Source organism: Pedobacter aquatilis (assembly GCF_032678425.1).
GTDB lineage: Bacteria > Bacteroidota > Bacteroidia > Sphingobacteriales > Sphingobacteriaceae > Pedobacter > Pedobacter aquatilis_B.
The window spans coordinates 980416-1038086 of record NZ_JAVTSG010000001.1; the positions used below are offsets into that span (position 1 = coordinate 980416).

The following is a 57671-nucleotide window of genomic DNA, read 5'->3' on the forward strand; positions in this document are numbered from 1 at the left end:
CGATGATAAATTGTCCCTCTGCCATAACCCGATAATCACAGGCTAAAGCCATAACGCACCCACCAGCCGGACTATGACCACTTATTGCCGCAACAATTGGTTTTTTAAAGCCGACCAAGTTTGCCGTAAAACTGAAAAACAATTCAAAAAAGGATTTTGCTTCTGCTTCATTGTATCCGTAAAGCTCAACTAAATCTAAGCCTGCCGAGAAGAAAGGGGCTTTACCTGTTAAAATAACACCCCCAATATTGTTATCATTAGAAATGTTGATTAGCATATCATTCAGCTCCGAAATCAGCTCGCGGTTCATCGCATTTGATTTGCCTCTATCTAAAGTAATGGTAGCCAGGCGATCCTTAACGCTCACTTTAATCGTATTCATATATCGGTATTTACAGTTGTATATAAAGCAAAATAATAAATTTGAATTAGTATGCATGCATACTAATTCAAATTTATTATTTTTTGATGATTAAACCTCAAAAGATGTAGCTATTGCAACAATAGCAACGAAGTTATTTTTATTAATTAAAATACTTACTTGACATCAAAAGTAGCCACAGCTCTTGCAAAATGTCCTTCAGCATCTATACCTTCAATCACAACACGGTACGTGGCAGGCTCGTTAGCATTGTAAAAACTAAAAGAAGCTTTTCCGTCGTTGTCGCTCACCACTTGTGGATTCCAGTAAATTGTGCTTCTGTAATCGCCTTTTGCGTTGTTAGTAGCCGCATCATATTTTGGCGAATAAAATTCTCTGGAAACTGAATAACCTTTTTGGTTTATCGTAACCACTCCAGGCGCATAATTATTTGACAAATTATCGCTACCACCACGTTTTGTAGTGATAACAAGCACACCACCGCCTCCTCGGCTGCCATAAATTGCTATGTTTCCGGCTGTACGTAGAACTTCTATCGTTTCAATGTCGTTGGGATTTAGCACGTCCAGAAAATCGGGTTCTACGTTCATCCCATCAACTACAATTGCCATTGGGGTATTTTGGCTCCGAGTTGAATATGGAACGCCATTTCTCCAAATCACGAAAGGTATTCTTCCATTTAAGCATTGCGAAAGTGTTACACAAGCCTCCAAATCCTTCGCAGTCAAAATAAAATCAGCACGACCAGCGCCATTTAAATTGGCCGAATTTTTTGCGGGATTTCTTTGCTCCGTTACCACAACTTCATCAAGTTTTATGGTCCTTTCCAACAAACCTAATCTTGTCATTTCATTAAAGTAATTGTCGCTTTCTTTAATGTATTTCATTAGCGTGTTGTTCACGTTAATATCAATTTCAGCTCCATTTTTGCTTTTCGTTACAATTTGAGCTGGTATGGCATCCAATTTAATATCAACAAATTTCCTGTCGGTTTTAGTTCTGGCTTGTACAACGAAACGCACACTATCGCTAAATTCTAAATTATCAAAGTTAAATCTGCCTTCTGCATTCGTAGTTGTATCTTGAAAAAACACGCCGCCTTTGGTCGACATTATCATTACTTTACCATTTGGAACGGGCTTACCACCTTTTGTAACTGTTCCGCTGATTGATGTTGACTGCTCGGGTTTATAAGTAATGCTTGGCCCTGCATTATTAATAACATTTTTCCAAAGAAATCTTCTCCAGCCCTGTGTTAAAAGCAAATTATCTAAATCTCCCCGTGTTTTAACATCATCCTTTAAGAAGTAATAATTTGGCTTTTCTACAAACCCTGCTAAATCTGAGGTAAGCAACAGATTCGCAAGAATATTGCTCTCACTGTTTTCATCAGGTGCAACTTTGCTGGCATTTGTAACCGATACAGAAAAGCTACCAATTAAAGGTTTTTGCTTATTCGAAACATTAAAATCTATTGTTGATTTACCTCTTTTTTCTAAAGAGGCCTGATTTGTGTTGAATTTAACATCAATAATATCGCCTTTATTTTTATTGAAGATTAAACGTTCTGCAATGGGTTGATTGTTAGCAGAAAATAAAGTAAACTGAACAACTCCACTCGGCAGTTTGCTTTTGGGAATTACCGCGGTCAATAATTGCTTATCAACTTTTGCTTTAGATACATAATAGATATTTCCACCTTGCTGCGCCACAATTTTTAATTCATCCGAATTAGTCAAATCAGCACTGGTCATTATTTTTACAGATACTTTGCTTGTATCAGAATTCGTTACCGATAAAGCGTAACCACTTTTTTGAGCCAATGGCAATCTGAAATCTTTTTGTGAACCATCTTTAAAAGTAACTTTTGCTGTATAAGTTTTTCCAGCATGGGTATTTAAGACAAAATTTCCCATCCCCAAATGAGTAGTTTCGAAAGTTGTTATTTCTACACCGGACTGATCAATAATTTTTGCTTTGATATCTTCGCCTAATCCGGTTCCGTTAACAGCTTTAACAGCAATTTTTTGCGGCAATTCTTCTATCAATGCACCACCTTCCGGAAAAAACTGAACATCAACATCATTACTTGTTGAGGTAATCGGAACAGATTTAATAACTTTTTGCTTATTATCTAACGTAATCATTGCAACAATTTTTCCTTTTTTATTGAGGAAGGATTGGTTATTCGAAAAATCTATGTTTGCTATTCCAGATTCATTGGTTTTAGTTTTGCCTTTAGCAATTGTGCGGTAATCTAACTGAACCTCATAGCTAACCTCATTATTCTTATATGGCACTCCGTTTTTATCTTCAAAACGAATATTGGCGTTTACCTTATCGTTATTATTTTCTTTTGTAAATTTATATTCAGTAAAAGTGAAAACCTTATTTGCCCAGCCATTACCAATTTTGATATTTTTATCAAAAAAGAAGTCAGTACCGAAATTACGCATGTAATTTGTGTAGGCTCTAATCCTATAATTGCCTTCGCCAAGCGAATCAGTAAGTTTAAAATCGCCCCAGGTTATGCCACCCATTAGCGGTAGTTTCACCAATCTTTTTAAAGAGTCCTTTTCGTTAATAAGCTCAACATATAAAATCTTACTAATTTCTGATGGGGCAAGGGTTTTGGTATTTACGGTATAAGCTTTAAACCAAATATCATCGCCTATGGCGTAATAGGGTTTATCTAAATGTAGGTATACTTTTTCCTGTGGATATTTATTTGAATAATCCTCGAGCTTTTTAAGTAGCTGCGTAAACGGATCATCGTCCATTTTAAATGCTACAAAACTTAAAAGCACAGCAAAAAAACCGAGAAGGAGCGAGATTTTGATTTTCATTTGGCGTAGTGTAAAAGTAAATATGCCTCAAGGTACAAAACCCGAGGCATATTATTATGAATTTTACATGAAAAGCAGCTTAAACTAAAAGCTGTTCTTCCACATCATACTTTCCACAGGGCGGGTAGTTTTATTATTGTATTTTGCATTGCCTTTGCTGTTGTACATGGTTTCTACTTCTCCTTCTACAACAAAGTAAATTAATTGGCCTATTGGCATTCCGGCGTAAACCCTCACCGGTTGTGCTACAGAAATTTCCAAGGTCCAGGTGTTACAGAAACCAACATCGCCCTTTCCGGCAGTTGCATGGATATCAATTCCCAGTCTTCCGGTGCTGCTTTTACCCTCCAAAAAAGGCACATGACTATGGGTTTCGGTATATTCTAAAGTTACACCAAGGTATAATGTACCCGGCTGAAGCACGAAACCATCTTTCGGAATTTCGAAATGCTCAATCTCATTATGTTTCTTTGCATCTAATACACGGTTTTTATAGGTTGCTAAATATTTGCCCAAATGTACATCGTACGAATTGGTGCCTAAGCAACTGCGATCGAATGGCTCAATAATTATTGTCCCCTTATCAATTTCCTCTAAAATCCTTTTATCAGATAATATCATTTTTATGCGTATTTTTGGCCTAAATTATCATTTATTTAAGATAATTTTGCATGTTAAATTTCAATTTTATAAATGCCAATAGTTTATAATAAAAATATCGATGAACATTCTGTTCTGGCCATCTGGAAAATTGAGGAAACAGAAGCGCAACTCTTAGCCGGATTACAATTAAAACAGCACGAGCTTGGCATCATTTCATCTTTAAACAATGGAAAAAGACTGCTCCACTGGCTCAGTACGCGCTTATTATTGCGCACTTTACTGAATACTGCCGAATATATCGATTGCAAGTTTGATGAAGACGGAAAACCTTATCTGGTAAACTTCGACTATAAAATTTCTTTAAGCCATTCTTACGATTATGCCGCCGTAATGATTAGCAAAGATTACGCTGTCGGTGTTGATATAGAACTCATCAAGCATAAAATTAAAAGCATTAAGCATAAGTTTTTAAACGATGTTGAGCTTGCTCAAAAACAAATTGGCGATAACACCGAAGGACTTTATGTGTGTTGGTGCGCTAAAGAAGCGATTTACAAATGGCATGGCAAAAAAGGCTTAGAATTTAAGGCCCACATACACATTAAGCCTTTCAAACTAAAAAGTGAAGGCAGTTTAAATGCCTTGGTAGAATTGCCAACCGGAACCCGCGAGCTAACCGTACATTATTTTAAAACTGCCGATGGCTACATGGTTGGTTATGTACAGGCAGCACAAAACTAAACCCGTAATAAAAGATGATAGAGGAAAGCGAAAAAAATATTGCGGATAAATTAGTAACCACACAATTTATTGACTGGGGTTTAACAGATTACCAAAAAGCCTGGGCTAAGCAGGAAGATTTACTAAACAAAATCGTTGCCATTAAAAGCGAAAACCGTGTTAATGGGACAAATTTACCAACCCCGAATTACCTTATATTTAACGAACATCCGCATGTTTACACTTTAGGCAAAAGTGGCCATCCAGATAATTTGTTGCTCGATGAACAAGGCCTTAAAGATAAACAAGCCACTTATTACAAAATAAATCGCGGCGGTGACATTACTTATCACGGTCCTGGTCAAATTGTTGGCTACCCAATTTTGGATTTAGATAATTTCTTTACCGATATACATTTATACTTACGAACACTTGAAGAAGCCGTGATTTTGACGCTGAAAGATTATGGAATTGAGAGCGGTAGGTACGAAGGTTACACCGGGGTTTGGCTGGATGCCGATAACGAGAAAGCCCGCAAAATTTGCGCAATGGGCGTTCGTTGCAGTCGTTGGGTAACTATGCATGGCTTTGCATTTAATGTTAACGTAGATTTGGATTATTTCAAAAACATTGTGCCTTGTGGTATCGATGATAAAGCAGTTACCTCTTTAGAACATGAATTAGGCTACAAAGCCGATATCGAAGAAGTTAAAGAGAAGCTAAAAAATCACATTGCCAATCTTTTTAAGATGGAATTGGTTTAATGCTCAAAAAATTACAAAGTCTATAATAAATCCTCAAAAAAAGACTTCGTAAGTTTAGACAAAAAGATAAATCAATATTTTTTTGAAAATGAACAGTTAATAACTTTTGGCGGGCTTCAGCCCCGCTTTACATTGCAAGTCCGCACTCGTACCTCGCTTGCGGGCTTTTCACTCCAATCGGGTTTAGAAACAATGTTTTTGCAAAAAAACCTACCTATATCGTCATTTCGAGCGAAGCCGAGAAATCTTTGTAACCAATTTAAAAGATCTAGCTTCACTGAGTAATAGGTGGTTCTTCACAATATTCGAAAAAACGGAATAAGTCTATCAAAACCATATAATCTACTTTTCCGTAAATTAGGGCATGAAAATTTTATTGAGTGCCATTTTATTTTCTTTTTTATCTTCGGGTTGCACTAAGCAAAATCCTATGCCTGTAAATCAACCAACCGATACTTCTTTTGTAGAAAAAAACACAACGGGCGTTTTTACTTATCTGGCTTTAGGCGATTCGTACACCATTGGAGAGGCGGTAAGTCAAAACGAATCTTTTCCTTACCAACTAAAAGATTTATTAGTTAAAAACGCCGTTAACGTTGAAGCGCCAAAAATAATTGCCCGAACTGGCTGGACTACCGATGAACTTCAGGGTGCAATTAAAGTAGCAAACATTACGCCGAAGTATGACTTTGTTACCTTGCTCATTGGCGTAAATAATCAATATCGAGGTTACAGTTTAGAAACTTACAAAAAAGAATTTCGCGAATTACTAGAAACAGCAATAGGTTTTACAGGCGGTAAAAAGGCAAGGGTTTTTGTGGTCTCAATACCCGATTGGGGCGTAACACCCTTCGCAAAAGGTGGGTTTAAATCTGCCGAGGCAATTGCTAAAGAAATTGACGCTTTTAATGCTGCTGCAGAAAAAATAACTACAGAAGCCGGCGTAAGTTTCACAAATATTACACCCGACTCTAGAGTAGCTGCAAATGATGCCACATTGATTGCAAACGATGGTTTACACCCAAGCGGTAAAATGTATAGCAACTGGGCGAATGCATTGCTACCCAAAATTTCAACTGTACTTAAATAATTTAATATCAGCTTCTTTCATTTTTAATTTTAAAATTTTAGCTTAGTTTAACTATTTAAATTATTTAATCTAAAACGAAAAACTTATGAATGATTACGAATCTTATGAAGGTGGCGGAGTAGCTGCAGGTATTGGTGCAGTAGGAATAATTATCTATTTGGCGATAATTGTACTATTAATTGTTGGCATGTGGAAGGTTTTTGAAAAAGCCGGAAAACCAGGTTGGGCAGCAATAATCCCTATTTACAACATTATTATTTTAATTGAAATTGTTGGCAAACCGATGATTTGGATTTTATGGTTATTAATACCTTGTGTTAACATTGTGTTTTTAGTTTGGCTGTACAATTTGGTAAGCAAAAGTTTCGGAAAATCAGAAGGTTTTACGGTTGGTTTAGTGATTTTTCCTTACATTTTCTGGCCAATTTTAGGTTTCGGTGATGCAAAATATTTAGGCCCATCTGCTGCAGAAGCACAGAACAATGGTTTCGGAAACAACCCGTTCAACAACTCAAATAACAATTTTAACAATCCATTCGGTAATCAAAATAACCCTAACGATACACCTCCTCCGGTTGTTTAATGTTATCAATTACCCTATATATATTTTGCAGCACAATCAATTTAGTTGATTGGCTGCAAAATCATTTAATACCATGTCCTTTTAAAGCATTAACCCATTTAGATTGCCCTGGATGTGGTTTTCAACGCTCAATTATAGCACTAATAAAAGGCGATATTCAGCAAAGCTGGAATCTTTATCCGCCAACAATTCCTTTACTTATATTATTTCTTTCGGCCTTAATCATCCACAAATTTCCTTTTACCAAAAGCGCCATTACTATAAAAGCGATGATAATTGTGGTTGGTAATTTTGTATTGATAAGCTATTTATACAAGATTTTTATCCGTTAAATAGTCATGTTGGCCGTAATGTGTTTATAATCTTTCATAACGGTTTCCAAAAATTGAAGTTCGTTCATCCCGGCAGGGATATTTACGGCCATATGTGTTTTAATTTTGGCAGCCATTGCATAAATTAAATCTGCATTTCCGGTGGTGTAGTAGCCTGTTAAAACTTCGTAAACAAGTTCAGCATCTTTATCATTCAAGTGCAAAACTTCTTTAAAGGTCGGTTCGTAATCTTCTGGTAGTGAAAAACTAAAGGCCACATTATCAATTTTTGTTCTTGGTACGGTTTTAATTAAGGTTGTTTTAGCCAGTTTATCGCCTATGCGCTGGTGCTTTTCTGTAACCGCTACAGAAATTAATGCAACTACTCCCCATCCAAACCAAACGCCAAAATCAACAATTCTAAAAATCCAACGCATTAAATATTGTCCAAAGGTTGGTTGTCCGCCATCAAGGCTGATCACTTTTATCTTCATAATTTTTTTGCCGAAACTTTGGCCGTTCATCAACATTTCGCAAACCAAATCGTAAAAAATAAAAATAACTGCAAAAAGGATAATAAGTACAATTGAAACGCTGCCCGATGTGCTAAACTGAGCGGCAACCATTAAGATCAAAACCACGATATATAAAATTGTGAAGCCCGCAAGATCTATTAATCGGGCAGCAATGCGCTCGCCTAAGCCAGCAACTTCATATTCTATATCAACATTTTGAGCAGTGCTAATTGTAATGGTTTCCATATTTCAAACATAATTTTTTTTATGCATAGATGATAGTTTCATCTATGTAAATTTTTAGCATGAAATAGTAAAGCATTTGGCTTAATTTTTTGTTAAGGAAGAAAATTTAAACTATTTTAACCACAGATTTGAGTAGCTATTAATGAGAGAAGCTTTATTTGTTAAACAAAATACAGAAAAATGGCAACGATTTAATGATTTGCAAATGGCAAGTCCTGATGAATTAGCTGATCGTTTTACTGAAATCACAAATGATTTAGCTTACGCCAAGACTTTTTATCCGAACTCTAAAACAACAGCTTATTTAAACGGCTTAGCTTCAAAACTTCATGGCTCGGTTTACAAAAACAAAAAGGAAAAATCAAACCGCTTTTTAATTTTCTGGAAAACAGAATTGCCTCTGCTTTTTTTTCAGCACAAAAAGCAAATTATTTATTCTTTAGCATTTTTTTTGGTTTCTTGTGCAATAGGCGCAATTTCTGCAAAGTATGATGATACTTTTATAAGATTAATTTTAGGCGACGGCTATGTAAACATGACGAATGATAACATCGCCAAAGGCGACCCGTTTGGGGTTTATAAACAGCAAAATCCAATAATGATGTTTATCCAAATTGGTGCAAATAATATTTTCGTTTCTTTATATACATTTGTTTTGGGTATACTTTTTTCCTTCGGAAGCATTGTTTCCCTTTTTAGAAATGGTGTAATGCTAGGTTCGTTTCAATATTTCTTTTTCAGCAAAGGTTTAGGTATTCAATCAGTTTTAGTAATTTGGATTCACGGCACGTTGGAAATCTCTGCAATTGTTTTGGCTGGTGCTGCCGGATTGGTTTTAGGCAACAGCTTCTTATTCCCTAAAACATATACCCGCATGGCATCTGTTTTAAAGGGAGCTAAAGATGGCTTAAAAATAGTGCTCGGACTTGTACCAATATTTATTGTAGCGGCTTTCTTCGAAAGTTTTGTTACCCGCCATACAGAAATGCACTGGACTTTAAGCGGCCTGATTTTACTCAGTTCTGCCGCTTTCATTATCTGGTATGTTTTTATCTATCCAAGAAAAATTTATTATAAATCACAATTAAATTAATATGCTCCTTAAAATAGAATTTAAAAAAATACGCGATTTTGGTCAGATAATTAATGATACGTTTACGTTTGTTCGCCAAAATTTTAAACCCCTCGTTAAAACCTATTTTATTTTTTCAGGATTATTTATGATTGCTGGCATGTTGGCTATGCTGTTGCAACAATACAAAATGGTTAACATCGTAAACAATATAGATGCTTTTAAAAACAGCGGATTTGGGGCAGGATTATATGGATTGGAGTATTTTTTGGCAATTTTATTCTCTTTGGCTGGTTACGCAAGTACAACAGTAGCTACCCTTTCTTACATTGCCATTTATGTACAAAAAGGCAATCAAACACCAACAACCGATGAAGTTTGGGGCTATTTTAAATATTATTTCTTTAGGATTTTTGGCAGCTCATTGCTCTTAGGCTTATTGCTTGCCATAGGATTTCTGTTTTGCTTACTCCCAGGCTTTTGGTTAATGCCCATTATTTCTTTGGTATTCCCGATTATTGTTATCGAAAACGGCACAATAGGCTATGCTTTTAACCGCAGCTTCAAATTAATTAAAGGTAACTTCTGGATAACCTTTGGAACATTATTTATTATTTGGATAATCGTTTACGCCTGCATGTCGTTTGTGGTTTTACCAACAACATTATTTAGTATGCTTGGGTTATTTTCTGGAAGCAAGCCGCAAATGTCTTTAACCTTTACCATGCTTGGTACGGTTATACAATACCTTTGCCAGGTTTGCACCGTAATACCAATTATTACCATCGCCCTATCTTACTTTAGTTTAGTAGAGCAAAAGGAAAGTGCCGGCTTAATGCAGCGTATTTCTACATTCGGAAACGAGGAAAAACCAGTTGATAATCGCCCGGAAGAATATTAAGCACATGTTAAAATTGGCGTTCAAGTTTCTTGTTTGTTTTTTATTGCTTTTTACGCAAGCGAAAGTTTATGCGCAAGTTGAGAAACCAAAGCTTACTGCCTCAGTCAAAAGGGATAGTAGTAAAGTAACGGCCTCATCATTTGACAAAAGAGCTATTGAAACCTATTCCGAACAAAAAGAATTTCAATATGATGAAGCTAAAATTCGAGATTTATCGCTATGGGATAGATTCTGGATGTGGTTTTGGGAAATGATTTCAAGATTAATTACTACCGCCGGTTCCACGCCAGGCTCAAAATATTTTTTCATTTTTGTCGGCATTGCCATTCTGGTTTACATCATTATTAAAATTATTGGTTCAGAGAATATTTTCAGCAAAAAATCTAAAGAAACCATTCTTCAGTACGATGTTTTAAACGAAAATATTCATGAAATCAATTATGAAAAAGAGCTGCAGAAATTAATCGGACAAGGAAAATATCGCCTAGCGGTTCGTCTATTGTATCTAAAAACCTTAAAGAAATTGAGCGATGCCAATATTATTGATTGGAAAGCAGATAAAACAAATTATAATTACCTAACCGAAATTAGCAAGCCAGAACTACAGGTAGCATTTGGAAAACTTACGCACCAGTTTGATTACATATGGTATGGAGATTTCCCTGTGGATGAAAATAAATTTGAGCCAATTAACCATTCCTTTAACCAGTTTAATGCTGCGATTAAATGAAAAGTTATAAAATATATTTCGCCATCGGGCTGATATTGATATTGGTTTATCTAATTGCTCAATTTAACAAACCAACACCAACCGATTGGTCGCCATCTTACAGGAAAGACAGCAAAATCCCCTACGGAACATTTATTTTCTTTAACCGAATTCAAGATGTTTTACCTGGTGTAAAAAAGCAAACATCGGCAAAGCCAATTTACAATACGCTTAAAGACAAAAACTATACAAATGCGAGTTATTTTATTATCGCACCTCAGGTAAAAATCACTAAACAAGATTTTGAACAGCTTAAAAACTTTGCCAACGCTGGCAACAATGTATTTATCGCCAGTTACAGTTTGGATAATTATGTAGAGAAAGAATTAAAATTAAAGTCTGCTTACAATTTTAATCAGGATGGAAGTTCGGTAAACTTTACAAATCCTGCGTTAAAAACTGTGGTAAATTATGGTTTTGAAAAGGGAATCGGCAACCAATACTACAGAAGTATCGATACTTCAAAAACCACCATTTTAGGCGTTGATGCGAATGAAAAGCCAAATTTTATCCGTTGCGATTACGGCAAAGGTGCGTTGTATTTAATCGCCGGACCAGGTTTTTACAGCAATTTTAATATGCTTGATAAATATGGACCTGAATATGCTGCGAAAACGCTTAGTTATTTAAAAGGTACAAATACTTTAATTTTTGATGAATATTATAATATTGCAGATAACGGACAGACAGATATTTTACGAGTATTTTTTAAACATCCTGAATTAAAATATGCTTACTACCTCTGCATTTTCAGCCTGCTGCTTTTTGTTTTATACGATATTAAAAGACGACAAAGAATTATCCCGATTGCAGACCCATACACCAACACCTCGGTAGAATATGCACAAGTTGTCGGAAGCGTTTATTACCACGAACACAACAACCTGGATATTGCCCAAAAGAAAATAAGCTATTTGCTCGAACATTTGCGTAGCCGTTATTATTTAAAAACCAATGAAATCGATAGCTCATTTGCCACAACATTAATGCAAAAAACAGGAATTAACGAAGCGATGGCAAAATCGCTTACCCGATATATTATGCAAATACCTACGCTAAGTAGTTACAGCGATACAGAACTGATTGGTTTAAATCAGATTATAGAAGATTTTTATAAAAACACAAAAGCCTAATGGAAGAGGAACAATTTAACCAGCGTACAGATTTAACCGCATTAACCGAATCGGTAAATCAAATTCGAACGGCACTGAGTAATATCATTATCGGGCAGAAACAAGTTATCGATTTTTTAATTGTCGGTTTACTTTCTGATGGCCATATTTTAATTGAGGGTGTTCCGGGTGTGGCCAAAACCTTGAGTGCAAAGTTATTGGCAAAATCTATCGCTGCACAATTTTCGAGGGTGCAATTTACGCCTGACTTAATGCCTTCAGATGTTTTGGGAACACCAATCTTCAATACGAAAACGGGCGATTTTGAATTTAGACGAGGACCGATTTTTGGCAATATAATTCTGGTTGATGAAATTAACCGTGCACCAGCGAAAACACAATCGGCCTTGTTCGAAATAATGGAAGAGCGCCAGGTTACCATTGATGGCACAACTTATAAAATGGAAGAACCATTTATGGTTCTGGCTACTCAAAACCCGATTGAGCAAGAAGGTACTTATCGTTTGCCAGAGGCACAATTAGATAGGTTTTTATTTAAAATTGATGTTAAATATCCATCACTCGAAGAGGAAACCGAAATTTTAATGAAACAGCATACACTGGTAAATAAAACTTTGCTGGATGAGGTGAAACCGGTTTTATCCGTTGAGCAAATTAAATCAGCCAGGGCAATTATCCGCAACTTATTTGTTGAGCCAAAGCTTATTGAGTTTATCGCAAAAATCGTTAACGAAACACGCAATAATCCATCACTATATTTGGGCGCATCACCAAGAGCTTCATTAGCCATAATACACAGTGCAAAAGCTTTAGCAGCCATTCAAAACCGAGATTTTGTAACACCTGATGATATTATAACTGTTGCAGTGCCAGTTTTAGCGCACCGCATTATTTTATCGCCAGAAAAAGAAATGGAAGGTATTACTACTACAGATGTTGTTCATCAGATTATTAAAAGAATAGAAGTACCAAGATAGTACGTAGTTTAAATTTGCGCCAATTGAAAAATATATTCCAGCAGTATTACAAAAACTTATTTTTAAGCAACAGGCTATTCGCTGCTTTAGCTGCTTGCGTAATATTGTTTATTTTGAGATTCTTTTTTATTTGGTTGGGCGAAATTCCTGAGATATTTACGGGTGTCGTTTTTATTTTATTAGTGTTGGATATTGTAATTCTTTACCGCCTAAATAATGGAATTGACGCACATCGGATTACTTCAAAAAGATTAAGTAACGGAGATGAAAACCCAATACAAATTCAGGTTAAAAACAAATATGGCTTCGGTGTAAAACTTAGGGTAATTGATGAAGTTCCGTTTCAATTTCAGCTACGCGATAAGGATTTTAGGTTGAACCTAAATTCTGGCGACATTAAATCCATCCATTACAATTTAAGGCCAACAAAACGTGGCGAATACGATTTCGGTTTCATCAGGGTTTACACCGGTTCTGTAATTGGTTTGGTCAGTCGCAGATTTAATTTTGACGGTTCAAAACTGCTTCCGGTTTATCCATCCTTTATAAATTTAGGGCAGTATGAACTTATGGCTGCTTCGCAGCACTTAACCGAATTTGGCATAAAAAAAATCAGGAAAATCGGACAAAGCACAGAATTCGACCAGATTAAAAATTATGTTGGCGGCGACGACATTAGAACCATAAACTGGAAAGCTACAGCAAGAAAAAGTAGTTTAATGGTTAATACTTATACGGATGAACGCTCACAAAATATTTATTGTATTATCGATAAATCGAGGGTTATGCGCATGCCATTTGAAGGGTTAAGCCTGCTCGATTATGCCATTAATGCAACGGTTGCCTTATCAAAAGTTGCCATGATAAAGCAAGATAAGGCGGGGATTATAACCCTTTCTGAAAAAATAGGAACCATTGTACCTGCCGAACGAAAATCAACGCAGCTTAGTCATATAATGCAAGTGCTTTACAAAGAGAAAACACGTTATTTAGAAAGTAACATGGAAGCACTCTACAGCACTGTTCGCTCGCTAATTAAACAACGTAGCCTGGTTGTTTTCTTTACAAATTTCGAAAGTTTATCTGCGCTGCAAAGGCAAATGCCTTACCTCAAAAGGATATCAAAATATCATTTGTTATTGGTTGTGTTTTTCGAAAATACCGAGTTAAGAGGTTTAAGCAGCGAACCTGCAAAAGATGTTGAAGGCATTTACCATAAAACCATCGCCGAAAAATTCATCTACGAAAAAAAATTAATGGTTAAAGAGTTAAATCGATATGGCATTTTATCTATCCTAACTCCACCGCAAAAATTAACCATTAATGTAATAAATCAATATCTGGCGCTAAAGGCGCAGCAAAAAATTTAGCAAAATCAGTCCAAAAAACAAAACAACTAAAAAACCAACAAATTAGAACTACTCCTCTTCCCTGAAATAAACCTTATAGTAATTCATCGATTTCTCATCATCATAGCCTTTTTCAATCATTTCTTTATTGCCATGAATGTAGATGTGAAAATTCTTGTCCAGTTTTAAAACGCTTTTGTAAACCCGGGCTTGCTTCTTAACCGCAGCATCTGCAATTTCAAAATTATCCGCAATCGGACTTTCATATTCCTGCTCGTAATTTTTCTTGTAATTTTTAAAAGATTCAATCCCTTCGGCATTGCCAATAACCTCATTTCCGAATTCCTCGATATCAAAAGTTTCTTTCTCTTTAAAATATTTCATCGAACGGTTAAGCAAGTCAATTTTATCAGCTTTGCTTATTTCGTAATCTTCATCCAACTTTTGGGTTACAAAATTTTTGTAAACACCAAGCACATTATTGGTCTGGTTATAACTATCGTTTCTGATTTTCAGCTTTAAAAATTCATCCTTCCAGTAAACCGCACTATCGTTACTACTTTTTGCCTGGTCTAAAACCACGACTTTAAAACCATTCTCTTTCTCTACATTAAAAACTAAGCAACCTTTATCCAGCTTATTAATGTTAATCGCTTCCTGTTCATAACTCACATTAAAACCATCTTGCTCCGGGTAAACTTTCAAATAAGTATCTTTATTTTCCGATTTAAAAATGCCCACAACATCCAGTTGCTCGCCCTCAATTTGCACTTTTTCGAAGTATGCAACATACAATTCACCCGATTTAATTTTCGGATGGTTCGCCACATCATATAAATGTTTTGCCAATTGTTCCGAATTTTCGTGAAAAAGTGAATTATTTTCAAAAATCTCATTCGCAAAATGGAAAACCTCGTTCAGCTGCAAATTATCACTTGGATGATACAAATGATAAACTTCATTTACCTTTTCAAAAGGCTTTAAGAAATACTGCATCAACAAATTACTCAATACCTCGTCGTCAATTTTCAATGGCGCATCAGATAATTTATAATATTCTTCCAGTAATTTATTGCCGGTATGGTGTATAGAAAGTTGCTTTAACGAAGCTTCGAAAAATGAAATCATGGCAGCAAAAGTAAGTAAAAGATTATTGCAGATTTTTTAAAATCTTTTAATTATTTGAAAAACAACGCTCAGTAATTCTTGGCGAATGTAGTCCCGTTATTCGCTCATACGCCTGCAGGCCTTACCCACAAGGCCGGTATCCGCTGCTAACGGGTTTAAAGAGTTTGGCTTGTGCATTTAGGACAAAAAACCACCCCTGTCCCTCAATGTCATTAACTTATAAAAAGCCATTGTCAGTCTGAGCCTGTCGAAGACCGTTCTTACAATCTAAAAACAAAAAATTATGTCATTCGACAAGCTCATGATAACAATATTTTTGTTTTCTCCTTAAGTTAATGACATTGCCCCCGCCCCTCTTTAAAACAAGGAGGGGAGTTCCGTTCAAATTATAGAAAAGAACCACACATAATACAAATAAATCAAAATATCGCACTTCCGACTCCCCTCCTAAATTAGGAGGGGCAAGGGGTGGTTTATTTAATAATCCATTTCCCGTCATTGCCAAGAAGTTGTTAATCTATCGCATTAAGATTGCTTCGTGCCTCGCAATGACGGTCGTTTCAATTCCATTTTGTACTTTTGCGGCTATGTCAGTTATTAAGCCATCATTAGCAAAAGGTACACGCGATTTTTCTCCGGTAGAAATGGTGAAACGCAACTTTATTTACGATACCATTAAAACGGTTTTCAGGAAATACGGTTATGCTGAAATTCAAACCCCAAGCATGGAAAACCTTTCTACCTTAACCGGAAAATATGGCGATGAGGGCGATAAACTGATTTTTAAAATTTTGAATAGCGGGGATTATTTAGCAAAAGTTGACGAGCAATTACTTGCAACACGCAACTCACAACTGGCAACATCAAAACTATCAGAAAAAGCACTTCGCTATGATTTAACTGTGCCTTTTGCCCGTTACGTTGTGATGCACCAAAACGACATTACACTTCCTTTCAAACGTTTTCAGGTGCAGCCAGTTTGGCGTGCAGATAAACCACAAAAAGGACGTTACCGCGAATTTTACCAATGCGATGTTGATGTTGTGGGTTCAAAAAGCTTGTTAAACGAAGCTGAATTTATTTTGATTTACGATGAGGCCTTAAGCAAATTAGGCTTAAAAGATTTCAATATTAAAATTAATAACCGCAAAATTTTATCTGGAATTGCAGAAATTATTGGCAAACCCGATTTAATTATCGACATGACGGTTGCCATCGATAAACTTGATAAAATTGGTTTAGATGGCGTAAGTAAAGAATTACTAGAACGTGGTTTTACGGAAGCCGACTTAGAAAAACTTCGTCCGGTGATATTGCTTGAAGGTTCAAACGAAGAAAAACTAGCCAGCTTAAAAACCGTGTTGGCAGCATCTGAAACCGGACTAAAAGGTATTGAAGAAATTGAACAGGTTTTTGAATATGTAGAAAATCTTATTTCGTACACCTTGCCTTTAACGGCAAAATTAGAACTCGATATTACGCTTGCCCGTGGTTTAAACTATTATACTGGCTGTATTTTCGAGGTTAAAACCAACGAAGTTGCAATGGGCAGCATTGGCGGTGGCGGTAGATATGATGATTTAACCGGAATGTTCGGACTAAAGGATTTAACCGGTGTTGGCGTATCTTTCGGTGCGGATAGAATTTACGACGTTTTAGAAGAACTGAATCTTTTTCCGGCATCGGCAGCGATTGGCACCAAGGTTTTAATTAGCAATTTTGATGAAGAAGCTGAGCGATTTGCGCTGCCAATTCTTCAACAATTCAGAACTTCGGGTATTGCAGCTGAACTTTATCCAACTTCAGCGAAGCTGAAAAAACAAATGTCGTACGCTGATGCGAAGAAAATCCCTTATGTGGTGTTAATTGGTGGTGATGAAATTGCAAGCGGCGAACTTACTTTGAAAGATATGCAAAGCGGTGAGCAGAAAAAAATGACACCTTTAGCGATTATGGATTTATTGAAATAAGCTTTGGGCAAACTTTGTGGTTTGCTGTAAAATTGAAATGGTCGTCACTGCAAGTCAATCTTCTAGGGATACAAGCTATATGCTTTATTATCCGTTGGTTGAAACCAACGGTAATGAATATTAGCAAGTTTTATAAAACACTCTTTTTAAAGAATACGCTATTTATTGCAGGCTCCTTTGGCTGTTTTTCATGTTATTATGCGTTTGCTAGCTTTAGCAAAATTCTTTGTTTCTAAACCCGATTGAAGTGAAAAGCCCGCAAGCGAGGTACGAGTGCGGACTTGCAGCGTAAAGCGGGACTGAAATTTCCGAAGAATTACTGAAATAACGTTTTCTAATAATTCTAAATGCATTTACCAGATGGTCTATAAAAAAGATCATGTTTTAGGATTGCTTCGTTCCTCGCAATGACGATAGCCTTAAGTTTTGAATGCTCCGTTTGGTTAAAATTTGGAGCCTATCTACCAACCCTCAGCAAAATCGGAAAGCGAATTTCTTTCTCAGCATCACTACCCCAAGCCTCTTTAAGTTCAGTAAACATATATTCGATTGGATTCCTTTCATTAGCATTTTTATAATGCTGCAATGCCGACCAGGTGTTTAAATAACCTATCAATTGGTTAAAATTCCAGCGGGCTTTAATTTGAAAATGTGGCGCAATAATTTCTTCGAAAGGGAAAGGAATGGTTTTATAATTCTCTTCAATGTACCTTCTTTCGGGGTCCCAGTATTTACCTAAGAAATCCTCATAAAGCTTATGTACAGCCTTATCTACCTTTTTATCGATATTCATAATTCCATAGCCAATTACCGCTAAAATGCCATCAGGTTTCAACGTACGCTTAACTTCGCTGTAAAAGGCATCAAAATTAAACCAATGGATGGCCTGCGCTACGGTAATTAAATCAAAGCTATCATTTTCTGCATTTACCTTGTCAGATGATTCTACATGATAGACAATATTGGGCAGTTTTAAAGCTTGTTCAATTTGCTTTTTGCTGATATCCGTTGCGTACACAGCTTCAAAATGCAAGGCCAACTCTCTTGCAACCTGTCCGTTTCCTGTTGCACAATCCCATGCAGCTTTTTTGCTTTTTACTAAAGAGAAAATATAATCATATAATTCTTTTGGATAAGTTGGACGATAAATTGCGTACTCTGCGGCCTGGGTGGAGAAATTATCTTTCATATCAAATTGATTAACGAAATTCGTTTAAGTAATTACATAACTGCAAATATATTGTTCTATTTATTACAAAAATCCATTCAATATATAAAGTTTGCTATAGGTCGAGTTACTTAATTGATACAACTAAATAAAGTGCTCATAATAAATTTAGAAGCTTGAACCGCAATATTTAATTAATAAACATTGAAAAGGCCTCATTAGAATTACTAACGAGGCCTTTATAAAGTTTTATTTACAGTTTAAAGAAAGATTTATTTGATCTGCTTTAACAAATATGCACCGTAACCACTTTTTACCAATGGCGTTGCAATTGCCTTAAGTTGTTCACTTGTAATGAAACCCATACGGTAAGCAATTTCCTCGATACAGCCGATTTTTAAACCCTGGCGTTCTTCGATAATCTGCACAAATTGTCCTGCTTGCATTAAAGAGGTGAATGTCCCTGTATCTAACCAGGCTGTTCCTCTTGATAAAACACCAACCTTTAAAGTTCCCCGTTCCAGATAAACTTTATTTACATCTGTAATTTCATATTCACCTCTAGGCGATGGTTTGATGTTTTTGGCAATTTCTACTACATCATTATCGTAAAAATATAGACCTGGCACAGCATAGTCCGATTTTGGGTTTTCAGGCTTTTCTTCAATTGAAATTGCTTTCTTATCGCCATCAAACTCTACAACACCGTAACGTTCTGGATCTGAAACCTGATAAGCGAATACTACCCCACCTTGAGGGTCTGAGCTAGCCTGTAGTAATTTTGCCATTCCATCTCCGTGGAAAATATTATCTCCTAACACCAAAGCTACTTTATCCTTACCAATAAATTCTTCTCCAATTACAAATGCTTGAGCTAAACCATTAGGTTCTGCTTGTACCGCATAACTGAATTTACAACCTAAAGAAGCGCCATCACCTAATAATTTCTCAAAATTCGGCAAATCATGAGGAGTCGAAATGATTAAAATTTCTTTAATTCCCGCAAGCATCAAGGTTGATAGCGGATAATAAATCATAGGTTTATCGTACACCGGCATCATTTGCTTACTGCAAGCAAGTGTTAATGGATGTAAGCGTGTTCCGCTGCCACCAGCTAAGATTATACCTTTCATATTTTCGTGTTTTAGTGGTTATTCGTAGAACTGTTTAAGTGTTCACCAGCTCGTATATATTAACCCTTCTATTATTTATCTAATGTGATTAACCAATTTAAACAATTAACCGTTTAAACTTCTTATTTTAGAAATGCACTCTTCCAGACTATCTCTCCAGTATGGGATTGAAATGTTAAAGGTGCTTTTAATTTTAGATTTATCCATTACCGAAAAAGCTGGTCGCGTTGCCTTTGTTGGATAAGCCGAGCCTGGAATAGGATTCGCTTTAACCTGAGTTCCACTAATATCAAATATTGCTTTAGCAAAATCAAACCAAGAGGTTACGCCTTCATTACTGTAATGATATAACCCGTAACTTTCAGATTTAGAATCGATAATATCAAAGATAGTATTAGCTAAGTCGATTGCATAAGTTGGTGTACCAACCTGATCGGCAATAATACCTAATTCATCTCTTTCTGAACCAAGTTTTAACATCGTTTTCACAAAGTTATTGGCATATTCAGAATACAACCAACTGGTGCGAAGAATAAAATATTTATCTAAGATAGACATAACCGCTTTTTCTCCATCAAGTTTGGTTACGCCATATATGTTAATTGGTTTTGCTTCGTCTTCTTCTTGTAGAAGCTTCACTTCATTTCCTTCAAAAACAAAATCTGTTGAGATGTGCACTAAAGCAGCATCGACAGATTTGCAAGCCTTTGCTAAATTGCCAGCTCCTGTTTCATTAACGGCTTTCGCTAAATCTTTTTCATCCTCTGCTTTATCAACTGCAGTATAAGCTGCGCAATTGATAACAAAAGCTGGTTTTTCTTTCTCCAGTAATGTGTTTAGAAGTTCTTCATTCAGGATGTTGGCTTCTTGTTCAACCGGAAATACTATATCTGATATACCTCTGCGCTCTGCTACGGTTTTAAGGCACTGTCCCAATTGACCGCCTGCGCCGATTACTAGTATTTTACTCATATTATTTTAATGAAGAAAAAGCATTTAACATTAAGTCTTTATCCGATACAGATGCCTTATCTTCAGGAATCATCCAATCTATATCTAAATCCTGATCATTATACATAATGCCAATTTCAGCGGATTTTTCATAGAAGTTATCGCACTTGTAAAAAAACTCAGCGGTTTCGCTTAATACAGAAAAACCATGTAAGAAACCTCTTGGAACGTATAACTGCAATCTATTTTCGGCACTTAGTTTTACAGAGATGTGTTTACCATAAGTTGGTGAACCTGGACGAATATCAACTGCAACATCCAAAACTTCTCCTTTTAATACACGAACCAACTTGGCTTGTGCAAATTCTCCCGCCTGGGCATGCAATCCTCTAATAACTCCATAAGTAGAAAAGGATTGGTTATCCTGAACAAATTCGCCAGACATACCCGTTTTTTCTTCGAAGGTTTTTTTATTGAAGCTTTCAAAGAAATAGCCTCTCGAATCTTCAAAAACCCTTGGCTTAATAATTACACAATCTTTTAGTCCCGTTTCCTGAATCTCCATTATTTATTGTTGTACTGTTGTTCGTAATATGATTGATAATTGCCTGAAGTTACATTGTTTAACCAATCTTCGTTTTGTAGATACCAATCAACTGTTTTTGCTAAGCCTTCTTCAAATTGTAAACTTGGTACCCAATCTAATTGGTTTTGTAGTTTAGAAGAATCGATGGCATATCTTAAATCGTGACCAGCCCTATCTGTAACATAAGTAATCAATTGTGCAGATGTACCTTTCTCGCGACCTAATTTTTCATCCATTATAGTACATAACAGGTTAATTAAATCAATATTTTTCCATTCATTATGTCCGCCAATATTATAAGTATCTCCGGTTTTTGAGTTATGGAAAATCACATCAATTGCACGAGCATGGTCTTCTACCCATAACCAATCGCGTACATTTTCGCCTTTACCATAAACAGGCACAGGCTTATTATTTTTAATGTTATTAATTGCAAGTGGAATTAATTTCTCTGGGAAATGGTGTGAACCATAGTTATTTGAACAGTTAGAAATTACGCAATCCATGCCATAAGTATCATGATAGGCACGTACAAAATGATCAGAACTTGCTTTAGAAGCAGAATATGGACTATGTGGATCGTAAGCTGTTGTTTCTGTAAACATACCCTCCTCACCCAATGCACCATAAACCTCATCGGTACTTACATGATAAAAACGTTTTTTATCATAATCGCCTTTCCAGTATTCGCGGGCTGCATTTAATAAATTTACGGTACCAATTACGTTCGTAATAACGAAAGCAGTTGGGTCTGAAATGGACCTATCAACATGGCTTTCTGCTGCTAGGTGAATTACTGCATCAAAGTTCTCTTTTTTGAACAGTTCATTCATTGCAGCTGCATCTGCAATATCTTCTTTAACGAACTTGTAATTTGGTTTATTTTCAATATCTGTTAAGTTAGCTAAATTACCTGCATAGGTAAGTTTATCTAAATTTACAATCTCGTATTGAGGGTAGTCATTTACAAAACGGCGCACTACATGAGAGCCGATAAAGCCGGCGCCACCGGTAATTAGAATTTTTTTCACGTTGTTATCAGAGATATATGAATTTCAATCCGCTAAAATAAGATAGATATTACAGATAAACAACTTATTATGCATTTAGGAATCTTTGTTGCGCTATATTCTCGAATATCTAGCGTTCTTACAAGCCATAACTTCCAACTTAAAATTTTAAAAATTTAAATATTGAAATAGATAAATTTGGATTGAGTTATATTAAACCAGGCATTGAAATAAATGTGATTTAACTTTAACAAGCAGTGTTTCAATCTTTTCTTTTAAAAAAATGCATTGTTTTAGCGTTATAACATAATCATCTTGATAACGAACACCTAAATAGGAACCTTGCAAAAGATTAATCCATTTTAACTCTTTAGATTCTTTTTCGTGGAAAATGTTGAATATGTCTGGATAATACAGCGCAGCTTCTTTCCGTAGTAAATGAAGCTGATGACTTTTAAAATCTTTGTTTCTAAAAACAAGAATTATGAGTCGATATAATTGTTCGCAGGTTTGGTGCAGCATAAAGGTGGCCATGTTAAGCTTATTTTCTTTAAAATATAATCCCGCTCCATAATAAAAGTTAGCTGCTTTTTCGATCCCTAGGTTAAAAGTCCTGAGCGCATCTTCCTGTATTTTCAACGACAACTGAGAATTTTCTGGAAGCATAAACGATTTTGTCTTGCTGAAAATACAGTTAGATAATTTGCAGTTCACAGAAAAGAACAAATGACCCTTTCTAAGAAAATCTAACATAGTTCCGTAGCAGAAATACATTATATGAAGGCTAGACTGGCCTATCTTAATAAAATCTAAAAGCATTCTTGTTTTTTCTGATTCCTGATACTGATGCTGATCTGTTACAATGATAAGCCTGATCTGATTACCGAAATCCCTACATCGAAAAATATATGCAACAGGAATAACCTTGACAATAAGTTCGAGCAAGTCAAGGAATTCGGTATCATTAACAGTCCGATAACCTTCAGGCGACACGGTCATTCTTAAAGAAAGTATTACATCCCTTTATATTATAAAAGGAAAGATTACCAGAAACTTGATTTAAATAGAAAATCACAACCTGATTAAGATTGTGATTTTCTATTTTATTTACATCGCCGCAACTGATTCTTCCAGCTCTTTATACCATTGTTCACCGTATTTACGGACAAGTGGTCCTTTGAGAAAACTGTAAACCGGCACTTTCAATTCCTTCCCGAAAGTACAGGCGTCGTGGCAGATGTGCCACCTGTCATAATTCAGCACATCAAATTCAGGATATTTTGTTATCCTAATCGGATATAGGTGACAAGAAATTGGTTTCTGCCAATCGACAATACCTTGCTCATAAGCCTTCTCGATGGCACATTTGGTAATGCCGTTTTCAAAAAGCACATAAGCGCATTCTTTGTTTTTATCTACACAAGGGGTTGTTAAATCGCCGTCTTCATCCACAACATAAGTTCCTTGTTCTTCAATGGCCTTTATACCTTTATCATTTAACAAGTGCTTTATTTTAGGATAAATCTCTTGTAAAATCGCGGTTTCATCATTATCCAATGGTGCACCAGAATCTCCTTCTACACAACAAATTCCCTTGCACTTACTTAAATTGCAAACAAAATTTTCTTTTAACACATCTTCGTGCACCAGCACTTGTTCTACCTCTATCATTATTATTCTTTTGCTAAAGCATATTTTAAACCTGAAGCTGATTTTAACTCCATGGTTACCGCACCAACTAAAATTTCGACTTGTGCCTTAACCGGTACCCGGTTACCATCATCAGTAACCCAAAGATACAAACGACTATCTTTTTTAAAAATTCGCCCGGGTTTTATTGATGGGCTAAATTTTAAACACCTGATGCTGCCAAGTTTACTTTTAACAACTTCTTTCCCTATATATTCAACTTCCAAAGCAGATATTTCATCGCCAAGAAAGTAATTTAATTTAAATTTATCGCCTGTTTTTATTTTGGAGATATCCAGACTTCTGGCAAAATAATACGCCGAAACCAAATCAAAGGTTTGAGTTGTTGGTGTAGTAAATGTACCTCTGTTTGATACTACCTTTTTACCTTCTTGATTAAACCTTGCTTTATCTTGTCTGGTATATGATGCCTCCCTGATATTCTCCTGATAAAAATATGGGGTTAACTCGTTTTTATCGATATACGAATCATAATGATCCCTAATTTTATAGAAAACATCGAAAGTACCAGAAGTTTGAGCATCAACAGTTAGTTTGTAGGTTGGTTTATTATCGAATTTTAAATCTGAATTTTGGACCTTAATGGTTGCCTCGGCGGCGGTAATAAAGCCATAACGAAGCTTATAGCTTAACACCTCTCCTTCCTGAAAAACCGCCTCTTTTTTAAGCGGGAGTTCTTGAGCACTTGCATAAAATGAAGTGCATATGAATAATATGATTAATAACCTGTTCATTTGTTGTGTGTTTTGTTTGTGTTTTCTACTGCATCATAACGTGTGATTTGCAGCCATCATACAAGATATACAAAAAACAATCCAAAATTTAATTTAGACATTAAACAGCGCAATCATCATCAACAATAAAAAAGGTTAATCTTTTCTTTTGTACACCGGTACGGTTGAGCAAGGTTCGCCGAACATAATGCTTTTAACCACTGGAGTTAATAGATTCGTAATTTCGACATAAGCCGCAACAGGAATATCAATATCGCCACAGCCTTTTACCACCACACGTTCGTTAGCGAAGTTTTCAGGATTAATTTTAGCGATTGCTTTTGAAAATAAAATAGCTTCGAGCGTGTCTAAATTTCCAAAAACCACTTCATTAGCATAAGGTTTTAGTTTATTTGCCAAAAGCATGTAAGCCCAGGTTGGTACAATTGCATCTGTAGAACAGATAACCGATATGTTTTTACCTTGGTATTGCGACCAATCATGCGTTTTAATAAACTCTCTGAAATCTTTCTCCCTCAACATCAGTCCATGAAAAAGATTGTCTTTAATATCATAAACAATTCTTTCACCCGGATGGTAATATTCTTCCAGGTTCAAAGTGATTAAACCGCTATTGGCGACCTTATTTACGAAGTTTTCTTGAATTTCCATGGCTTATAAATAAAAAAACCGTTCTGAATTAACATCAGAACGGTTCAAATTTACGGAATTTCTTATTAATAGAATTTCACGCGATTGTCTTTTATCGTTGCATTATCTTGCAAAGCCTGAAAAGCCGAGCCTAAAGAACGTTGACCGATAGTCATTAACATGCTTTCTTTTTGCTTAAACATGTTTGCAATTGGAGCAGGATTTGTAAATCCATCAACAGTGAAAACATAAACACCACGCTCACCTTGAACTGGTGCCGATACTTTGCCCGGTTGAGCACCAAATACAGAACCAACTAATTTATTTTCTTGAGCAACACCCGGAATAATTGGGTTAGCGAAAACGATATTTTGAATTGGAAGCACTGTACGGCCAACCTTTGAAGCGATTTGAGCCAAGCCAGATTTACCAGCAGCATCAAATTTAGCACTTAATAATTTTGCTTTGGCAGCACTTAAAACCATTGGTTGAATTTCCTTTTTAACGGCATCTAAAGATAAGGTACCTTTAGGTTTTACATCCGTCAAACGAGCAACAACATAAGCATCGCCCATAGTGTAAATTTCAGGTAAAACATCACCTTTATCAGCTGCATAAGCATCCTGAATTAACTTACGAGGATTATCTAAACCTGGAGCAAAACCTTGAGTTGCTGTAATTCTATCTGCAACAGCCGTTTTTAATTTATCTTTTTCTGCAAGTTTTGCAAAATCATTTCCTTTTACATTAGCTAAAAAGTTGCTTGCTGCTTTGTAAGCTGCAGCCTGTGTTTTGCTACTAGCCGCCAAAGATTTCTCGATGTAAGCTAATTTTGCAACTTTAGAAGAACCAATTTGTTTTTCGATTTTGATTAAATGAACACCAAATTGAGATTTAACAACTTTTAAATCTCCTGTGTTGCCATCAAAAGCAGCATTCTCAAACTCAGGAACCATTGCGCCACGAGCGAAAGTACCCAACTCGCCACCTTTATCTTTAGAACCATCTACACTATAGATTTTCGCTAAATCAGAGAAACTTTTTCCACCTGAAACTAAGCTTTTTAATGAATCTGCTAGTTTAACAGCTTTATCTTCGCCACCAACTTTTGCCGGGTCGATTAAGATATGACTTGCTTTAACTGAATCTGGAGAAAAACGAGTTGCCACAACTTTAATTACTTTATAAGAGTTACCAGATATTGCCGGTCCGTAGTAGCTGCCCGCAGGTAATGAGAAAACAGCTGAATCAACTGCAGGGTCTAATTTACCTTTTGAGATGTAACTGAAAGGAACTTTAACTTCTGAATTAATAGCCGCATAAAGTGAATCATTTTTAGCTGTTCTGAAATCAGCAGCAATTTTATCTACCTGAGCTTTAACAGCAGCCGAATCAGCTTTTGTAGGTTTAATGCTGAAGGTAACATACTCAAATGAACGTAGTTCTTGAGCATTATTGAAACGAGCTTTGTTCGCATCATAATATTCAGAATAATCTGCATCCGTTAATTTAACAGAAGCATCTGGAATAGAAGTATAATCTAAACTTACGTATTTGAAGTTAGCCAGTTTATTACGGTTTGTATATTCGTCTGTCGCCTCTAACGAAGTTACATAAACTGAATTACGCACTAAGTTTGAATATTTTTGTTGTAATGCCTGATTTTTAATTTCAGTTTGCAACAAAAGTGATTGGCTTTGAGCTTGTGGCTCTTTTGATTTTAAAAAGCTGTTTAACGAAACTCTATCTAACTGACCAGTTTGAGGGTTTGTAAAATATTGTTTAATTAATGGGCTTGGGTTTTGACCAACCAATAAATCAACCAATTCATCTTCTGATACGGTTAAACCTAAACGGTCGTATTCCTTTGTTAATAATACGTTGGCTAATTCTGCATTCCAAACCTGATCAACTGCCATTGATTGCATTTGAGCATTAGAACCACCACCATATTGTTGTTTAAACTGATTCACACTTTGCTCTACCTTCGGACCAAATTCATCAATACTGATGTCTTTTCCATCAACCGAACCAACAGTTTTTTGGTTAGCTGCCCAAAAAGGCTTACCCACGTTAATTGCATCACCTACTAAAAATGCAACAATTGCAAAACCAATCATGAATACAAGAATGTATCCGGCACGGTTACGCAAAAATGTCATTAATCCCATATTGTACTTTAAATTATTTAGTTTTTTTTAAGAGGGCGCAAGATACAAATTTGCCTTAAAAAAGAAAACACTAAAATTTATTTATCAAGTGTTTAATTTTTAAGCAAATAACTTGTGTTTAAAAGCATTTTTAAGGAGCAATTGCATCTTTCATCACGGCTTGCCCCGTTGCCGAATTGAATGTATAAGTACTAAAATCTTGTGGTGCCTGAAAATCTACACCATCCAGCACATTACCATCAATGGTTTTAACCGTTACCTTTTGTTTTGAATAGAATATTTTTTGCGCTTCATCCCAAATTAATTCCTCCGATGAAAAGGTATCGCCTTTAACATTTTTAACAATTACATTTTTCCTGAAGATGGTTTTTTGCTCCTGAGAACGGCGGATGGCGTAATCGCTGATTAAAGTTCCATCTATTTTACCGGTTTGTTCGTTAAAGAAATCAATCTTTACACCCTTAATCATTTCCTGGTAATCGCCACCGTTAGATGGGGTTACCTTATCCATAATCGGGGCGTTACCTTTTGCCTTTACACGGGCAGAATCGCTGTAAATAATTTCTACACCTAAAGTTCTATCACGATTAAGTGTTATTTTTTGCTTATTAACGGCATTTGCTTTTTTCAGGTCATCATCTCCACAGGAAGCCAAAAATAGCGGCAACCCAAGCATCAAACCATATAAAAATGCTCTGCCATTCATTAATCTACTCTGTACTTACGGAACCAAGTATCGTTTAAGGTAAAGCCTAAATGAAAGTTGATGTAACGCTCTCTAACCAGATTGTTTGTCATTGTACCACGCTGACCAACTTCTGTTGTGAAGTTGATTTTGTAGAATGTTGAGCCAACATTTGCCGAAGGTAATGGGAAACCAAAACCGATAGATGCGCCCATTTGTTTAATATCCTGGTTGCCGATTTTGATGTAGGTTTTATCGTAATTAACACCTAAACGGTAATCAATACGTTTAAAATAATTATTGTATGAAGTAATATCTGGCGTAAATTGACCACCTAATGAAGCGCCATAACTATTTTGCAAGCCTTGGTTTACATTATTAAGGCTTACATCTGCCCACTTGCTCATTCTAAAATCGGCACCAATTAACCATTTATCTGTTTGCTGAATGGCAATACCGAAGTTATGAGATAATGGTAGCTTCAAACTCGATTTAGCACTAACGATAGAACTTAAAGTATCAATCGCAGTATTTTCATTTCCGTTCTGATCTCTCTGATAAATTGTAGCAAAATACGATTGAGTAGAATTAATTTTACTAGAAGTGCTGCCCGAGTAACCTAAAGTTACAATCGTTTTAGGCGCAACATTAAAGTTGTACTGAATGCCGTATGAATAATTTAAACCACCGACACTATTCTTATTTTGCAACTTTGAATTTAAGGCACCAGATTGTGCAAACTCCGTTGCTCTTGTAGAAATTAAATTACCAAAAATATATTCTACGTTAGCGCCAATACTTAAATGATCGCCAAAACGATGGCCGTAACCAAAATAAGCTTTTGATAAACCACCTTCACCATCGTAAAGTTGATCTACGTTCATGGTATCAATTTTTGTAGAATTTTTGTAGCTATAACCTAAGTCAGTGTACGGCAAAACCCCAAAACTAATTGCTGAATTTCTACTTACAGGCACAGCAAAAGCAATATGGCTAAAAGTTGAATTGAAACTGGTTTCACTAAGGTTATTTCTCGAAAGATTATTTAAACCTGCGCTCATACCAATATCAATTGTAGTTAAAGTTACACCAGAGTACGATGCAGGATTCTGCATGTTGATATAATTAAAACCATTAACTTTATTTACTGCGGTAGAAATACCACCCATTGCACGAAGCTGAGGCAATAAAGAACCTTTTACGTTACCAAATCCAAAACGAGAATATGGAGATGATGTAGTTACCTGTGCCTTAACACCCAAAGCACAAACTAAAACGAGTATGGCTGCAATATAATTTATTCTTTTGTACATTTTAATCTGCAATAGCTTCATTTAATCCTTTTAATACCAAATAGGAATCTTTAATTATCAGAGGCGCAAAGATGCTGTTTTGTAATTGGTTAACCAAAAAATCTGCATCACCACCCGTTATAATTACCTTTAAGGCACTTTCTTGTATCTTATTTAGGGAAATAAATCCTTCAATTTCATTTAAAACACCTTGTAAAATACCATTTTTAATGGCAGTTTGGGTATCTGTTCCTGCGGGAATGGGTGCCGTGTTATCCCAACTTACAAGCGGCAACCTACCTGTGAAATGATGAACAGCATTAAAGCGCATGTTAATTCCAGGGCTTATGCTTCCACCAAAATATTCAAAGTTTCGGTTTAAAAGGTCGTAAGTTATGCAGCTACCCGCATCAATAACCAAACAAGCCTCGTCAAAAATATTCTTAGCACCCAAAATCGCAGCCCATCTATCCAAACCTAAAGTTTCAGGCGTTTTGTATTTATTTAACACACCATTACTCAGCAAAGCTGAAAAACGTATATAATTTGTGTGTTGATTTAAAAATTTTTCTAATTCATTAATTTCTTCATCAACCGAACTTATGATCGATTTCTGAACATTAAACTGATTAATTAGATGCAACAAATCTTCCGTTCGCAGTTTTTCAAATCTTTGGTAATGAACAATTTCTTTACCTGAAAAAACTGCAACCTTTGTAGAAGAATTGCCAATATCGATACTTAAATTGTGCATTAATCTTTAACGAATTCCATTCAATCAGCCACAAAGCTATTAATCTTTAACAAGTTTTGAGGCATCATTTTGTTAAAAAAGGTTAAACAAACAGAAAGTACTGTACTGAAAGGACAAACAAAAGAAACAAAGTTTCATAGAACCACCTCTTTTTTGCGTTGCTAAAATAGTAAGCCAAAAGTACTGCTCCTGGCGGTACACAGAGCAAAAAGTGCGATACTCTAAAATCAGGTTTTAGATAAAAACTGGCTCCAGCGATAAGGAACATAAAAAATAACATTTGAAATCCTTTACGAGTGCTGATAAAGCTTCTAAAAAAGTTTTCGCGGAGTTGGAGCGATGCCAGAATAATAATGACCAATACGGGAATCAACACGAGATAGTCGTTATAATTAATTTTAAAAACTGCAGGAAATCTGTTTGCCAAAGGTTTCCATATTTGGTAAAACGATGCCAAATTATCTTCCCAATAATAGAAAACGGCTAAAAAGAAAAACACAGTTAAAAAACCTATCAAACCCGCAATCCAATCTCTCCAGTTAAATGCCCTGAACAGTAACAACGATAAAAAAATCATCAGCAGCATTGAAATAAACGGAAAGTAAATCAATGTACCTAAGCCAATTATCATTCCGATATCGAAAACCGCCGTTACTGAATTATTCGTTTTATTTAGCTTTAAAAAGCGATCGATTATCCAAATGAGCAAGAAATTACAAATTAGCGCCGGACTTAAAACCATAAAAGGCAGGAACAAACTGGCCCCACTTATGTACATTAGCGCTGGCAGAAAGCTCTGCTTAGTTAAAAGGTTTTGATTGTTAATTATACGGTTAAACAACAATGCCTGTACGAAAACAAGTATTGCGGCAAAAAAAATATTAGTTATTGGTGAGAAAATATTTGAAGAATCGTAATCAATCAGCAAGCGGGCAAATGGCTCCAAAAAATCAAAGTTTAATTTTTCAGGCACTTCATAAAATATAACTATTCGCATAAAAAATGTATATGCAAGTAGCAATATTAAGTTAACTGGATTTAATTTTCTAAACTGATTAATCATGCCATTTGTAGAGACGGCAAAGTAAAGATAAAAAGCGCAAAGATGAAAGAATAAAGATTAAGGAGCAAGGATGAAGGAGCAAAGAGCAAGGATTGCTTATCTCCCACTAAACCTTTGCGTACTTTTTAACCATATCATCAATTATTTGTGCCGTTTCATCGGGAAAATTAAACTGATGCTTCTGCGGATTTTCTACCCAATTCTTAATTATGGGCAGCCAGTTTTTGGTACTGCCCCAAATTACAGGCAAGCCAAATTCTTTTAAAGCATAAGCATTACACTGTTGCTCAAATTGGAAACGCATTGGAGCAACCAATAATTTTTTACCAAGATACAATGCTTCTGATGGGCCTTCGAAACCACCGCCTGTAAATAATCCTTCGCAACTTGCCAAACTGATGTTAAATTTTTCGTTGTTAACAGGCTCAACAAAAACATTTTCAAATTGATAGCCTTCCTTGTTATGTTTAGAAAAAACCTGCCATTTTATGGCAGGAATTTGGCTTAAGATTTTCACCAGGTATTTATCATCAATTGCAGGAAGGTAAACGGTATAATGCCCTAGATTTGTGCTTTCCAGCTGTCTGATTTCCGAGCGAATTACTGGCGTATAAATAAAACTATCGTACCTGTCAAAATGGAAACCTATATGGTGTTTTGTTGGTGCATAATGGCTTAAAATCACTTTACCCCAATCTATTGTTTTAGGGCGAGGTACCTTTTTTGATTTAAATGCTGCCTGATGGCTAAGGGAAACGCAATCAATACCCTGAAGTTTACAAGCCCAAGCACTAACCGGCTCAAAATCATTCACTATCAAATTATAATCCTTCAAGGGCAACTTCTTCATATCTTTCCTGAAACGGAGTAGATTCATATTTAGCCAAGTTTTAAAATGATGTACACCACCTTTTTTACCAAAAATAAAGCTAAAGCCATGAAGCTGGTATTTAATCGGCTGACTTAATTTAACATCAGCCTGTGTTCCACTTACTAAAATATCTACTTCGCCGTGTTTTTGCAGTAAGGGTATAATTTCTCGGGCTCGGCTAATGTGCCCATTTCCGGTGCCTTGAATTGCGTATAATATTTTCATTTTATTGCCCGAATATCTAAAATTATCAGGCTATTTCATACTTAATATTTTTCAACAGTAAATTAATATCCAATTTACTTTTCAAATCTTCTGCATCAGAAAGAATGCCTTCGTCGGTTTCATCCTTAATAAAATCCTTGCTGTCATATTTAAAAACTTCCCAGGCTTTATCTTTATACTCCAGTGCAGTTAAGCTTTCTACCCAATCGCCACTATTTAAATAAGTGACCGTACCATTTTCTCCTGCTATTTCTCTTTTTTCTGGTTGATGGATATGCCCGCATACCACATAGTGATAACCTTTTTCGATAGCCAACTCTGCAGCAACCTGTTCAAAACTGTTTATAAATTTTACAGCGTCCTTAAATTTAGCTTTTATTTTTTTGGAGAAACTCATTTTTTCTCTCCCTAAAATATTTAGAAACCAGTTGACAAAACTGTTAATTAGAATTAAGGTATCGTAACCGATTGCACCCATTTTCGCCAACCACTTTGAATGCTGCATGGTTACATCGAAAACATCGCCATGAAAAAACCATGCTTTTTTACCATCCAATTCCATTACCAGTTTATTACTTAAATGAAAACTACCCATTTCCATTCCATCAAACTTTCTAAGCATTTCATCGTGGTTGCCCGTTAAATAATGAACTTCAACACCTTCAGAAACAAACTTCATCAGTTTGCGGATAACTTTCATATGCGATTCTGGCCAGTAACTCTTGCTAAATTGCCATATGTCGATAATATCTCCGTTAAGAATCAGTTTTTTTGGCTTGATACTTTTAAGATATTTTAAAAGTTCTTTTGCATGGCATCCATAAGTACCAAGATGCACATCAGATATCACTACAATATCTACGTTTCTTTTATCCATAAACAAGAAATTTTTGGGGGAGGAATATTATTACCGCCTTTTTGAAGCAGTTTATAGTTTTTAAAAGAATTTTACCACTCTTCTTCCTCATCGAGTTTAACCTCAAAAGGGCTAAAAAAGTAAATAACAATAATTAAAAGGCATATCGCAAAAAATGTTTCCAGCATAACATCCGATTTACAAACAAAGATAAGACGCTGTCTATCAAACAAATGTTACGTAACTGTTAAATTTTATTACACCTTCCTTAAAATTTGTTAAAAATGACAAAGCATAAAAAAACCCATAAGCAAGAACGCTTATGGGTTTGTAAATTTCTATATTAAATATTACGCCTTTGCTTTTTTCTTTTTGTTTTCTGAATAAAAACCAAAGCCTAAACCAGCCACTAAAAGAATCGAGCCGGCTAAAGAGATGTTTTCGCCAACGTAATACGAAGTTGGGTGGAAAATAAACTCTAGCTTATGATTTCCAGCCTCTAACTGCGCTGCACGAAGTACGTAATCTGCTCTGAAATACGGTTTTTCTACACCGTCGATATACATTTTCCAACCTTTGTTGTAATAAATTTCTGAGAAAACAGCAACCACATCCTTAGCTGAAGAATATTCATAAGTTAAGTGATCTGGAGTATAATTTGTCAGCTTGATAAAACCTTCTTCTCCGGTTCCTAAAATTTTACTGCTCAGCAAACCTTTGAAGCTTTCATCAACAATTGCCTCTTTTTTTGCATCAAAACTATTGATGGCCTTCATTTCCTCATCAGCATTTTTTACGTATTGAACGCTTTGTACAAACCAGGCATTTCCACATGCAGTTTGATTACGTTGCATTTTGTAAGAACCATTTTGTTGGTCTTGCGTAATGATGTAACGGGTATTCAACATATCCAAAACATCTTGATTGATGCTTTTAGTAAGTTGTTGATCAACCAATTCCTGAAAACGTTTTAATCTAGCAGAATGGAAGCCGCCAACGGTTTTGTGGAAATATGAAGTTTCTGCACTTTTAAAAGGATCGCCTAGCGTTAAATCGAAAACCCTGAAGTTTGGATCTTTATCAGCAGAAATGAAATTATCCACATCTCTGGCCTTGTAATGATCGGTTAAATCAGATTTATTTACAAAGTTTAAGTTGCTTAAATATCTTTTGTCTACTTGCCATAAATCGATAAGCACTGCTAGAGCCAATAAACCAAATGCCAATTGCATGTTTAGTTTTTTGGTGATGAAAGCCCATATTAAACCAAATCCAATGGCAATGAATAGTAACGAACGTAAAGCATCAGCTCTTGCTAAAGAAACCCTATCTGCAATAACTGCATCGGTAATTCTGGCGACTATTGTTGCATTATTTTGAGTAATCTGGTTAAGCCAAGTGGTAATTTCTACTTGGTTTGCACTTTTAAAACTGAAAAATACTGTTGGCATAATTACAACTATCAGAGCAAAACCACCTGTAATTGCTGCCGACCAGGTTAATCTTTTAACCAAATATTTTTGATCGTATGCGCCATCCTGTGCTTCTTTAATTGCTAGTATTGCAAGGAAAGGCACTAATAAACCAACCACAGCTAGAATAGATTCTACTGCTCTGAATTTGTTATATCCTGGTAAATAATTGAAGAATATATCTGACACCAAAGGGAAATTAGAACCAAAAGAAAGCAATAATAATAAGATGCTTGTGCCCAAAATCCACCATTTCCAACGGTGTTTTACAATAAACAAACCGAATACAAACAAGAAGCAAATAATAGCACCAAAGTAATATGGACCAGACGTTCCAGGCTTGTCGCCCCAATATTGCGAGCCTGCCTGCTGTGCAATAGCATTAAGGGCTTGGTTAGTATTTTCGCCATACAACGGACCTAAAACGTTTGCTACAGTTCCATCTTGTAAAATTTTAACAAATTCGCCCTTTGGATCTAATGCACCACCACTTGCACCACCATATAAGTTCGGTACTAAGAAGGTAAAACTTTCGCCCACACCTTGGCTCCATTGATAAGCGTAAGCTTTATCTAAACCTGTTGCTGGCTCAGCCTTATCTATCGTTAAGTTAGATTTACCTCTGATGGTTTCTTTACCATATTCATAAGTTGTCCATAGTGTTCCTGCATTAACTAAAACTGCAAGAACGATACCGCCAAAAATATAAGCAACGGTTTTGCCAAACACTGGTAATTGTTTTGCTTTTACTGCGTGATAAAGTTCAATACAACCTAAAATAAATATGGCTATGAACAAATAATAGGTCATTTGAATATGATTGGAACGTATTTCCAACGCCATAAACAAAGCCAATAAACTCGCACCGACCAGATATCGGCCTCTTAAAACTAAAATAATAGACGCTAATATTGGCGCAAAAAAACCAATTGCTAAGGCTTTATTGCTGTGTCCTGCAGCAATTATGATGAAGTTATAAGATGTAAATGCAAAGGCTACAGCACCAGCCGCAGCTAACCACGGATTCACTTTTAGCACACAAAACAAGAGATATGCCCCTAAAAGGTATAGCAATACTGTTCCAACAGGGTCTGGAAACACACCTTTAATAAAGTCAATACCATAAGTTGTAATGTTTAATGGATATTGAACCCAGATTTGATAAGCTGGCATTCCTCCGAACATTTGGTTAGTCCACAACGGACCTTTACCAGTTTGTTCTTTAACATCCATAATTTCTTTTTGCATGGCTTTAGCCTGCAAAACATCGCCTTGCATTGGTGCTTTCCCCTGCAAAACAGGACTGAAATAAGCAAAACAAATGACTACAAAAATTGCGATAATGGCTAAATGGGTGCCATTGTTTTTAAACCAGTTATTCATTAAGGTTTGTATAAGTTTAAACGAACGTCAAAAATAAAAATTTGCCCCGTATATTAAAGGAATAAATTAACTGTACTGATAATTAATAATTTTGATGAATTGGAATAGTTATTGATTTATGTAAAAATCATAAAATATCGGTGATGCACAGTAATAAAATATATTTTCAATAATTTTTGAAAGTTTAAAAAACATAATTACATTTGATTATGGATTTAGCAGCGGGAAAATTAAAATTTATAGAGGCTTGGGGCAAATTAGGCTCTGAATGGGGAATAAATCGTACAATGGCGCAAGTTCATGCCTTGCTCTTAATTTCTCCGAATGCTTTAACTACCGAAGAGATTATGGAAACGTTGAGCATTTCAAGAGGTAATGCTAATATGACGCTTCGCGATTTAATTGGTTGGGGATTGATTGAAAAACAACACAAAGCAGGCGAACGTAAGGAATACTTTTTCGCCGATAAAGATGTATGGAACATTGCGAGGCAAGTTGCAAAAGAAAGGAAAAAAAGAGAATTAGAGCCTGTTTTAAAGGTTCTTTCAGAACTTTCGGCGGTAACAGGTGATGAAAAAGACCCTGAATATGCTACATTTAAAAAGTCGGTTACAGACATAAATAAATTGGCAAACAATGCAGATAAAACCATCGAAACTATGTTAAAAGCTGAAGAAAATTGGTTTTGGGGCTCGATACTAAAGGTTTTTAAATAAAAGATTCTTTAGAAAATACTAAAGCCTTAATCGGCTTTATTTTTTAATATAAACTTTCAATTTTTACTGAAATTTTAATAAACATGAAAACACTAGCTAACCATCTTATTCTTTTCGATAATGAATGTCCAATGTGTTTCGCCTACACAAAAGCATTTACAAAATTAAAAATGCTTCCGGTAGATGGGCGTGAAGCCTACCAAAATATGCCCGAGGAGGTTTGTCCTTTTGTAGATAAAAAAAGAGCAGCAAACGAAATTGCCTTAGTAAATAAAGAAACCGGAGAAGTAACTTATGGCATTGAAAGTTTATTCAAAGTTATCGAAACCAGTTTCCCAATATTTAAAACGTTGTTTCGCTTTAGCCCTTTTTTATGGATAGCTCAAAAGTGTTATGCTTTTATCTCTTACAACAGGAAAGTAATTATCCCTGCGGAGGTTAATGCAAATAATATACAGCCAGACTTTAGTTTGAAACACCGTTTAATGTTCTTATTCTTAACCTGGTTAATTACCTCATTTATCCTTACAAATTACACGCAACACTTAACTGATTTTATCCCTATCGGATATAAATATCGGGAGTATATGATTTGTGGCACTCAGATATTTTTTCAGGGTTTTATCATTTATCTTAATAAAAAAGATAAGTTATTTAGCTATTTGGGCAATATGATGACAATTTCTTTTGCCGGTGCGCTCTTATTAATTATTCCATTAATTTTAAACAATTGGATAGAAGTTCATCCTATCTTTTACCTTTTATATTTTCTTTTTACAGCCGGGTTAATGTTTTTAGAACACATCCGCAGAAGTAAAATTTTAGGGTTAAACCTAGTGATGAGTTTTACCTGGGTATTCTACCGATTAATTGTTTTAGGTGTAATTTTAGTTTTAGCATTATGAAATACAGGAAAATAGTTTTAGCGGGCGGCAATGGTTACCTTGGCGGTATTCTAGCAAAACATTTTAGTAGCAAAGCTGATGAAATTGTAATTCTTGCTAGAAAAGCCAAACCAGACGATGGTAACATTAGAACAATTGTTTGGGATGGAAAAAACGAAGGAGAATGGATAAAGCAATTAAATGCAACAGATTTATTAGTTAACCTTTGTGGCAAAAATGTAAACTGTAGGTATACTGAAAAGAACAAAAAAGAGATAATCGCTTCAAGAGTTAACCCGACTAAATTACTAAACCAGGTTATTAAAAAGCTTTCTGATGGACCAAAAACATGGATAAATATTACTTCTGCAACAATTTATCGCCATACGGAAGATAAACCCCAGGACGAACTAACGGGCGAAATTGGTTACGGTTTTTCTATTGATGTCTGCAACATCTGGGAACAAACTTTTTTCGAACAGGATTTAACCAACACCCGAAAAATCGCTTTAAGAATGGGTATTGTGATGGGCAGAAACAATGGTGCATTTCCTCGATTACTAAATTTAGTAAAGTTTGGTTTAGGTGGCGCACAAGGTGATGGAAAACAAAAAGTGAGCTGGATACATGAGCATGATGTTGCCAGAAGTATTGAATGGATAACAGATGATACAGAAGTTAGTGGCGTAGTTAACTGTACAGCCCCAAGCGTAATCAGCAATTCTGAAATGATGAAAACAATTAGAAAAGCTTATGGAATTCCCTTTGGGATACCTACACCTGCTTGGTTGCTTGAAATTGGTGCTAAACTAATCGGTACTGAAACCGAGTTAATTTTAAAAAGCAGATGGGTTAAACCAGCTTTACTAGAGCATAGTGGTTTTGAGTTTCAATTCAAAACTTTTGAAGAAACTGTACACGATATTTTAAGTTTAAGGGTTTAGATTTCTGTTTTATGGATTGGATTAGAATAATTCTTTAATCCCCGGCAGTATTAGACAAATACGTCATTACGAGGTACGAAGCAATCTTTAGGGTTGATTAACAGTTTTTACTCTTGAGATTGCTTCGTACCTCGCAATGACGATAATATTATAGCAAAAAAGTCCTGATTTTCATCAGGACCTACATTATTTAACCTCTTCGTAATCTACAAAATCACCGAGTTTATCGGTTTTGCTTTGGTCTGGCTTGGGAGGCATATAATCAATAGAAATTGAACCCTCAGGTTTTCTTTTTTTCTGTTGATATTGCTGACCAGTAGCTTGCTGTTGCATTTTACTTGCCATATTATTAAACAACATTGGCAATATTAAACGAATTAACATTCGGATAACCCAAAGCACCATTATTGTTATAAATATAAATTTTACTAATCCCATTCTGAGTTGTTATTATACAAATATAGACGTAGCCATAAATATTTTGTTACTTTTTTGCAGATTAATTGCATTTTCATTACAATTCCTAATCTTCGATTATTTCGCAAACTCTACCAATCTGCCCATCTTCTAACCTCACTTTTATTCCCCTTGAATGAAACGCTGATGAGGTTAGTAAATTTTTAACCACACCATAAGTTACATTTCCACTACGTTGGTCTTTCTTTAAAATTATACCAACTTCCAAACCAGGAAATACGTCTTTTCTATTTTGTCCATCCATATTATTTAGCAAACTTTTCGTTAAACATTTTTTCTAATGCAAACATTTCATCACGCAGTTTAGCAGCCTGTAAAAAGTCCATTTCTTTTGCTGCCTTTTGCATGTCTTTTCTAGTATTATCAATTGCCTTTTGTAATTCGGCCTTGCCCATATATTGTACAATTGGGTCGGCTGCAATGCTAATTTCAGCGTTTTCAATATAAGCTCTCGCTTTGTTATCGCTTGCTTTTTGAGAGAAATCCAACACCGAAGTTTGTTCTAAAATCGCTTCTCGAGATTTACCAACCGTTAATGGCGTAATGCCATGCTCTAAATTATAAGCAATTTGTTTTTCTCTCCTTCTATTGGTTTCATCTATGGTTTTTTCCATGCTGTCTGTCATACCATCAGCATACATAATTACCCTACCCTTATCATTTCTTGCCGCACGACCAATCGTTTGAATCAACGACTTCTCTGAACGCAGAAAACCTTCCTTATCTGCATCTAAAATTGCTACTAAAGTAACTTCGGGTAAATCCAAACCTTCACGTAGTAAGTTAATTCCGACTAAAACATCAAATTCACCTAAACGTAAACCTCTTAATATTTCCACACGCTCCAATGTTTTAATTTCAGAATGTATATAACGCGTTTTAATGTTTAATCTATCCAGATATTTAGTCAATTCTTCAGCCATGCGTTTGGTTAAAGTGGTAACTAAAATTCTTCCGCCCTGCTTTATGGTTAAGTCTATTTCATCCAATAAATCATCAACCTGGTTAATTGCCGGTCTAATCTCAATAATTGGGTCTAGCAAACCCGTCGGGCGAATCACCTGTTCTACAACCACCCCTTCCGATTTTTGCAATTCATATTCAGCTGGCGTTGCACTTACATAAATGGTTTGTGGCGCTAAAGCTTCAAACTCCGTAAAGTTTAAAGGTCTGTTATCCAATGCGGCTGGTAAACGGAACCCATATTCAACCAATGAAAGTTTACGAGAGCGGTCTCCGCCGTACATTGCCCTAATTTGCGGTACGGTAACGTGGCTTTCATCAATTACCATCAAATAATCATCTGGAAAATAATCCAGCAGGCAGAAAGGGCGCATGCCTGGTTGTCTGCCATCAAAAAAGCGAGAATAATTTTCGATACCAGAACAATAACCTAATTCTTTCATCATTTCGATATCAAAATTAGTTCGCTCCTCTAATCGCTTTGCTTCTAACAAATGTTTATCGGCGATTAATTGATTTTTTCTAATCTCTAACTCTTCCTGAATACCCCAAATAGATTGATTAAACTTATCCTTTGGTGTAACGAAAAGGTTCGCAGGGTAAATTGCCATGTCTTGCAACTTTTCTAAAGTTTTACCAGAAACCGGATCTATTGCAGAAAGTTCCTCAATATCATCGCCAAAAAAGGAAATGCGGTAAGCGTGATCGAGATAAGCGGGAAAAATATCAACCGTATCGCCCTTAACCCTGAAAGTTCCACGTTTAAAATCAGTTGTCGTTCTTGCATATAAAATCTCGACCAAACTGTGCAAAAATGCATTTCTCGAAATCCTTAAGCCCACACCGAAACGAAAAACCATTCTCGAAAAATCTTCTGGGTTTCCCATACCGTAAATACACGAAATCGATGAAACCACTATAATATCTCGCCGGCCACTCATTAAAGATGATGTAGTCCGCAACCTCAGTTTTTCAATCTCCTCGTTTATACTTAAATCCTTTTCGATATAAGTATTACTCGATGCAATAAAGGCTTCGGGCTGGTAATAATCGTAATATGAAACAAAATAATTAACGGAGTTTTCGGGGAAGAAATTTTTAAATTCGCCGTATAGCTGTGCTGCCAAAGTTTTGTTATGACTTAAAATTAAAGTCGGTTTTTGCGTTTGCTCAATTACATTGGCAACGGTAAATGTTTTACCAGAGCCCGTAACCCCCAATAGAGTTTGATAATTCTCGTTCGCGTTTACGCCATCAACCAATTGTTTAATAGCGCCTGGTTGGTCGCCCGTAGGCTTGTATGCCGAAGTAATTTTAAATTTCATAAGCGGGATCTAATTTAGCTAATATTGCTATGCAAAGCAATTCCAAACACATTAGCATTACCAGTAAAACGTAATAAAATTCACTTAGTTTTTTATTTGAAAAGCAGGTTTCTATGCTTATCGGTTTCGAAAGCCCCGTTATCCGCTTTACTTGCCCGAGAAATCGGGCTTCGTGTCCGCTTCTACCGGGTTTAATTTACAAAAAACAGTATTTCAAAATCGAAAATAAACCAGAAAAGCCCTGCTAAATGAGCAAGGCTTTTCTGGTTAAAGTTTAATCAAATCTATTTACCCGCAGCTTTTTGCATCGGGTTCATACCAACCGATTGCCCTCTAACTGCAGTTGCATTTTTGGCTTTAAAAACCTTGAATTTGCTTTCTTTAGCTTTGCCACCCCAAGTATTGTTACTGGTGTCGATATCAGCTGTTTCACGCAATGGATCAATTAAAATGGATTGTACTTCTTTATCCTTAACATAAAATTTAGATGTTTTCAGCTCATTGTGTCTCCATATCTGCGCCGGAATACGATCAATTTCTTTCGTTCCATCTGCATAAGTAAACTCAACTATAATTGGCATTACTAAACCGCCTTTGTTGCTAAACACCAATTCGTAAAAAAACTTGTTCTCGTATTTTGTCTGCTCAGCAGTAGGAAGCGGCTCTAAAACAGAAGTACCTTCTACTCTAACAGCCGTTGCAGTATCAACACTTACTTGTCCTCTATCATATTTATAATAAAAATCTTGTGCTGCAGGTGTTTTATCGGTATAAAAACTTATCGTTTTATCACCTCTGTTTCTGATTTTAGAAATATCCTGAAAAGCATTAACGGCAGGCTTATCAATTTTTACCATTCTTGCTCTTGCTTCCGGAACTGAAGTAGGGAAATCTGCTTTGGCAAATTTCACGCTATCTAATGAAATATCGCAAGGTTCTGTTCCATAAAACCAACCTCTCCAAAACCAATCCAAATCTTCACCACTCGCATCTTCCATTGTACGGAATAAATCTGCCGGTTGCGGATGTTTAAAAGCCCATCTTCTAGAATACTCCTTAAAAGCATAATCGAACAGCTCTCTTCCCATAATGGTTTCACGCAGAATGTTTAAACCCGTTGCAGGTTTAGAATAAGCATTCGGACCAAAGCGGGCGATGTTTTCTGAATTGGTCATAATTGGTTCTAACTCATCCTTCGGCAATTTCATATAATCAACAATAGTATAAGCCGGACCTTTTTTACTAGGAAAAGTATTGTCCCAAAGTTCTTCAGTTAAATATTCAACAAAAGAGTTTAAACCTTCATCCATCCAAGTCCATTGGCGTTCATCGCTGTTCACAATCATCGGGAAGAAGTTGTGCCCAACTTCGTGAATAATTACGCCAAGCATTCCGTTTTTAGTGCTTTCACTATAAGTTCCATCTGCATCCGTACGACCATAATTAAAACAAATCATAGGATATTCCATTCCATTTGCGGCTTCGATACTTTGTGCAACCGGGTAAGGATAAGGAATGGTAAAATCAGAATACGTTTTAATGGTATGCGCAACTGCACGAGTAGAGAATTTGCTGTATAAATTGTAAGCTTCTTTACCGTAAAAACTCATACACATAACCGTATTGTTATTGGTTTCTATTTTTTGCGGCATTGCATCCCAAATAAACTTGCGGGAAGAAGTCCATGCAAAATCGCGTACGTTATCTGCCTGAAAAACCCAGGTTTTAGTAGCGGTTGATTTTTTCGTCTCAGCCAATTTAGCCTCTGCTAAAGTTTGAATTTCTACAGGGGCAGTTGCGGTTTTAGCTGTATTGTATCGGCTTAATTGCGTTGGATTTAAAACAGCACTGTAGTTTAAACATGCACCCGTTGAACCCACAAGGTGATCTGCAGGAACCGTCATTTGCACTTTAAAATCGCCAAAGGTCAAGGCAAATTCTCCCCTGCCAGTAAACTGGTGATTTTGCCATCCTTGGAAATCACTGTAAACACACAATCGTGGATACCATTGCGCCATTGTAAACAAATAATTTCCATCGCCTGCAAAATATTCGTAACCACCACGACCACCTTCGGCCATCCTATCGGTTATTTTATAATTCCAATCGATATTGAAAATTAACTTTTGCCCGGTTTTTAATGGTGCCGGTAAATCAACACGCATCATTGTTTTATTAACTGTATAACTTAGTTTTTTGCCTAAGGCATCGGTTATTTTAAGAATGTTAATTCCAAAACCGTTATCTGTTTTAGAACTCAACGCATCAATACTTTTTGTTGTACCAGCATTCGGCATTTTAGTTGCATCCTGATAGTTTGCATTTTTGCTTGTGCTATGCTCGTTTTCATCAAGTTGCAACCATATATAAGTTAATGGATCTGGCGAATTATTGGTATAAGTTACCGTTTCACTTCCTGTTAACAATAGGTTTTTTTCGTCAAGCGTACATTTAATGTTATAATCGGCTCGTTGCTGCCAGTATTTTACACCTGGTGCACCACTTGCTGTTCTTTGTTCGTTTGGCGTTGGCAAAATTGTACCCAATTGCTCAAACTTGTTTCCGTGGTTACTGCCAGGATTATTCTGGATGTTTTGTGCTATTGCTAAACTCCCCGTAAAAAGCAATAAACCGGTTAACGTAAATAATTTGTTCATAATGATATTTATAAAAAAGGAATTCTTTGTAATGACATTTGTAAAGCCAAACTGAAAACCGCAGCCGAGATGAATAAAACCCAATCGCGGCGTTTGATTTTTGTATAGTTGAAAATAAATAAGGTTATGATTAAAATTATAAAAACCATAAAAACCTGTCCGGCTTCTAAACCTAGATTAAAGCCGAATAAACCCCAACCAATATTATCGCCTTTGGCTAGCATTATCCTAATTGAATTTGCAAAACCCATTCCGTGGATTAATCCAAACACTAAAGCAAGGTAATAGTTTATTTTAACAGATTTTAGTGAAAAATCTTTACGAAAAAGATTACTTATTGCTGTTAAAACAATGGTGCATGGAATTAAAAACTCAACCCATTTACTATCAAAACGGAAAACATCGGTTACACTTAAAAATAAAGTTAACGAATGTCCAATGGTGAAAGCCGTTACTAAAATTAAAACCTGCTTTAAGTTTTCATAGCTATAAATAGCCACCAAAGCTAAAATAAATAGTTGGTGATCTAGAGCATCTGCACTGATGATATGTTCCCAACCGAGTTTAAAATAAAATAAGAAATCTTGCAATGGCATTATAAATTAGCTTTGTGTAATAAGCTTTAGTATTTTTGAATCCTTAAAATTAAAATTTTAATCTTAAAAAAATTAAAATCGCCCAAATGCTAGCGTTAAACACCAAACTTGTTACCTTATTTTTCATCATTTCTCTATTTAGTTTTAAAAAACTCGAGAAACATCCACTTCATGTGAGTACAACTGAGGTTAATTTCAACCAAAAGGAGAAAACACTGGAAGTAAGCTGTAGAATTTTTAGCGATGATTTTGAGAGCATTCTGTCTAAAACCTACAAGCAGAAAACAGATTTGGTAAATCCGGCTTTAAAAAATCAAATGGATGTATTGGTAAAAAAATATCTGCAGAGTCATTTATTAATCAAAGCCAACGGGAAGCCAGTTAGCATGAATTACATCGGTTTTGAAATTGACCATGAAGCCACAAATATTTATCTGGAAGTTGAAAAAATATCAGCAATAAAAACGCTTGAAGTAAATAGTTCAATTCTCTACGATTTGTTTGACGACCAGATGAGTATCGTACATTTAGTTAAGGGTTCGACTAGGAAAAGTGGCAAAATTCTTTATCCTGATAAAAATTTCTCGGCAAACTTTTAATTGTAATTTTTGAATTAGATATTAAACTAAGGTTAAAAAACCCCTAATTTTATTAGATGCCCTAACCGTAAGATAATGTGAAAAGGCAATAATCGGCAGGATAAATTGTTCAAAAGTAAAGTTTATACCGCTCTCTATTGTTATTAAATATGCACATAATTGTCTTTTCGCCAATTTTAACACCAAGGATAAAATATATCTTCAATTTTATATTTAAGGATATATTAAAGATCGAAGTTGAGTTTACCGGAAACACGGAGTATTTTCTGCAGAGCGAAAATGCGAGAGTTAGCTACGCAGATAAACCTTTCGGTAACGAGCTTTTTTTCAAAAATTCGAGCATTCTATTATCCAACAAAGTTGAAGAAATAAAGCTCAAAACAACAACATTTGATGATTATAAAGTACCATTTTCTGTTGATGATTCGGCTTTGCCGTTTGATGTTTTTGCCGCTTCATTTTATATTTTAAGCCGATACGAAGAATACATCCACAGAGCGAATGGTAATCTTGAATTTAAAGCTAAAGACAGCCTTCAATATAAATGGAAAATTCTAAATCGCCCCGTAATTGATGAATGGGCATTACTGATAAAAAATATGTTAAGGAAGAAATATCCTTCGTTAAGGTTTCCGGAAAAGAAATTCAGCCATCAATCTACTATCAATTTCACCTTAAAACCTGATGTTCCAGAAAAGTTCATCCCCAAAACAAAATTTATTTTCAGTTCGATATTTAACAAAGAGCAGAAATATTTGAGTGGCATTTTTGATAAACTTACTGGTTTGGAAATCAATCCTGAGTTCGTAATTGAATCGCTGGATAAAGTTCATTCAACCCAAAAGCCTATCTACTTTATAAATTTCCCTGCCGATTCTAAAAACCGATTAAAATTTGAGCACAACAGCCTTTTTCTAAAAAATAAAATCGTCGGACTATTTCGCCCTTGCACAACAGATAAAGAAAAATTTGTGTCACTAAAATCAGATTTATTTAAGCTAAAGGAATTGCAGCAAAGCTTAATTAATTTATCAAGCCAGCAAACCGAAGGTTTAAAATTGCCATCCTGTTATCTTCATTTGCTCTCAGCAGGCATAAGTTCTGATTACTCTATGGGTTATGAAGATACGCCCGGATTCAGGGCAGGAACTTGCACACCCTTTAACTGGTACGATTTACAGCTTGAAAAAGTTACGGCAATTAGTATAAAATCTTATGCCATTTGCGACAATGCCTTTCAGTATTTAGGTTTTAATGAGGCTGTTAACATCACCAATACGTTTATTGATGTAGTGAAGATGGTAAATGGTTACTTTTGTAGTAGCTGGCAACTGAAAAATTTATCAGAAAATGTTAAATTTAAAAAATTGAGAGCTGTTTATATCGACATGATAAAATATGCCGGAAACTAAAAATATGACATTCGACCTGAGTAAGACAAAATCAATAGCAAATACTTTTGTTGCAGAACTTCGTGATGAAAATGTACAGAAAGATTCAATGCGTTTTCGCAAAAACCTCGAACGTTTGGGGGAATTTTTCGCTTATGAAATCAGTAAAACTTTAACGTTTACAACAAAAGAAGTTGTTACGCCTTTGGGAACATCGCAATGCGATTTTTTAGAAAAACAACCTGTCTTAGCTACAATTTTAAGAGCGGGTTTACCTTTGCAGCAAGGCTTACTGAACATTTACGATAAGGCAGAATGCTGTTTTATTTCAGCTTACCGAAAGGTTGAAAAAAGCGGTGATTTTGTAATTCAGATGGATTACATTTCTACGCCCGATTTGGATGGTCGCATTTTAATAATGGCCGACCCAATGCTTGCAACCGGACAAAGCATGGTAATGTGTTGCAAAGAATTGTTAAATCGTTATAAAATTGCCGAATTACATATTGTTGCTGCTATTGCAAGTACCGAAGGTGTTGCCCATGTTAAAGCTAATTTACCCAAGGCGAAATTATGGCTTGGTGCTGTAGATGAGGAAATGACCAGCAAATCTTACATCGTACCAGGTTTGGGTGATGCCGGAGATTTGGCTTATGGTGAAAAAGTGTGACCATGACTTTTAGGAGCTAAGGATGAACAGGATTTGGTATTCCAACTGAGACATTTCAACCTTCAAACATTCCAACTTTCAATATTAAAACCGTTCAACATTCCAACAACAGAACATCTTGAAAAACAAAAAACACATATTTTTCGACCTCGACCATACCATTTGGGATTTTGACCGAAATGCAGAAGAAACCTTAAATGAGCTTTTTCACACTTATAAATTAGGCTCTTTAGGACTTAATTCTTGTGATGAATTTATCACTACCTATACTGAAAATAATCATCGGCTTTGGGCCGATTATCATCTTGGCAAAATAACCAAGGATTTTTTAAGAGCCGAAAGATTCAATAAAACTTTTATACAGTTAGGCGTTCATCCTGATGCGGTTCCGCACCAGTTTGAAGATGATTATGTAAGTATTTCGCCAACGAAAACGAATTTATTTGAAGGTGCAGAAAACGTATTGAGTTACCTACAACAAAAATATACTTTGCATATCATTTCAAATGGCTTTAAAGAAACTACCCTGACTAAAATGCATTTATCAGGTTTAAATCCATACTTCACTAACGTCATTATTTCAGAAGATGTTGGCGTTAACAAACCTAATCCATTAATTTTTGAACATGCTTTAGCAAAGGCTCAAGCATCGAAAGAAGAAAGCATTATGATTGGCGACAGTTTGGAAGCCGACATTTATGGCGCTTTAGGATTCGGAATAGATGCAATATTTTTTAATCCTCTGAAAAAAGAAAGACCAGATGATATAAAGAAGGAAATTACGCATCTGGAAGAATTATTGCATCTATTTTAATTCATAACTTACATCAAATGAATTCAGCCAAAATAAAAGTTTCCATCCATCATGTTGTTGATGCTTATAAAGCTAAACTTTCATTATACACTGATGATATTTTTGAAACCACGCCACCAATTAACGGCTGGAGTTACAGCGAAGTTTACTGCCATATTTTCGATTCGAGTTTGCTCTCCACAATTGCGCTAGAAAATGCAGCAAAAGGAAAGGGCGAAGCTAAACCCACGCACTTTATCGTAAAATTTATTCTTTTATTTGGCTCTTTACCTCCAGCAAAAAAATATGAAGTACCGAAAAGACTTGCCGGCAGGGTAAAGAAAATTAGTAAAACCGAAGCTTTGGATTTTATTCTAGAGTTTGAGAAGGCTTTAGAAACGGTATATCCACTAATTGCCCGAGCAAGTAAAACTTCAAAAACCAAACATCCACGATTGGGTTATTTAAATGCAAAGCAATGGTTACGGTTTATAGAAATTCATTTAAAGCACCATTTGAAGCAACTAATTCGAATTGAGCAAAGTTTTCAGCAAAGCATTTAAAATTCACATCTTTGCGATAATGAAATTACCCACCATAAAAGGTTTTGATGAGGAGGCATTTAACAAGTATTTAAAAAATGCTGGTTGGGTTATGTTTGGAAAAGGACTTAGCCTTGTCGTAAATCTTTTGATTGCAAGATACCTCGGTCCTATTTTATTTGGGGATTTAAGCTTTGGATTATCGTTAGTTGCAATTTTAGCAGCTGTCGGCGCACTAGGCTTAGACACTTTTATTATTCGAGAGATAATTCAAGAGCCCGAAAAACGCAACGAAATATTGGGCACATCGTTATGGCTCAGAATGGTTGCCAATGCGCTTTTAATCCCGATAGCGGTAGCCATATATTTAATAAGCCATCATTTTTCCTCAAATCCTGGCGAACCACTAACGCTACTTGTGGGTTTGCTTGCCCTTGCATCTTTTTTCAAATCATTTAATGTAATTGATGCATATTTTCAATCGCAGGTACAATCCAAATATGTAGTACAAGTACAAAATATTTGTTTAATTATTACCTCAGTTGTTAAAATAATTCTCATAACACTAAATCTTCCGCTTCTATACATTGTAATAGCATATGTTTTTGATGGATTGATTTTGGCAATTGGCCTAATTATAATTTTTCAGAAAAGAGGATTCAATATTTTCGATTGGACGTTTAATAAACAAAGAGCAAAATTTCTTTTACAAAAGTCTTCGCCATTAATACTGTCTGCAGTAATGGTTTCTATTTACATGAAAATAGACGTTGTAATGCTTAAAAGCATTGGCAGTAAAGCGGTCGGGATTTACAGTGCAGCACAAAACTTAAGTGAAGCATGGTATTTTATACCGGTGGCCATTGTAACTTCTGTTTTTCCGGCATTACTAAATGCCCGCAAAACCGATTTACAGCGATATCAGAAGCGCTTAGGAAACCTATACGACCTACTCGTTTTTATCAGCATACCCGTTGCGCTTTTTATAAGTTTCTTTGGTTCTGATATTATTCATATTATCTACCAAGGAAAATATGATGGTGCCGGACCAATGTTATCCATCCATATATGGTCGGGTATATTTGTATTTTTAGGCACGGCAAGTTCGCAATACTTGGTTGCAGAAGGTTTTACAAAAATTTCATTCTACAGAACAGCCGCAGGAGCAATAATCAATATCGGACTTAATATGTGGTTAATCCCACGATATGCCGGAGTTGGTGCATCATTAGCAACACTCATCGCTTGCTTTGTTTCAACATTTTATCTTTTATTAATCCCCAAAACTCGCCAACAAGGTATAATGATGTTAAAATCATTATTTTTGATAACCGCATTTCAAAAAATATTAAAACGTTGAGTACACTAAAAGCATTAAGCACATTAATTGCTAAACCTTCAAGGTTAAAAGCATTATTATCATACGGACACAAGGGCTACTTAAACAGTATTGGCTGGTTTACCGCATTCGACAACAAGCAAGCTGTTGACGGTGATGGTAAAGCGCTTCCCTGGGTCACCTATTCTTTTATCGATTTTATTAAAGAACGAATAAATAAGACTCAGAATATTTTTGAATATGGCTCTGGCAATTCTACCATTTTTTATGCAGATAAAGCTGGTTCGGTAACATCAGTAGAACATGATAAAAATTGGTTCGAAAAGGTAAAGAATACAAGTCCGGCAAATGCAGAAATGATTTACTGCGAATTGCAACGCGATGGTGAATACGCTAAAAAAGCAGCTTTACTGAATAAGAAATTCGAAATCATTATTGTTGATGGAAGAGATAGAGTGCGCTGCTGCAAATATAGTTTGGATGCATTAACTAACGACGGCGTTATAGTTTTAGATGATAGTGAGCGTGAAGTTTATAATCCGGCAAGGATTTTACTTTTGGAGCAAGGGTTTAAAGAAATTAGTTTTAGCGGAATATCTCCAGGCTTATTTTACGAAAAAGCAACATCAGTTTTTTATAAACCCAATAACTGTTTGGGCATTTAATTCACACCATTATGCTAAGCGAAGAAGTAAAAACCGCCTACGATAACTTTTATACCAACAGCGATGTTGCATGGAGAATGCTTGGTGCAAAATACAAGGCTAAAAATATTGTTGAGGTTTGCCAAAGTATAAAACCTGCAAAAGTTTTAGAAGTGGGCGCAGGCGATGGTAGCATCCTTCATTTTTTAAATGAATGGAATTTCGCACCAGAACTTCATGCGTTAGAGATTGCAGAAAGCGGTGTCGATATTATCAAAAGCAGAAATTTATCACGGTTAAAATCTGTTCAAACATTTGATGGGTATAAAATTCCTTTTGAAGATAATGCATTCGACTTGGTGATTCTTGCGCATGTATTGGAGCATGTAGAGCATGAAAGAATTTTGCTTCGTGAATTAAAAAGGGTTTCTAAATACATTGTTGTAGAAGTTCCGAAAGATTACCGTTTCGGTGTAGACCAACGCATGAAACACTTTCTTGATTATGGGCATATCAATATGTACACGCCAACATCGTTAAGGTTTTTATTGCAAAGCGAAGGACTTGAAATTTTAGAAGATAAAGTCTCGATGACGGCTACTGAAACCGTTAAGTTTAATGAATTCATCAATAAGAAAGCACCTAAATCTTTTGCCAAAAACCTCAAAATCGAACTAGAATATCGGATTAAAAAAACGTTAGGTAATTTTCTAGGCAGAAAAAAACAAGAGCAATTTGCTAATGCCTATACAGTTTTGACTAAAAAATCAGATTCGAACTTGCATATATTTTAATCATTTTTAAATGAGATTGCTTCACTCACCCTACGCAGCCCAAAAGCTTCGGTTCGCAATGACGCTTCATTTGTCGTCATTGCGAGGAGGAACAACGAAGCAATCTTTACCTATCTAAACTTCGTTCTAAATAAATTATGCAAAACCTTGCACCAATAGCACTTTTCGTTTATAATCGACCGCAGCATACCGAGCGTACTTTAAAGTTTTTACAGCAGAATGAACTTGCTGCAGAAAGTCGTTTGTATATTTTTGCTGATGGAGCTAAAAGTGAAAATGATATTGATAAAGTAGAGGAAGTTAAAGCCATAATTAACAAAGTTGATGGTTTCAAATCTGTTAAAATCATCGAAAGAAAAGATAATGCCGGATTAGCAAATTCTGTTATTGCAGGCGTTAGTAAGCTGATAAAGGATTACGGACGTGTTATCGTTTTTGAAGATGATTTAGTTTCATCGCCATATACCTTAACTTATTTTAACGATGCTTTAAACCGCTACCATACAGAGGAGAAGGTGATGCACATTGGGGCTTATATGTATCCTCTAAAAGAGGAGAATCTACCACAATCTTTTTTCTTTAGAGCAGCTACAAGTTGGGGCTGGGCAACATGGGCAAGAGCTTGGGAACATTTTGAACCAAACATCGATACTTTGTTAAATCAGTTCGATTCGAAGAAAAAATCAGCTTTCGCTATAGACAACTCTATGAATTTCTGGAAACAAATGCAGGAATTCAAGAGAGGCAAAAACAATAGCTGGGCGATTCGTTGGTATGCTTCTATATTTTTAAAAGGTGGCTTAACATTAAATCCTGCTCAATCTTTAGTGAATAATATTGGGCATGATGGTACAGGCGTACATTCGGGAATTAATGACATTTACAACGTGGTTATTAATCCAAAACGAATAACCAACTTCCCTGATATTATAGCCGAAGATAAAAATGCATATCAAGCTATAAAACACTTTTTAGGAAATAGAAAAGGAAACTTGGCATCAAGAATTAAGCGTTTTGTAAAAGAAAAGTTAGCTCAATATTTTTCAAAATAACAAACAGGCTATTCTAAATAATTCTTTGTAATTTGGGTGTTCTAAACTCCAATTATGAAGATTTTAACCACCGTTTTTTTATTAATTTCTTTAAACATTTTTGCTCAAACCGCACCAAAACCATACGGTGCAATCCCATCTAAAAGGCAGTTAGCCTGGCACGATGTTGAGGTTTATGGTTTAATACATTTTACACCTACAACATTCGAAAATAAAGAATGGGGCTTTGGTGATGCCGACCCAAAAACTTTTAATCCTTCGGATTTTAACGCGGAGCAAATCATTAATGCGGCCAAAGATGGCGGTTTAAAGGGCATCCTTTTAGTTGCAAAACACCATGATGGTTTTGCGCTTTGGCCAACAAAAACCACAGAATATAACATCACTAAAAGCCCTTTTAGAAATGGAAAAGGAGATTTAGTAAAAGAAGTTGAGCAAGCGGTTAGAAAAAATGGTTTAAAATTTGGGGTTTATTGTTCACCTTGGGATAGAAACAATGCACTTTATGGAACAGATAAATATTTGGCCATTTATCAAGCGCAGCTTAAGGAGTTATACAGAAATTACGGCGAACTTTTTATGAGTTGGCATGATGGAGCAAACGGTGGTGATGGCTATTATGGTGGGGCTAAAGAAAAACGTTCTATTGATAATACAACTTATTACGATTGGACCAATACTTGGGGAATAACGCGAAAAATGCAGCCAATGGCTAATATTTTCAGCGATATTGGTTTAGATGTTAGATGGGTTGGAAGCGAAGACGGTACGGCTGCAAAAACCAGTTGGGCTACTTTTACACCACTTCCGCCAGAAGGTAAAAATGTTGCGGTTCCTGGTCAGGCGAATTACCCGCAAAGCCCAATGGGTATTAGAAATGGCAAGTTTTGGATGCCTGCAGAATGCGATGTTCCATTAAGAAAAGGCTGGTTTTACCATGCGGATGAAAAACCAAAATCATCAGAAACTTTGTTCGATTTATATTTACAAAGTGTTGGAAATGGCGCTGCTCTAGATTTAGGCTTAGCGCCTGATACTAGAGGGCAATTGCATAGTGATGATGTTGCGGCTTTAAAAGGTTTTGGTGATATGGTTAAGCACACTTTTGCAAATAATCTGGCTAAGGATGCACATATAACTCCGAGCAATACAAGAGGCAAAAACTATAACTCTAATAGCATTTTAGATGGCAATAAAAACAGCTACTGGGCAACTGCCGATGCAATACATCAGGCAAGTTTAGAAATCGATTTAAAATCGGCGAAGACTTTTGATATTATTAGTTTACAAGAATTCATCCCGTTAGGACAAAGAATTGAAGAATTTAATGTTGAGGTTTTCGAAAATAATGCGTGGAAGAAAGTTTACAGCGGAGAAAGTATTGGTGCAAAAAGATTAATCAAATTGGAGCAACCAATTACAGCGCAGAAGCTAAGGTTAAACATCACAAAATCGCCAGTTTGCATCACGTTGAGCGAATTTGGGGTTTACAAGAAAAGTTTATAAAGGTTTCTTAGCTTCAACGATAATATATGGCGATAAGCTTTTACTTTCGAATGGAATAATTTTAGTGAAGATTTTACCTGTTAACCAAACTGCTTTTTTAAACAGACGAACACCGGCAGATTTTTGACTTTCATTTTCTAACCAAACACTAAAATGCCCGAAATAGCCTGATTTTACTTCTTTCAAACCTGCTTGCTCGCAGATTGATTTTAGCAATTCAGGATTCATGCTATCGATGTTATGTTTATCGTAGTTTTCTTTATCAAAGTTTCGCTGAAACCAGCCATTTACGGCTTTAAAATTTGGCAAGGTAATAAATAGTGTTCCACCAGGTTTAACAAAGGCAATATGACGATTGATAATATCAGCTGTATCATTAAAATGTTCAATCAATCCGCAGCTTAGAACTAAATCATATTGTTGTTCTGGTTGATAATTAAATAAATCTGTTTCGATTATGTTAATATCCTTTTCAGATAAACTATTTTTTTCTAAAAGCTCATTTACTACAGGCTGATGAACAAAATAATCTAATAAAGTAACATCAAGCTTGAAAAACTTTTTTAAGAAAACGGCATAATAACCCGGAAACCCACCCAACTCAATGGCTGTTTTTACATTTTGCTTTGTGATGATTTCGGCAAGCTGTTTATGAAACAGATAATTTTCAGGTAACTGAACGGCCAGTCCTCTTTTACTTTCCCAATAATTTACCCAAAAAGCCCTGTCGGTTAATAAATTTGCCATGTTTTAAATTGATTCCAATTCCAAAGAAACGGAAAATTTAGTTAACTGTAGAAATGATAAATCGGTTAATTGAAAAATGACTAACGCTCTAAAATAAAAATTGGTTAATTGTTAATGTAGAGACCACACCAACAATTAACCAATTCAAATAATTTAGCAGTTAACCCCTACTTTAAGTCTTTCAAAATTTCAGCTACCGCTTTTTCTAATTGTGGGTCTTTATCTTGTAAACGGTTTTCAAAAGTATTTTTAATATAGATATCAGGCGTTACACCATCTTTTTCTATGTTTTTACCATCCATTGTATAGCAACCCCAAGATGGCAAACGATAAGAAGAACCATCAACCAAACCTTTCGCCGAAGTAAAAATAATCCATCGATAAGTTTCAGTTCCAATAATTTTACCCAACTTCAATTGCTTAAATCCTTGTGCAGTCATTTCTGCATCACTTAACGATTGCTCATTAATTAAAAGCACAATTGGTTTAGCTGCTGGTCCAAAATTACTTTGAGGAGCCATTTTACCACCTCTGTATTTCCATTTCAAATACGGTTTTTGCGATAGAAATCTTAATACGGCATCGTGTACATTTCCCCCTGTGTTGTAACGTAAATCTAAAATAATCGCATCCTTATTTTCTTCCTGTTCTACCATATCTAACAGAAAACGCTCCAACTCTCCGCTTCCCATATTTTTCATGTACGAGTAAGCGATTCTATTATTACCCCATTTATCTACATTCGAGCGGTTTTTAGCAATCCATTCATCGTAAAGGTTGTTTCTTAAACTCGCGGCACTTTGCGGATGAATGTTTACGTTAACATCTTTACCACTTCTGGCAAAAGTTAAAGTCATTTCCTTATCTAATGATGGCTTGCTGAAATAATAATCGCGGTCGATCTTTTCATCAACCTCCACCCCATTTACTTTTTTCAAAACATCACCAGGTAAAATATTTACACTACCGTAAGCTGCATTGCTTTTTGCCGCAACACGTTCAATTTTTAACGGATTTTCATTATCGAAAATGATACCCGTTTGATTGGTGATATAATTTAAGTTTTTCTTTTCTTCAGCACCAAAACTATTGAAACCCATGTGCGATGAGTTTAATTCGCCAAGCATATCATTCAATAAAATTCTTAAATCGCTACGATTATTTACATATGGCAAATAAACTGAATAGCGAATTTTCATTTTTTCCCAGTCAACACCGTGAAAGTTTTCATCGTAGAAATTCTCATCCAAACCAACCCAAGTTTCATAAAACATCTGGTTAAATTCGGCATTTAGGTTTCTGGCGAATTTATAAGCATGATCCACTTTATCAAGTTTGTTGGCATCAAGATTATACTTATTAATCGCACCACCAATTAAGGTAAAAAACTTATCTCCACTTTGGATAATTGTATAATCCTGTCCATCGCCAACTTTCTCGGTTTTATTTGCTTCAAAAGGCTCTATTGTTGTTCTGTACAAACCCGGTTTTCCACCTTCGTGATTTGAACTGTAGAACACATAAGTTTTATCGCCTTTGGCAAATACATCTGTTCCAAACTGACTGCCAAAGCCCGGACTAACCAGCTCAATTCTATCTAAAATATTCTGCGTGTTAATTGTGATTACACTTGCAGGTTTCGGAGTTGGTTTTACATCCGTTTTTTTCTTAGCTGTATCGGTTGTTTTTTTTGTCTTTTTATCCTCTGATGGCGTAACTTCTTTTGGTGCAACTGGTGTTTCTTTAAATAAATCATCAAATTTATCAGCACGGAAGGGCGAATCATAATTATTCAAGGCCATGCGATAAATATGAACATTTGCACTTCCCGAAGGATAAAAAGGATCGGTACGGGCGCTGGTAAAGAAAATGTATTTACCATCAGGCGACCAAGCCGGAGCAGTTTCGGTAACGCCTGTATTAGTTAAGTTGATGGTTTTATTTCCTTTTATGCTATGCACCAAAATATCTTGTTCAAAGTTACGGTAAGCCGTAAAAAGCACATATTCATCATTTGGAGAGAAACTTGGTGTAGAATTTTGAATTGCCCAAAATTCATCTGTAACCAATGTTTTGCTTTCAAAAGTTTTTAAATCGATTAGCTTTAACTCGTTTCTTCCACTTAAATAAACGCCTAAAGTTTTAGCTTTATTAAGTGTGATGTCTCTGTTGTTTGCCTTATCCTTCGTTAACTGCTTTATCATTCCTTTTCCATCTCCAGTAATCGTAAACCAATTTTGGTAGCCATTCCACGTTTGGCTGAATAATATCGTTTTATTATCGGCCAACCATTTACATTGCAAAGCTCTTTCGCCGCTATTGGTAATCTTACGGATAAATTTTCCATCAGCATCGCTTACAAATACCTCACCCCTTGATATAAATACGGTTTTTTTACCATCCGTAGAAACATCAAAAGCCGAAATATTTCCACGCACATCATATTCTTGTTCTTTACTTAAAACCTGATTTCTGGAGGTGCTGATGTTAATTTTTGCTGTTTTTTTTGAGGCAACATCATAAGTATAAAGTTGATAATCTTTCTCAAAAACTACTGTTGTTCCATTTGCAGATACAAAAGGGCGTTTAATTGAAGAATCAAAATTGGTTAAGGCTGTTTTTTTTCCGCCTAGAAAGGTATAAAGATTATACTCTTCATTTCCTTCATCCGATACAAAATAAATATTGCCTTTTTGGTCTACGCTTGTCCAAAAATCTTTACCTATATAATTAGTGTATTGTTTATAAGCCTTTGTTTTTGGATTGTAAGATTGAATATCGGGATTGTATGCTCCTTTATAATGCTTACGATTGGCAAAACGATAGCTTTCCCAGGTATCACTAAAAAATAATTCTCCATTTGGAGACTCGGCAATATGATGCGTAGTATTGAAATAATTATCAAACAGGCGAACTGCTGTACCGCCATTTATACCAACTTTATAACTCGAAAAAGAATTGAACCTGCCAGAAGTAAAG

Annotated in this window: 54 protein-coding genes (2 of these 54 only partly in view); 25 read left to right on the plus strand and 29 right to left on the minus strand. The window is 35.7% G+C overall.

Annotated elements, in window-relative coordinates:
- The 3 genes from R2Q16_RS04060 to dcd all read right to left on the minus strand — a co-directional run.
- Nucleotides 1-382: the 5' portion of an enoyl-CoA hydratase/isomerase family protein gene (locus R2Q16_RS04060; RefSeq protein WP_316735300.1), read on the minus strand. It extends 380 nt beyond the left edge of the window; only the first 382 of its 762 coding nucleotides appear in the window; its start codon is at nucleotides 380-382; its stop codon lies off the left edge, out of view.
- A gap of 155 nt (nucleotides 383-537) precedes the next feature.
- A complete protein-coding gene (locus R2Q16_RS04065) occupies nucleotides 538-3228 on the minus strand; it encodes a carboxypeptidase-like regulatory domain-containing protein (protein WP_316735301.1) in 2691 nt (896 codons plus the stop codon).
- 84 nt (nucleotides 3229-3312) lie between these two features.
- Nucleotides 3313-3849 carry a dCTP deaminase gene (gene dcd / locus R2Q16_RS04070; RefSeq protein ID WP_316735302.1) on the minus strand — a complete coding sequence of 179 codons (537 nt, stop codon included), beginning with the start codon at nucleotides 3847-3849 and terminating at the stop codon, nucleotides 3313-3315.
- A gap of 72 nt (nucleotides 3850-3921) precedes the next feature.
- Here dcd and R2Q16_RS04075 point away from each other — a divergent pair, with 72 nt between their 5' ends.
- The 5 genes from R2Q16_RS04075 to R2Q16_RS04095 all read left to right on the plus strand — a co-directional run bounded on the left by R2Q16_RS04075 (nucleotide 3922) and on the right by R2Q16_RS04095 (nucleotide 7320).
- Nucleotides 3922-4572, plus strand: a complete 651-nt coding sequence (locus tag R2Q16_RS04075) for a 4'-phosphopantetheinyl transferase family protein (RefSeq protein ID WP_316735303.1) — start codon at nucleotides 3922-3924, stop codon at nucleotides 4570-4572.
- Nucleotides 4573-4586: 14 nt separating this feature from the next.
- Nucleotides 4587-5315, plus strand: coding sequence for a lipoyl(octanoyl) transferase LipB (gene lipB / locus R2Q16_RS04080; RefSeq protein WP_316735304.1), 729 nt, complete (start codon nucleotides 4587-4589; stop codon nucleotides 5313-5315).
- 364 nt (nucleotides 5316-5679) lie between these two features.
- A complete protein-coding gene (locus R2Q16_RS04085; RefSeq protein WP_316735305.1) occupies nucleotides 5680-6405 on the plus strand; it encodes an SGNH/GDSL hydrolase family protein in 726 nt (241 codons plus the stop codon).
- An 85-nt stretch (nucleotides 6406-6490) separates the two neighbouring features.
- Nucleotides 6491-6988 (plus strand): DUF5684 domain-containing protein, encoded by a 498-nt coding sequence (locus R2Q16_RS04090; protein WP_316735306.1) that lies wholly within the window; start codon nucleotides 6491-6493, stop codon nucleotides 6986-6988.
- Nucleotides 6988-7320: a DUF2752 domain-containing protein gene (locus tag R2Q16_RS04095; protein WP_316735308.1), complete on the plus strand. Its 333-nt coding sequence runs from the start codon at nucleotides 6988-6990 to the stop codon at nucleotides 7318-7320. Before R2Q16_RS04090 ends, R2Q16_RS04095 begins: the two co-directional genes overlap by 1 nt.
- On the opposite strand, the gene R2Q16_RS04100 is transcribed toward R2Q16_RS04095, so the two are convergent.
- The gene (locus R2Q16_RS04100) at nucleotides 7317-8060 is read right to left on the minus strand and encodes an RDD family protein (RefSeq protein ID WP_316735309.1); all 744 of its coding nucleotides are present in this window, start codon (nucleotides 8058-8060) and stop codon (nucleotides 7317-7319) included. The two genes, R2Q16_RS04095 and R2Q16_RS04100, sit on opposite strands and share 4 nt — an antisense overlap.
- A 142-nt stretch (nucleotides 8061-8202) precedes the next feature.
- Between R2Q16_RS04100 and R2Q16_RS04105 the strand changes: the two genes are divergently transcribed.
- Genes R2Q16_RS04105 through R2Q16_RS04130 form a run of 6 tightly spaced genes read left to right on the plus strand, consistent with a single transcriptional unit; the run spans nucleotide 8203 to nucleotide 14282 of the window.
- Nucleotides 8203-9153: a stage II sporulation protein M gene (locus R2Q16_RS04105; RefSeq protein WP_316735310.1), complete on the plus strand. Its 951-nt coding sequence runs from the start codon at nucleotides 8203-8205 to the stop codon at nucleotides 9151-9153.
- A gap of 1 nt (nucleotide 9154) precedes the next feature.
- Entirely contained in the window at nucleotides 9155-10033 is an 879-nt protein-coding gene (locus R2Q16_RS04110; protein WP_316735311.1) for a hypothetical protein, read from the plus strand.
- A 4-nt stretch (nucleotides 10034-10037) separates the two neighbouring features.
- Nucleotides 10038-10763, plus strand: a complete 726-nt coding sequence (locus tag R2Q16_RS04115) for a DUF4129 domain-containing protein (protein WP_316735312.1) — start codon at nucleotides 10038-10040, stop codon at nucleotides 10761-10763.
- A complete protein-coding gene (locus R2Q16_RS04120) occupies nucleotides 10760-11935 on the plus strand; it encodes a DUF4350 domain-containing protein (RefSeq protein WP_316735313.1) in 1176 nt (391 codons plus the stop codon). The genes R2Q16_RS04115 and R2Q16_RS04120 overlap by 4 nt, the downstream gene beginning before the upstream one ends.
- Nucleotides 11935-12912, plus strand: coding sequence for a MoxR family ATPase (locus tag R2Q16_RS04125; RefSeq protein WP_316735314.1), 978 nt, complete (start codon nucleotides 11935-11937; stop codon nucleotides 12910-12912). The genes R2Q16_RS04120 and R2Q16_RS04125 overlap by 1 nt, the downstream gene beginning before the upstream one ends.
- Nucleotides 12913-12935: 23 nt before the next feature.
- A complete protein-coding gene (locus tag R2Q16_RS04130; protein WP_316735315.1) occupies nucleotides 12936-14282 on the plus strand; it encodes a DUF58 domain-containing protein in 1347 nt (448 codons plus the stop codon).
- A gap of 48 nt (nucleotides 14283-14330) precedes the next feature.
- On the opposite strand, the gene R2Q16_RS04135 is transcribed toward R2Q16_RS04130, so the two are convergent.
- Nucleotides 14331-15389 carry a nucleoid-associated protein gene (locus tag R2Q16_RS04135; RefSeq protein WP_316735316.1) on the minus strand — a complete coding sequence of 353 codons (1059 nt, stop codon included), beginning with the start codon at nucleotides 15387-15389 and terminating at the stop codon, nucleotides 14331-14333.
- A gap of 587 nt (nucleotides 15390-15976) precedes the next feature.
- Between R2Q16_RS04135 and hisS the strand changes: the two genes are divergently transcribed.
- Nucleotides 15977-17359 carry a histidine--tRNA ligase gene (gene hisS, locus R2Q16_RS04140; protein WP_316735317.1) on the plus strand — a complete coding sequence of 461 codons (1383 nt, stop codon included), beginning with the start codon at nucleotides 15977-15979 and terminating at the stop codon, nucleotides 17357-17359.
- A gap of 457 nt (nucleotides 17360-17816) precedes the next feature.
- Here hisS and R2Q16_RS04145 read toward each other — a convergent pair whose 3' ends face one another.
- The 17 genes from R2Q16_RS04145 to R2Q16_RS04225 form a co-directional block, all read right to left on the minus strand.
- The gene (locus tag R2Q16_RS04145; RefSeq protein WP_316735318.1) at nucleotides 17817-18548 is read right to left on the minus strand and encodes a class I SAM-dependent methyltransferase; all 732 of its coding nucleotides are present in this window, start codon (nucleotides 18546-18548) and stop codon (nucleotides 17817-17819) included.
- 251 nt (nucleotides 18549-18799) lie between these two features.
- The gene (rfbA, locus tag R2Q16_RS04150) at nucleotides 18800-19660 is read right to left on the minus strand and encodes a glucose-1-phosphate thymidylyltransferase RfbA (protein ID WP_316735319.1); all 861 of its coding nucleotides are present in this window, start codon (nucleotides 19658-19660) and stop codon (nucleotides 18800-18802) included.
- Between the two features lie 105 nt (nucleotides 19661-19765).
- Nucleotides 19766-20632 carry a dTDP-4-dehydrorhamnose reductase gene (gene rfbD, locus R2Q16_RS04155; RefSeq protein WP_316735320.1) on the minus strand — a complete coding sequence of 289 codons (867 nt, stop codon included), beginning with the start codon at nucleotides 20630-20632 and terminating at the stop codon, nucleotides 19766-19768.
- Between the two features lies 1 nt (nucleotide 20633).
- On the minus strand, nucleotides 20634-21176 hold the full coding sequence (gene rfbC, locus R2Q16_RS04160; protein ID WP_316735321.1) for a dTDP-4-dehydrorhamnose 3,5-epimerase: 543 nt from the start codon (nucleotides 21174-21176) through the stop codon (nucleotides 20634-20636).
- Nucleotides 21176-22228 carry a dTDP-glucose 4,6-dehydratase gene (gene rfbB / locus R2Q16_RS04165; protein WP_316735322.1) on the minus strand — a complete coding sequence of 351 codons (1053 nt, stop codon included), beginning with the start codon at nucleotides 22226-22228 and terminating at the stop codon, nucleotides 21176-21178. Before rfbB ends, rfbC begins: the two co-directional genes overlap by 1 nt.
- 192 nt (nucleotides 22229-22420) lie before the next feature.
- Nucleotides 22421-22873, minus strand: a complete 453-nt coding sequence (locus R2Q16_RS04170) for a HEPN domain-containing protein (protein ID WP_316735323.1) — start codon at nucleotides 22871-22873, stop codon at nucleotides 22421-22423.
- 441 nt (nucleotides 22874-23314) lie between these two features.
- Entirely contained in the window at nucleotides 23315-23878 is a 564-nt protein-coding gene (locus R2Q16_RS04175; RefSeq protein WP_316735324.1) for a DUF3109 family protein, read from the minus strand.
- Between the two features lie 2 nt (nucleotides 23879-23880).
- A complete protein-coding gene (locus R2Q16_RS04180) occupies nucleotides 23881-24651 on the minus strand; it encodes a DUF3108 domain-containing protein (protein ID WP_316735325.1) in 771 nt (256 codons plus the stop codon).
- A 135-nt stretch (nucleotides 24652-24786) separates the two neighbouring features.
- Nucleotides 24787-25302: a DUF2480 family protein gene (locus R2Q16_RS04185; protein ID WP_316735326.1), complete on the minus strand. Its 516-nt coding sequence runs from the start codon at nucleotides 25300-25302 to the stop codon at nucleotides 24787-24789.
- Between the two features lie 65 nt (nucleotides 25303-25367).
- Nucleotides 25368-27452: a SurA N-terminal domain-containing protein gene (locus R2Q16_RS04190; protein ID WP_316735327.1), complete on the minus strand. Its 2085-nt coding sequence runs from the start codon at nucleotides 27450-27452 to the stop codon at nucleotides 25368-25370.
- Between the two features lie 130 nt (nucleotides 27453-27582).
- Nucleotides 27583-28158, minus strand: coding sequence for a hypothetical protein (locus R2Q16_RS04195; protein ID WP_316735328.1), 576 nt, complete (start codon nucleotides 28156-28158; stop codon nucleotides 27583-27585).
- Nucleotides 28158-29450 carry a hypothetical protein gene (locus R2Q16_RS04200; protein WP_316735329.1) on the minus strand — a complete coding sequence of 431 codons (1293 nt, stop codon included), beginning with the start codon at nucleotides 29448-29450 and terminating at the stop codon, nucleotides 28158-28160. Before R2Q16_RS04200 ends, R2Q16_RS04195 begins: the two co-directional genes overlap by 1 nt.
- Before the next feature lies 1 nt (nucleotide 29451).
- A complete protein-coding gene (locus R2Q16_RS04205) occupies nucleotides 29452-30183 on the minus strand; it encodes a type III pantothenate kinase (RefSeq protein WP_316735330.1) in 732 nt (243 codons plus the stop codon).
- A gap of 82 nt (nucleotides 30184-30265) precedes the next feature.
- The gene (locus R2Q16_RS04210; RefSeq protein ID WP_316735331.1) at nucleotides 30266-31180 is read right to left on the minus strand and encodes a DUF6427 family protein; all 915 of its coding nucleotides are present in this window, start codon (nucleotides 31178-31180) and stop codon (nucleotides 30266-30268) included.
- A 172-nt stretch (nucleotides 31181-31352) separates the two neighbouring features.
- Complete coding sequence (locus R2Q16_RS04215; RefSeq protein WP_316735332.1) at nucleotides 31353-32342, minus strand: glycosyltransferase family protein; 990 nt, start codon at nucleotides 32340-32342, stop codon at nucleotides 31353-31355.
- 25 nt (nucleotides 32343-32367) lie between these two features.
- Nucleotides 32368-33219 (minus strand): UDP-2,3-diacylglucosamine diphosphatase, encoded by an 852-nt coding sequence (locus R2Q16_RS04220; protein ID WP_316735333.1) that lies wholly within the window; start codon nucleotides 33217-33219, stop codon nucleotides 32368-32370.
- Nucleotides 33220-33548: 329 nt separating this feature from the next.
- The gene (locus tag R2Q16_RS04225) at nucleotides 33549-36053 is read right to left on the minus strand and encodes a YfhO family protein (protein ID WP_316735334.1); all 2505 of its coding nucleotides are present in this window, start codon (nucleotides 36051-36053) and stop codon (nucleotides 33549-33551) included.
- Nucleotides 36054-36262: 209 nt separating this feature from the next.
- On the opposite strand from R2Q16_RS04225, the gene R2Q16_RS04230 reads away from it, so the two are divergent.
- The 3 genes from R2Q16_RS04230 (at nucleotide 36263) to R2Q16_RS04240 (ending at nucleotide 38597) form a co-directional block, all read left to right on the plus strand.
- Nucleotides 36263-36769: a GbsR/MarR family transcriptional regulator gene (locus R2Q16_RS04230; protein WP_316735335.1), complete on the plus strand. Its 507-nt coding sequence runs from the start codon at nucleotides 36263-36265 to the stop codon at nucleotides 36767-36769.
- A gap of 83 nt (nucleotides 36770-36852) precedes the next feature.
- Complete coding sequence (locus R2Q16_RS04235; RefSeq protein ID WP_316735336.1) at nucleotides 36853-37674, plus strand: DUF393 domain-containing protein; 822 nt, start codon at nucleotides 36853-36855, stop codon at nucleotides 37672-37674.
- A complete protein-coding gene (locus R2Q16_RS04240) occupies nucleotides 37671-38597 on the plus strand; it encodes a TIGR01777 family oxidoreductase (protein WP_316735337.1) in 927 nt (308 codons plus the stop codon). The genes R2Q16_RS04235 and R2Q16_RS04240 overlap by 4 nt, the downstream gene beginning before the upstream one ends.
- A gap of 186 nt (nucleotides 38598-38783) precedes the next feature.
- On the opposite strand, the gene R2Q16_RS04245 is transcribed toward R2Q16_RS04240, so the two are convergent.
- The 5 genes from R2Q16_RS04245 to R2Q16_RS04265 all read right to left on the minus strand — a co-directional run bounded on the left by R2Q16_RS04245 (nucleotide 38784) and on the right by R2Q16_RS04265 (nucleotide 44615).
- Nucleotides 38784-39035 carry a DUF4834 family protein gene (locus R2Q16_RS04245; RefSeq protein WP_316735338.1) on the minus strand — a complete coding sequence of 84 codons (252 nt, stop codon included), beginning with the start codon at nucleotides 39033-39035 and terminating at the stop codon, nucleotides 38784-38786.
- Nucleotides 39036-39120: 85 nt separating this feature from the next.
- Nucleotides 39121-39318, minus strand: coding sequence for a YwbE family protein (locus R2Q16_RS04250; protein ID WP_316735340.1), 198 nt, complete (start codon nucleotides 39316-39318; stop codon nucleotides 39121-39123).
- 1 nt (nucleotide 39319) lies between these two features.
- Nucleotides 39320-41362, minus strand: coding sequence for an excinuclease ABC subunit UvrB (gene uvrB, locus R2Q16_RS04255; protein WP_316735341.1), 2043 nt, complete (start codon nucleotides 41360-41362; stop codon nucleotides 39320-39322).
- Between the two features lie 284 nt (nucleotides 41363-41646).
- Nucleotides 41647-44019: a M1 family metallopeptidase gene (locus R2Q16_RS04260; RefSeq protein ID WP_316735342.1), complete on the minus strand. Its 2373-nt coding sequence runs from the start codon at nucleotides 44017-44019 to the stop codon at nucleotides 41647-41649.
- 8 nt (nucleotides 44020-44027) lie between these two features.
- Nucleotides 44028-44615 carry a HupE/UreJ family protein gene (locus tag R2Q16_RS04265; protein ID WP_316735343.1) on the minus strand — a complete coding sequence of 196 codons (588 nt, stop codon included), beginning with the start codon at nucleotides 44613-44615 and terminating at the stop codon, nucleotides 44028-44030.
- 86 nt (nucleotides 44616-44701) lie between these two features.
- On the opposite strand from R2Q16_RS04265, the gene R2Q16_RS04270 reads away from it, so the two are divergent.
- The 10 genes from R2Q16_RS04270 to R2Q16_RS04315 all read left to right on the plus strand — a co-directional run bounded on the left by R2Q16_RS04270 (nucleotide 44702) and on the right by R2Q16_RS04315 (nucleotide 53945).
- On the plus strand, nucleotides 44702-45214 hold the full coding sequence (locus tag R2Q16_RS04270; RefSeq protein ID WP_316735344.1) for a DUF6702 family protein: 513 nt from the start codon (nucleotides 44702-44704) through the stop codon (nucleotides 45212-45214).
- Nucleotides 45215-45363: 149 nt separating this feature from the next.
- Nucleotides 45364-46626, plus strand: a complete 1263-nt coding sequence (locus tag R2Q16_RS04275) for a DUF7033 domain-containing protein (protein ID WP_316735346.1) — start codon at nucleotides 45364-45366, stop codon at nucleotides 46624-46626.
- A gap of 4 nt (nucleotides 46627-46630) precedes the next feature.
- Complete coding sequence (upp, locus tag R2Q16_RS04280; protein ID WP_316735347.1) at nucleotides 46631-47275, plus strand: uracil phosphoribosyltransferase; 645 nt, start codon at nucleotides 46631-46633, stop codon at nucleotides 47273-47275.
- Nucleotides 47276-47390: 115 nt separating this feature from the next.
- Complete coding sequence (locus R2Q16_RS04285; protein WP_316735773.1) at nucleotides 47391-48089, plus strand: YjjG family noncanonical pyrimidine nucleotidase; 699 nt, start codon at nucleotides 47391-47393, stop codon at nucleotides 48087-48089.
- Between the two features lie 17 nt (nucleotides 48090-48106).
- On the plus strand, nucleotides 48107-48631 hold the full coding sequence (locus tag R2Q16_RS04290; RefSeq protein WP_316735348.1) for a DinB family protein: 525 nt from the start codon (nucleotides 48107-48109) through the stop codon (nucleotides 48629-48631).
- Nucleotides 48632-48650: 19 nt separating this feature from the next.
- Complete coding sequence (locus tag R2Q16_RS04295) at nucleotides 48651-49970, plus strand: flippase (protein WP_316735349.1); 1320 nt, start codon at nucleotides 48651-48653, stop codon at nucleotides 49968-49970.
- Nucleotides 49967-50614: an FkbM family methyltransferase gene (locus tag R2Q16_RS04300; protein WP_316735350.1), complete on the plus strand. Its 648-nt coding sequence runs from the start codon at nucleotides 49967-49969 to the stop codon at nucleotides 50612-50614. Before R2Q16_RS04295 ends, R2Q16_RS04300 begins: the two co-directional genes overlap by 4 nt.
- An 11-nt stretch (nucleotides 50615-50625) precedes the next feature.
- On the plus strand, nucleotides 50626-51387 hold the full coding sequence (locus R2Q16_RS04305; protein ID WP_316735352.1) for a class I SAM-dependent methyltransferase: 762 nt from the start codon (nucleotides 50626-50628) through the stop codon (nucleotides 51385-51387).
- A 137-nt stretch (nucleotides 51388-51524) separates the two neighbouring features.
- Nucleotides 51525-52439 (plus strand): glycosyltransferase, encoded by a 915-nt coding sequence (locus R2Q16_RS04310; protein ID WP_316735354.1) that lies wholly within the window; start codon nucleotides 51525-51527, stop codon nucleotides 52437-52439.
- Nucleotides 52440-52493: 54 nt separating this feature from the next.
- A complete protein-coding gene (locus R2Q16_RS04315) occupies nucleotides 52494-53945 on the plus strand; it encodes an alpha-L-fucosidase (protein ID WP_316735357.1) in 1452 nt (483 codons plus the stop codon).
- Here the strand turns inward: R2Q16_RS04315 and R2Q16_RS04320 are convergent.
- Together R2Q16_RS04320 and R2Q16_RS04325 are read right to left on the minus strand one after the other, a co-directional pair.
- Complete coding sequence (locus R2Q16_RS04320) at nucleotides 53940-54692, minus strand: class I SAM-dependent methyltransferase (RefSeq protein ID WP_316735359.1); 753 nt, start codon at nucleotides 54690-54692, stop codon at nucleotides 53940-53942. The two genes, R2Q16_RS04315 and R2Q16_RS04320, sit on opposite strands and share 6 nt — an antisense overlap.
- Nucleotides 54693-54859: 167 nt before the next feature.
- On the minus strand, nucleotides 54860-57671 hold the 3' portion of the coding sequence (locus tag R2Q16_RS04325; RefSeq protein ID WP_316735361.1) for a S41 family peptidase. 377 nt of this gene lie beyond the right edge of the window; the window shows 2812 of its 3189 coding nt (coding positions 378-3189); its start codon lies beyond the right edge, outside the window; its stop codon occupies nucleotides 54860-54862.

Coding starts and splice junctions, on each gene's coding strand:
- R2Q16_RS04195 (WP_316735328.1), bottom strand. CDS start 28,158: ATGAATGGCAGAGCATTTTTATATGGTTTGATGCTTGGGTTGCCGCTA.
- R2Q16_RS04275 (WP_316735346.1), top strand. CDS start 45,364: ATGCACATAATTGTCTTTTCGCCAATTTTAACACCAAGGATAAAATAT.
- R2Q16_RS04075 (WP_316735303.1), top strand. CDS start 3,922: ATGCCAATAGTTTATAATAAAAATATCGATGAACATTCTGTTCTGGCC.
- lipB (WP_316735304.1), top strand. CDS start 4,587: ATGATAGAGGAAAGCGAAAAAAATATTGCGGATAAATTAGTAACCACA.
- R2Q16_RS04290 (WP_316735348.1), top strand. CDS start 48,107: ATGAATTCAGCCAAAATAAAAGTTTCCATCCATCATGTTGTTGATGCT.
- R2Q16_RS04100 (WP_316735309.1), bottom strand. CDS start 8,060: ATGGAAACCATTACAATTAGCACTGCTCAAAATGTTGATATAGAATAT.
- R2Q16_RS04145 (WP_316735318.1), bottom strand. CDS start 18,548: ATGAAAGATAATTTCTCCACCCAGGCCGCAGAGTACGCAATTTATCGT.
- R2Q16_RS04235 (WP_316735336.1), top strand. CDS start 36,853: ATGAAAACACTAGCTAACCATCTTATTCTTTTCGATAATGAATGTCCA.
- R2Q16_RS04205 (WP_316735330.1), bottom strand. CDS start 30,183: ATGCACAATTTAAGTATCGATATTGGCAATTCTTCTACAAAGGTTGCA.
- R2Q16_RS04310 (WP_316735354.1), top strand. CDS start 51,525: ATGCAAAACCTTGCACCAATAGCACTTTTCGTTTATAATCGACCGCAG.
- R2Q16_RS04115 (WP_316735312.1), top strand. CDS start 10,038: ATGTTAAAATTGGCGTTCAAGTTTCTTGTTTGTTTTTTATTGCTTTTT.
- R2Q16_RS04175 (WP_316735324.1), bottom strand. CDS start 23,878: ATGATAGAGGTAGAACAAGTGCTGGTGCACGAAGATGTGTTAAAAGAA.
- R2Q16_RS04215 (WP_316735332.1), bottom strand. CDS start 32,342: ATGAAAATATTATACGCAATTCAAGGCACCGGAAATGGGCACATTAGC.
- rfbD (WP_316735320.1), bottom strand. CDS start 20,632: ATGAGTAAAATACTAGTAATCGGCGCAGGCGGTCAATTGGGACAGTGC.
- R2Q16_RS04260 (WP_316735342.1), bottom strand. CDS start 44,019: ATGAACAAATTATTTACGTTAACCGGTTTATTGCTTTTTACGGGGAGT.
- R2Q16_RS04250 (WP_316735340.1), bottom strand. CDS start 39,318: ATGGATGGACAAAATAGAAAAGACGTATTTCCTGGTTTGGAAGTTGGT.
- rfbC (WP_316735321.1), bottom strand. CDS start 21,176: ATGGAGATTCAGGAAACGGGACTAAAAGATTGTGTAATTATTAAGCCA.
- R2Q16_RS04220 (WP_316735333.1), bottom strand. CDS start 33,219: ATGGATAAAAGAAACGTAGATATTGTAGTGATATCTGATGTGCATCTT.
- R2Q16_RS04180 (WP_316735325.1), bottom strand. CDS start 24,651: ATGAACAGGTTATTAATCATATTATTCATATGCACTTCATTTTATGCA.
- R2Q16_RS04190 (WP_316735327.1), bottom strand. CDS start 27,452: ATGGGATTAATGACATTTTTGCGTAACCGTGCCGGATACATTCTTGTA.
- R2Q16_RS04120 (WP_316735313.1), top strand. CDS start 10,760: ATGAAAAGTTATAAAATATATTTCGCCATCGGGCTGATATTGATATTG.
- hisS (WP_316735317.1), top strand. CDS start 15,977: ATGTCAGTTATTAAGCCATCATTAGCAAAAGGTACACGCGATTTTTCT.
- R2Q16_RS04105 (WP_316735310.1), top strand. CDS start 8,203: ATGAGAGAAGCTTTATTTGTTAAACAAAATACAGAAAAATGGCAACGA.
- R2Q16_RS04225 (WP_316735334.1), bottom strand. CDS start 36,053: ATGAATAACTGGTTTAAAAACAATGGCACCCATTTAGCCATTATCGCA.
- R2Q16_RS04110 (WP_316735311.1), top strand. CDS start 9,155: ATGCTCCTTAAAATAGAATTTAAAAAAATACGCGATTTTGGTCAGATA.
- R2Q16_RS04245 (WP_316735338.1), bottom strand. CDS start 39,035: ATGGGATTAGTAAAATTTATATTTATAACAATAATGGTGCTTTGGGTT.
- dcd (WP_316735302.1), bottom strand. CDS start 3,849: ATGATATTATCTGATAAAAGGATTTTAGAGGAAATTGATAAGGGGACA.
- R2Q16_RS04085 (WP_316735305.1), top strand. CDS start 5,680: ATGAAAATTTTATTGAGTGCCATTTTATTTTCTTTTTTATCTTCGGGT.
- R2Q16_RS04240 (WP_316735337.1), top strand. CDS start 37,671: ATGAAATACAGGAAAATAGTTTTAGCGGGCGGCAATGGTTACCTTGGC.
- R2Q16_RS04305 (WP_316735352.1), top strand. CDS start 50,626: ATGCTAAGCGAAGAAGTAAAAACCGCCTACGATAACTTTTATACCAAC.
- R2Q16_RS04315 (WP_316735357.1), top strand. CDS start 52,494: ATGAAGATTTTAACCACCGTTTTTTTATTAATTTCTTTAAACATTTTT.
- R2Q16_RS04265 (WP_316735343.1), bottom strand. CDS start 44,615: ATGCCATTGCAAGATTTCTTATTTTATTTTAAACTCGGTTGGGAACAT.
- R2Q16_RS04125 (WP_316735314.1), top strand. CDS start 11,935: ATGGAAGAGGAACAATTTAACCAGCGTACAGATTTAACCGCATTAACC.
- R2Q16_RS04095 (WP_316735308.1), top strand. CDS start 6,988: ATGTTATCAATTACCCTATATATATTTTGCAGCACAATCAATTTAGTT.
- uvrB (WP_316735341.1), bottom strand. CDS start 41,362: ATGAAATTTAAAATTACTTCGGCATACAAGCCTACGGGCGACCAACCA.
- R2Q16_RS04090 (WP_316735306.1), top strand. CDS start 6,491: ATGAATGATTACGAATCTTATGAAGGTGGCGGAGTAGCTGCAGGTATT.
- R2Q16_RS04170 (WP_316735323.1), bottom strand. CDS start 22,873: ATGCTTCCAGAAAATTCTCAGTTGTCGTTGAAAATACAGGAAGATGCG.
- R2Q16_RS04185 (WP_316735326.1), bottom strand. CDS start 25,302: ATGGAAATTCAAGAAAACTTCGTAAATAAGGTCGCCAATAGCGGTTTA.
- R2Q16_RS04200 (WP_316735329.1), bottom strand. CDS start 29,450: ATGTACAAAAGAATAAATTATATTGCAGCCATACTCGTTTTAGTTTGT.
- upp (WP_316735347.1), top strand. CDS start 46,631: ATGACATTCGACCTGAGTAAGACAAAATCAATAGCAAATACTTTTGTT.
- R2Q16_RS04270 (WP_316735344.1), top strand. CDS start 44,702: ATGCTAGCGTTAAACACCAAACTTGTTACCTTATTTTTCATCATTTCT.
- R2Q16_RS04210 (WP_316735331.1), bottom strand. CDS start 31,180: ATGCGAATAGTTATATTTTATGAAGTGCCTGAAAAATTAAACTTTGAT.
- R2Q16_RS04295 (WP_316735349.1), top strand. CDS start 48,651: ATGAAATTACCCACCATAAAAGGTTTTGATGAGGAGGCATTTAACAAG.
- R2Q16_RS04135 (WP_316735316.1), bottom strand. CDS start 15,389: ATGATTTCATTTTTCGAAGCTTCGTTAAAGCAACTTTCTATACACCAT.
- R2Q16_RS04230 (WP_316735335.1), top strand. CDS start 36,263: ATGGATTTAGCAGCGGGAAAATTAAAATTTATAGAGGCTTGGGGCAAA.
- R2Q16_RS04065 (WP_316735301.1), bottom strand. CDS start 3,228: ATGAAAATCAAAATCTCGCTCCTTCTCGGTTTTTTTGCTGTGCTTTTA.
- R2Q16_RS04320 (WP_316735359.1), bottom strand. CDS start 54,692: ATGGCAAATTTATTAACCGACAGGGCTTTTTGGGTAAATTATTGGGAA.
- rfbA (WP_316735319.1), bottom strand. CDS start 19,660: ATGAAAGGTATAATCTTAGCTGGTGGCAGCGGAACACGCTTACATCCA.